This is a genomic window from Shewanella sp. 1311, assembly GCF_059338235.1.
In genome coordinates this window covers 346,028-403,698 of sequence record NZ_CM181686.1, presented here as the reverse complement: position 1 = coordinate 403,698, position 57,671 = coordinate 346,028, and the positions used below count along the sequence as shown (strand labels likewise).

44 protein-coding genes, 1 tRNA gene and 5 pseudogenes (2 of these 50 running past the window's edge) are annotated in these 57,671 nt (G+C 41.7%); 27 read left to right on the top strand and 23 right to left on the bottom strand.

All coding sequences use genetic code 11. The features are described from left to right. From AC5YB3_RS01870 to AC5YB3_RS01860, 3 genes are all read left to right on the top strand, one after another. Positions 1-663, top strand: partial view of a dipeptidyl-peptidase 5 gene (locus AC5YB3_RS01870; protein WP_494526440.1) — the final stretch only. It extends 1,389 nt beyond the left edge of the window; the window shows 663 of its 2,052 coding nt (coding positions 1,390-2,052); its start codon lies beyond the left edge, outside the window; it ends in the stop codon at positions 661-663. Between the two features lie 242 nt (positions 664-905). Continuing rightward, positions 906-1,364: a GNAT family N-acetyltransferase gene (locus tag AC5YB3_RS01865; RefSeq protein WP_011846671.1), complete on the top strand. Its 459-nt coding sequence runs from the start codon at positions 906-908 to the stop codon at positions 1,362-1,364. 162 nt (positions 1,365-1,526) lie between these two features. After that, complete coding sequence (locus AC5YB3_RS01860; protein WP_494526439.1) at positions 1,527-2,462, top strand: M14 family metallopeptidase; 936 nt, start codon at positions 1,527-1,529, stop codon at positions 2,460-2,462. 237 nt (positions 2,463-2,699) lie between these two features. Here AC5YB3_RS01860 and adhE read toward each other — a convergent pair whose 3' ends face one another. After that, positions 2,700-5,303, bottom strand: coding sequence for a bifunctional acetaldehyde-CoA/alcohol dehydrogenase (adhE, locus tag AC5YB3_RS01855; protein WP_494526438.1), 2,604 nt, complete (start codon positions 5,301-5,303; stop codon positions 2,700-2,702). Between the two features lie 318 nt (positions 5,304-5,621). Between adhE and AC5YB3_RS01850 the strand changes: the two genes are divergently transcribed. From AC5YB3_RS01850 to AC5YB3_RS01800, 11 genes and pseudogenes are all read left to right on the top strand, one after another. After that, a complete protein-coding gene (locus AC5YB3_RS01850) occupies positions 5,622-6,254 on the top strand; it encodes a YchE family NAAT transporter (RefSeq protein WP_006081420.1) in 633 nt (210 codons plus the stop codon). 288 nt (positions 6,255-6,542) lie between these two features. After that, the gene (locus AC5YB3_RS01845; protein ID WP_432393956.1) at positions 6,543-8,537 is read left to right on the top strand and encodes a methyl-accepting chemotaxis protein; all 1,995 of its coding nucleotides are present in this window, start codon (positions 6,543-6,545) and stop codon (positions 8,535-8,537) included. 213 nt (positions 8,538-8,750) lie between these two features. Next, positions 8,751-8,838: transfer RNA gene (locus AC5YB3_RS01840), tRNA-Ser, on the top strand. 357 nt (positions 8,839-9,195) lie between these two features. Next, on the top strand, positions 9,196-10,431 hold the full coding sequence (locus tag AC5YB3_RS01835; RefSeq protein WP_393940585.1) for a tyrosine-type recombinase/integrase: 1,236 nt from the start codon (positions 9,196-9,198) through the stop codon (positions 10,429-10,431). Positions 10,432-10,558: 127 nt separating this feature from the next. Next, positions 10,559-11,389 (top strand): type VII toxin-antitoxin system HepT family RNase toxin, encoded by an 831-nt coding sequence (hepT, locus tag AC5YB3_RS01830; protein WP_393940533.1) that lies wholly within the window; start codon positions 10,559-10,561, stop codon positions 11,387-11,389. Positions 11,390-11,815: 426 nt separating this feature from the next. Next, positions 11,816-12,871, top strand: coding sequence for a hypothetical protein (locus AC5YB3_RS01825; protein WP_393940530.1), 1,056 nt, complete (start codon positions 11,816-11,818; stop codon positions 12,869-12,871). Positions 12,872-13,005: 134 nt separating this feature from the next. After that, positions 13,006-13,230, top strand: a complete 225-nt coding sequence (locus tag AC5YB3_RS01820) for an AlpA family phage regulatory protein (protein WP_330147027.1) — start codon at positions 13,006-13,008, stop codon at positions 13,228-13,230. Between the two features lie 57 nt (positions 13,231-13,287). Further along, the gene (locus AC5YB3_RS01815; RefSeq protein ID WP_115014957.1) at positions 13,288-13,746 is read left to right on the top strand and encodes a DUF3987 domain-containing protein; all 459 of its coding nucleotides are present in this window, start codon (positions 13,288-13,290) and stop codon (positions 13,744-13,746) included. Beyond that, positions 13,691-14,512: pseudogene (locus tag AC5YB3_RS01810) on the top strand (DUF3987 domain-containing protein); the annotation flags it as partial. The gene AC5YB3_RS01815 and the pseudogene AC5YB3_RS01810, both read left to right, overlap by 56 nt. A gap of 33 nt (positions 14,513-14,545) precedes the next feature. Continuing rightward, the gene (locus AC5YB3_RS01805; protein WP_494527212.1) at positions 14,546-14,833 is read left to right on the top strand and encodes a hypothetical protein; all 288 of its coding nucleotides are present in this window, start codon (positions 14,546-14,548) and stop codon (positions 14,831-14,833) included. 202 nt (positions 14,834-15,035) lie between these two features. After that, complete coding sequence (locus tag AC5YB3_RS01800) at positions 15,036-15,713, top strand: inovirus Gp2 family protein (protein ID WP_203431823.1); 678 nt, start codon at positions 15,036-15,038, stop codon at positions 15,711-15,713. 142 nt (positions 15,714-15,855) lie between these two features. On the opposite strand, the gene AC5YB3_RS01795 is transcribed toward AC5YB3_RS01800, so the two are convergent. From AC5YB3_RS01795 to radC, 9 genes are all read right to left on the bottom strand, one after another. Continuing rightward, entirely contained in the window at positions 15,856-16,149 is a 294-nt protein-coding gene (locus AC5YB3_RS01795; protein ID WP_076500099.1) for a type II toxin-antitoxin system RelE/ParE family toxin, read from the bottom strand. Continuing rightward, a complete protein-coding gene (locus tag AC5YB3_RS01790) occupies positions 16,137-16,421 on the bottom strand; it encodes a CopG family ribbon-helix-helix protein (RefSeq protein WP_115014944.1) in 285 nt (94 codons plus the stop codon). Before AC5YB3_RS01790 ends, AC5YB3_RS01795 begins: the two co-directional genes overlap by 13 nt. A 286-nt stretch (positions 16,422-16,707) precedes the next feature. Continuing rightward, positions 16,708-17,430, bottom strand: coding sequence for a lecithin retinol acyltransferase family protein (locus tag AC5YB3_RS01785; RefSeq protein ID WP_393940525.1), 723 nt, complete (start codon positions 17,428-17,430; stop codon positions 16,708-16,710). Between the two features lie 88 nt (positions 17,431-17,518). Next, positions 17,519-18,085, bottom strand: a complete 567-nt coding sequence (locus AC5YB3_RS01780; protein ID WP_249559032.1) for a site-specific integrase — start codon at positions 18,083-18,085, stop codon at positions 17,519-17,521. Between the two features lie 108 nt (positions 18,086-18,193). Next, complete coding sequence (locus AC5YB3_RS01775) at positions 18,194-18,601, bottom strand: DUF2787 domain-containing protein (RefSeq protein WP_317519669.1); 408 nt, start codon at positions 18,599-18,601, stop codon at positions 18,194-18,196. 193 nt (positions 18,602-18,794) lie between these two features. Next, entirely contained in the window at positions 18,795-19,208 is a 414-nt protein-coding gene (locus tag AC5YB3_RS01770; RefSeq protein ID WP_393940521.1) for a DUF2787 domain-containing protein, read from the bottom strand. Positions 19,209-19,453: 245 nt separating this feature from the next. Continuing rightward, positions 19,454-19,810 (bottom strand): type IV toxin-antitoxin system YeeU family antitoxin, encoded by a 357-nt coding sequence (locus AC5YB3_RS01765; protein WP_126492067.1) that lies wholly within the window; start codon positions 19,808-19,810, stop codon positions 19,454-19,456. Positions 19,811-19,949: 139 nt separating this feature from the next. Then, the gene (locus AC5YB3_RS01760; protein ID WP_028760119.1) at positions 19,950-20,312 is read right to left on the bottom strand and encodes a hypothetical protein; all 363 of its coding nucleotides are present in this window, start codon (positions 20,310-20,312) and stop codon (positions 19,950-19,952) included. Positions 20,313-20,352: 40 nt separating this feature from the next. After that, a complete protein-coding gene (gene radC / locus AC5YB3_RS01755) occupies positions 20,353-20,859 on the bottom strand; it encodes a RadC family protein (RefSeq protein ID WP_393940518.1) in 507 nt (168 codons plus the stop codon). 147 nt (positions 20,860-21,006) lie between these two features. Between radC and AC5YB3_RS01750 the strand changes: the two are divergent. The 3 genes and pseudogenes from AC5YB3_RS01750 to AC5YB3_RS01740 form a co-directional block, all read left to right on the top strand. Next, positions 21,007-21,158: pseudogene (locus tag AC5YB3_RS01750) on the top strand (helix-turn-helix transcriptional regulator); the annotation flags it as partial. Positions 21,159-21,308: 150 nt separating this feature from the next. Next, the gene (locus tag AC5YB3_RS01745) at positions 21,309-21,446 is read left to right on the top strand and encodes a hypothetical protein (RefSeq protein ID WP_393940515.1); all 138 of its coding nucleotides are present in this window, start codon (positions 21,309-21,311) and stop codon (positions 21,444-21,446) included. Between the two features lie 40 nt (positions 21,447-21,486). Beyond that, positions 21,487-23,076 carry a hypothetical protein gene (locus AC5YB3_RS01740; RefSeq protein ID WP_494526437.1) on the top strand — a complete coding sequence of 530 codons (1,590 nt, stop codon included), beginning with the start codon at positions 21,487-21,489 and terminating at the stop codon, positions 23,074-23,076. Between the two features lie 291 nt (positions 23,077-23,367). Here the strand turns inward: AC5YB3_RS01740 and AC5YB3_RS01735 are convergent. Then, positions 23,368-23,834: pseudogene (locus AC5YB3_RS01735) on the bottom strand (JAB domain-containing protein). Between the two features lie 509 nt (positions 23,835-24,343). Between AC5YB3_RS01735 and dptF the strand changes: the two are divergent. Genes dptF through dptH form a run of 3 tightly spaced genes read left to right on the top strand, consistent with a single transcriptional unit; the run spans position 24,344 to position 34,563 of the window. Then, on the top strand, positions 24,344-25,975 hold the full coding sequence (gene dptF, locus AC5YB3_RS01730; RefSeq protein ID WP_393940509.1) for a DNA phosphorothioation-dependent restriction protein DptF: 1,632 nt from the start codon (positions 24,344-24,346) through the stop codon (positions 25,973-25,975). Between the two features lies 1 nt (position 25,976). Further along, positions 25,977-27,329 carry a DNA phosphorothioation-dependent restriction protein DptG gene (gene dptG / locus AC5YB3_RS01725; RefSeq protein ID WP_219233676.1) on the top strand — a complete coding sequence of 451 codons (1,353 nt, stop codon included), beginning with the start codon at positions 25,977-25,979 and terminating at the stop codon, positions 27,327-27,329. Further along, on the top strand, positions 27,310-34,563 hold the full coding sequence (gene dptH / locus AC5YB3_RS01720) for a DNA phosphorothioation-dependent restriction protein DptH (protein WP_393940505.1): 7,254 nt from the start codon (positions 27,310-27,312) through the stop codon (positions 34,561-34,563). The genes dptG and dptH overlap by 20 nt, the downstream gene beginning before the upstream one ends. Before the next feature lie 674 nt (positions 34,564-35,237). Here the strand turns inward: dptH and AC5YB3_RS01715 are convergent. The 9 genes and pseudogenes from AC5YB3_RS01715 to AC5YB3_RS01675 form a co-directional block, all read right to left on the bottom strand. Next, positions 35,238-35,630, bottom strand: a pseudogene (locus AC5YB3_RS01715) (class I SAM-dependent methyltransferase); the annotation flags it as partial. Between the two features lie 15 nt (positions 35,631-35,645). Continuing rightward, the gene (locus tag AC5YB3_RS01710) at positions 35,646-36,614 is read right to left on the bottom strand and encodes a hypothetical protein (RefSeq protein ID WP_494526436.1); all 969 of its coding nucleotides are present in this window, start codon (positions 36,612-36,614) and stop codon (positions 35,646-35,648) included. Positions 36,615-36,968: 354 nt separating this feature from the next. Next, positions 36,969-37,340: a DNA sulfur modification protein DndE gene (gene dndE, locus AC5YB3_RS01705; protein ID WP_393940500.1), complete on the bottom strand. Its 372-nt coding sequence runs from the start codon at positions 37,338-37,340 to the stop codon at positions 36,969-36,971. Further along, a complete protein-coding gene (gene dndD, locus AC5YB3_RS01700) occupies positions 37,340-39,355 on the bottom strand; it encodes a DNA sulfur modification protein DndD (RefSeq protein ID WP_393940497.1) in 2,016 nt (671 codons plus the stop codon). The genes dndE and dndD overlap by 1 nt, the downstream gene beginning before the upstream one ends. Positions 39,356-39,362: 7 nt before the next feature. Beyond that, entirely contained in the window at positions 39,363-40,994 is a 1,632-nt protein-coding gene (locus AC5YB3_RS01695) for a DNA phosphorothioation system sulfurtransferase DndC (RefSeq protein ID WP_219233671.1), read from the bottom strand. Next, the gene (gene dndB / locus AC5YB3_RS01690; protein WP_393940494.1) at positions 40,991-42,073 is read right to left on the bottom strand and encodes a DNA sulfur modification protein DndB; all 1,083 of its coding nucleotides are present in this window, start codon (positions 42,071-42,073) and stop codon (positions 40,991-40,993) included. The genes AC5YB3_RS01695 and dndB overlap by 4 nt, the downstream gene beginning before the upstream one ends. A 108-nt stretch (positions 42,074-42,181) precedes the next feature. Continuing rightward, positions 42,182-44,209 (bottom strand): DNA phosphorothioation-associated putative methyltransferase, encoded by a 2,028-nt coding sequence (locus AC5YB3_RS01685; RefSeq protein ID WP_494526435.1) that lies wholly within the window; start codon positions 44,207-44,209, stop codon positions 42,182-42,184. A 7-nt stretch (positions 44,210-44,216) separates the two neighbouring features. Then, entirely contained in the window at positions 44,217-44,807 is a 591-nt protein-coding gene (locus tag AC5YB3_RS01680) for a hypothetical protein (RefSeq protein ID WP_393940488.1), read from the bottom strand. A gap of 811 nt (positions 44,808-45,618) precedes the next feature. Continuing rightward, positions 45,619-45,918, bottom strand: a complete 300-nt coding sequence (locus AC5YB3_RS01675) for a tyrosine-type recombinase/integrase (RefSeq protein WP_494526434.1) — start codon at positions 45,916-45,918, stop codon at positions 45,619-45,621. 127 nt (positions 45,919-46,045) lie between these two features. Between AC5YB3_RS01675 and AC5YB3_RS01670 the strand changes: the two are divergent. Continuing rightward, a pseudogene (locus AC5YB3_RS01670) lies at positions 46,046-47,223 on the top strand (IS3-like element ISSba5 family transposase). A 14-nt stretch (positions 47,224-47,237) separates the two neighbouring features. On the opposite strand, the gene AC5YB3_RS01665 reads toward AC5YB3_RS01670, so the two are convergent. Then, positions 47,238-48,053: an aminotransferase class IV family protein gene (locus AC5YB3_RS01665; protein ID WP_494526433.1), complete on the bottom strand. Its 816-nt coding sequence runs from the start codon at positions 48,051-48,053 to the stop codon at positions 47,238-47,240. A gap of 80 nt (positions 48,054-48,133) precedes the next feature. On the opposite strand from AC5YB3_RS01665, the gene AC5YB3_RS01660 reads away from it, so the two are divergent. Continuing rightward, the gene (locus AC5YB3_RS01660) at positions 48,134-48,487 is read left to right on the top strand and encodes a MerR family transcriptional regulator (RefSeq protein WP_259585607.1); all 354 of its coding nucleotides are present in this window, start codon (positions 48,134-48,136) and stop codon (positions 48,485-48,487) included. Between the two features lie 343 nt (positions 48,488-48,830). Here AC5YB3_RS01660 and AC5YB3_RS01655 read toward each other — a convergent pair whose 3' ends face one another. Beyond that, the gene (locus AC5YB3_RS01655) at positions 48,831-49,646 is read right to left on the bottom strand and encodes an SDR family NAD(P)-dependent oxidoreductase (RefSeq protein ID WP_494526432.1); all 816 of its coding nucleotides are present in this window, start codon (positions 49,644-49,646) and stop codon (positions 48,831-48,833) included. 98 nt (positions 49,647-49,744) lie between these two features. Here AC5YB3_RS01655 and AC5YB3_RS01650 point away from each other — a divergent pair, with 98 nt between their 5' ends. Together AC5YB3_RS01650 and AC5YB3_RS01645 are read left to right on the top strand one after the other, a co-directional pair. Beyond that, positions 49,745-50,113: a MerR family transcriptional regulator gene (locus AC5YB3_RS01650; protein WP_006081427.1), complete on the top strand. Its 369-nt coding sequence runs from the start codon at positions 49,745-49,747 to the stop codon at positions 50,111-50,113. Between the two features lie 907 nt (positions 50,114-51,020). Continuing rightward, complete coding sequence (locus tag AC5YB3_RS01645) at positions 51,021-51,665, top strand: two component system response regulator (protein ID WP_259506648.1); 645 nt, start codon at positions 51,021-51,023, stop codon at positions 51,663-51,665. Between the two features lie 54 nt (positions 51,666-51,719). Here AC5YB3_RS01645 and AC5YB3_RS01640 read toward each other — a convergent pair whose 3' ends face one another. Continuing rightward, a complete protein-coding gene (locus tag AC5YB3_RS01640; protein WP_310803346.1) occupies positions 51,720-54,494 on the bottom strand; it encodes a two component system sensor kinase in 2,775 nt (924 codons plus the stop codon). A 253-nt stretch (positions 54,495-54,747) separates the two neighbouring features. Between AC5YB3_RS01640 and AC5YB3_RS01635 the strand changes: the two genes are divergently transcribed. The 3 genes in view from AC5YB3_RS01635 to sctD are tightly spaced (at most 1 nt apart) and all read left to right on the top strand, a layout consistent with a single transcriptional unit that may run on beyond the window. Beyond that, entirely contained in the window at positions 54,748-55,137 is a 390-nt protein-coding gene (locus tag AC5YB3_RS01635; RefSeq protein WP_494526431.1) for a hypothetical protein, read from the top strand. Continuing rightward, complete coding sequence (locus tag AC5YB3_RS01630) at positions 55,134-56,609, top strand: EscC/YscC/HrcC family type III secretion system outer membrane ring protein (protein ID WP_011846683.1); 1,476 nt, start codon at positions 55,134-55,136, stop codon at positions 56,607-56,609. Before AC5YB3_RS01635 ends, AC5YB3_RS01630 begins: the two co-directional genes overlap by 4 nt. A gap of 1 nt (position 56,610) precedes the next feature. Continuing rightward, positions 56,611-57,671, top strand: the 5' portion of a protein-coding gene (sctD, locus tag AC5YB3_RS01625) for a type III secretion system inner membrane ring subunit SctD (RefSeq protein ID WP_494526430.1). 145 nt of this gene lie beyond the right edge of the window; only the first 1,061 of its 1,206 coding nucleotides appear in the window; its start codon is at positions 56,611-56,613; the stop codon falls past the right edge of the window.

The following is a 57,671-nucleotide window of genomic DNA, read 5'->3' as shown; positions in this document are numbered from 1 at the left end:
GGACCGCAGGGTTCATTTGGTAATGCCTTCAGCGGTCGTTGGAACGCGCAGTTATGGGCGGGTGCGGGCTATGGCGTTGTCATGGTTGATTTCCACGGCTCTACCGGTTACGGCCAAGCCTTTACTGATTCTATCAGCCAAGATTGGGGCGGTAAGCCATTAGAAGATCTGCAAAAAGGCCTAGCGGCAGTGAGCCAACAACAAAAATGGCTCGACCCGCAAAACGCCTGTGCGCTCGGTGGTTCTTACGGCGGCTACATGATGAACTGGATCCAAGGTAACTGGAACGACGGTTTCAAGTGTCTTGTTGACCACGCAGGTCTGTTCGATATGCGTTCTATGTACCATGTGACCGAAGAGTTATGGTTCCCTGAGTATGAATTTGGCGGTACTTACTCAGATAACAAAGCCTTATATGAGAAGTTTAACCCAGTTAATTATGTTGAAAACTGGAAAACGCCCATGTTGGTGATCCACGGCGAGAAAGACTTCCGTGTTCCGTATGATCAAGGTTTAGCGGCCTTTAGCTTTATGCAGCGTAAAGGTATTCCATCTGAGTTGTTGATTTTCCCAGATGAAAACCACTGGATCTTAAAACCTGAAAACTTAGAGCAATGGTACGCCAATGTGTTAGGTTGGATGGACCGCTGGACTAAGCAGTAACAGCCAGCACAATAACAGACTGTTGAATGACAGACAGTTTAATAACAAACAGTGAATGACAGTGTAATAAAAGACGTAAGGCTCGCCCTGATAGGGTTATCATCGGCGAGTAGTTTTATGTGATTAACTATTGAAGGTTTTACGCGAAGCGTCTTTTGTTCAAGCGTCTTAAAAAGCCAGGACTCTGTTCTGGCTTTTTATTGCGCCATGTAATGGTTTTAATTTTTAATCAAGGAGTTGAGATGAATATTCGAGCCGCAACCTTAACTGATATCCCTGAAATAAGCGTATTGCTCACTCAATTAACCCAAGATTTTATTGCCCCAACTTGCACTGCAGAGGGCGCTACAATTTTAGTTAATGCCATGTCGATAGAAGCGATTGGTAGCTACTTTGCTATGGGTTATCAGTACCATGTCGCCATAACGGACTCGGGCCAACTCGCAGGCGTAGTGGGAATGAAGGCGAATAGCCACTTATACCATCTTTTTGTCGCCTCCCATGCACAGGGGCAAGGCGTGGCGCGAATGTTGTGGGAACATGCCAAAGCTCAGTGTGTAGCTCAAGGCAATCCGGGCGTATTTACCGTAAACTCGGCGCTGAATGCGCAGGCTGTGTACTTAGGCTTTGGCTTTGTGCCCCTTGGACCCGAGCGAGAACGCGGTGGCATCCGCGATATTCCCATGCAGCTGACGCTTTGAGTCGGCTGTACTCATTTATCATCCAAACACGAGCACTATCATTCGACTGAATAGCAATTCAACGAAAAAGCTTGAGCGAAAAGAACTTGAACGAACAGAACTTGAATAAAAAGAGCTGGAATAAAAAGAACTTTACCGAATAGAACTAAAAATAGAGGAATTATGGCAAATTTAACATTTTATCCCATCGGCACTGCTGGCGAGAAATGGGGCGAGGCTGAAAAAGCCGCATGGCTTGCGAGCACCCAAATCAAGCGTTCATATCAAGACGATGTCGTGACGCCACTCAAGGCGATGGAAGCTGAGCTGTCAGCGCTTGGGCTTGGCATTGTGCAATATGGCGCTTTGTCGATTAACGCCGAGCGTTACCCATTATTTGCGGTAAAAAGCCAACAATTTGATCCACAAAAGCCAACCGTGCTGGTGACTGGCGGCGTGCATGGTTACGAGACCAGCGGTGTGCATGGCGCATTGGCCTTTTTAACGAATGAAGTGGCGAATTACGTGCAACGGGTGAATTTAGTGGTTGCCGTATGTGTGAGTCCTTGGGGTTACGAGACTATTAATCGCTGGAATCCAAAGGCTATCGATCCAAACCGTTCGTTCTATGCCAATAGCCCTGCAGAAGAATCGGCGGCCTTGATGGCTTTAGTTGCTTCAGTTGAGCAAGGTTTTGAAGTGCATGTGGATTTACATGAAACCACAGATTCAGATGAATTAGAGTTTCGCCCAGCGCTGTGCGCCCGCGATGGCATTGAATATGACAAAGGCACTATTCCAGATGGTTTTTATGCTGTGGGCGATACCGAACATTCAATGGATGCTTTCCAAAAAGCCATTATCGATGGCGTGAGCAAAGTGACCCATATTGCCCCTGCCGACGAGAAAGGCGAGATCATTGGCTCGACAGTGGTGCAACACGGAGTGATTAACTATCCGCTTAAGTCATTAGGGCTTTGCAGCGGTGTCACGGGTTGTATCTATAACACAACGACAGAAGTGTACCCAGATAGCCCAACGGCTACGCCTGCCGAATGTAATCTGGCGCAGGTTGCGGCCATCACCAGCGCCATCGATTATGTACTGGCGCAGCGTTAGTCGTAGTTTGTTGTAATGCTCTGCTAAGTGGTGATTAGCTTAGTGATCGTAAGTTAAGTGATGCCCAGTTGAGTTAGCGGCTAGTGAAGTGATTTTACGTGCGATCGATTAATGCATCGATTCCTTAATTAGATCATTCACTGAACATCACGCAGTAAAAAGCCCTCATTCGAGGGCTTTTTCATTTATGTCGCGCTGCGTTTATTTCGCACGCGCTTAGCATCGTTAGGCGATTGCCTAGTTGTTATCGCTATAGTCACGGCCATAATAGCTATCGAGGAACAGTTGTTTCAGCTCGTTAATCAAGGGGTAACGTGGATTGGCACCGGTACATTGATCATCGAACGCATCTTCAGCTAATTCATCTAACTTGGCGAGGAAGTCGGCTTCGTTGACGCCGGCTTCTTGGATAGAAGCAGGAATGCCAATCGTCGTCTTGAGGTGTGTGATTTTCTCAAGCAATTTTTCGACTTTTTCTTCATCCGTTTTTCCGCCTAGTTTCAAGTGATCTGCGATGGCAGCATAACGGCACAGGGCTTTTGGCCTGTCGTATTGGCTAAAGGCCGCTTGCTTAGTGGGCAGATCCGTTGCGTTAAAGCGTATTACGTTATTGATCAGCAGCGCATTGGCTAAACCGTGGGCGAGATGGAACTCTGCGCCCAGTTTGTGCGCCATTGAGTGGCAAATCCCGAGGAAAGCGTTAGCAAAGGCGATACCTGCGATGGTGGCGCCATTGTGGACTTTTTCACGGGCGACAGGTGACTGTGAGCCCAAGTTGTACGCATCGGGTAAATATTTGCACAGTAAGTCGAGGGCTTGCAGTGCTTGGCCGTCGCTATATTCGTTTGCCATCACGCTGACATAGGCTTCAAGAGCATGGGTCACCGCATCTATGCCACCAAAGGCGGTCAGAGATTTAGGCATGTCCATCACTAGATTAGGATCAACAATCGCCATGTTGGGCGTGAGTTGATAATCGGCAATCGGGTATTTTTTACCGGTAATTTCGTCTGTCACTACCGCAAAAGGCGTGACTTCTGAGCCTGTGCCTGAAGTGGTTGGAATTGCCACCATCATGGCCTTGGTGCCCATTTTAGGGAATTTGTAGATACGTTTACGAATGTCCATAAAGCGCAGCGCCAAATCGGCAAAATCCACATCGGGATGCTCGTACATCACCCAAATAATTTTGGCCGCATCCATTGGTGAGCCGCCGCCGAGCGCAATTATCACATCGGGTTTAAAGCTTTGGGCAACCTTAGCGCCTTGACGGACTATTGCTAAAGTGGGATCGGCTTCAACATCGTAAAAGATTTCAGTTTCAAGGCCTTGGGCCTTTAAAATCCGCATGGTTTCGTCGCAATAACCGTGGTTAAACAAAAATCTGTCGGTGATGATCAGCGCGCGTTTTTTATCGCTCAGTTCTTCGAGTGCGATGGGTAAACTGCCGCGGCGGAAATAGATGGATGCAGGAAGCTTGTGCCACAACATGTTTTCGGCCCTCTTAGCGACGGTTTTTTTGTTGATCAGATGGCTCGGGCCAACGTTTTCTGAAATCGAGTTGCCACCCCAAGAACCACAGCCTAACGTCAGCGAAGGCGCTAGTTTGAAGTTGTACAGATCGCCAATCCCGCCCTGTGAGGCAGGGGTATTGATCAAGATACGCGCCGTTTTCATTCTAAAACCAAAGGCATGCACACGTTCAGTTTGGGTATCTTGGTCGGTATAAAGCCCTGAAGTGTGGCCAATGCCGCCAAGTGCGACTAAGGCTTCAGCTTTATCCATGGCATCGTTAAAGTCGATGGCGCGGTACATGCCAAGCAGTGGCGATAATTTTTCATGGGCGAAGGCTTCGCTGTCGCAAATGTCGGTGACTTCACCTATCAGAACCTTAGTCCAGTGCGGCACTTCAAAACCCGCCATTTGCGCGATACTGGCGGCGCTTTGGCCAACGATATCGGCATTCAAACCGCCATTTTTTAAAATGACCTGCTGCATCGCCGCGGTTTCATCCTTCGATAGCATGTAGCCACCGTGAGAGATAAAGCGCTCTTTTACTTGCTCATAAATATTGTCAACCACAATCACTGCTTGTTCAGACGCACAAACAACGCCGTTATCGAAGGTTTTTGACATGAGAATCGAACTGACCGCGCGTTTGATGTCGGCGGTTTCATCGATAACAATAGGCGTGTTACCCGCACCCACGCCAATCGCGGGTTTACCGGAAGAGTAGGCGGCTTTCACCATGCCTGGGCCACCAGTTGCGAGGATCAAGTTGATCTTAGAGTGAGTCATCAATTGATTCGACAGTGCGACGCTTGGTTCATCAATCCAGCCAATAATGTCTTTAGGTGCACCCGCAGCAATGGCAGCATCCAGCACTAATTTTGCTGCGGTTGTGGTTGAAACTTTGGCCCTTGGGTGGGGCGAGAAGATAATTGCGTTGCGGGTTTTAAGACTGATTAAGGCCTTAAATATCGCGGTCGATGTGGGGTTAGTGGTTGGTACTATGCCACAAATGATGCCCACAGGTTCGGCAATGGTGATAGTGCCGAAGGTGACGTCTTCAGATAAAATCCCGCAGGTTTTTTCATCTTTGTATTTGTTATAAATATACTCAGAGGCAAAGTGGTTTTTGATCACTTTGTCTTCAACGACACCCATGCGAGTTTCTGCGGCGGCCATTTTCGCCAGCGAGATACGCGCATCGGCAGCGGCAAGGGCCGCTGCGCGGAAAATGTTATCGACTTGCGCTTGGCTGAATGTCGCATACTCGGCTTGTGCTTTCGCCACTCGCTCGACCATGAGATCCAGTTCTTGTGCATTGGTCACTGTCATGATTAATACTCCTAAAAAGATTTAGTGAATCAAGGCATTCACTAAATCCTCTTTATGGTAGAAAATTACACCTAAAGCCGCGTTGAAAGTGTGACACCACCGACAATATCGGGCTTTTATGTAATAAAACTACACTTAGGGTAACTTGTTTGTTGAAAATTGCGTTGAAAATGCATCTGCTTCGATAACTAAATATTATTCGAAGTTGTGATTTAACCTCAAAAATCTCATTTTTCAGTCAATAGCGCTTGAGATACTATACTTGCCCTCAAGCATATTTTGATGAAGACGGCGTGACACGCACATAAGGATAGCAACTTGGAGTTAACTCTTTACGTTAAATTTTTTCTTGGCCTAGTTGCCATCATCAACCCAGTCGGTTTGTTGCCTGTGTTTGTGAGCTTAACCAGCCATCAAACTGAAGCTGAGCGGAATCACACGGGTAAAGTGGCCAACTTTGCGGTTGTGGTGATCCTCTTAGTCACGATTGTGGCGGGTCAGCACATTCTGAATATGTTCAGCATTTCGTTATCTGCCTTTAGAATTGCTGGTGGCAGCCTGATTGCCATTATTGCGATGTCAATGTTGCAAGGTAAGTTAGGCGAAGTGAAGCGTAACCAAGAGGAAGACCGCGAATCCTCGGCGATGGAATCGGTGGCGGTTGTGCCTTTGGCTTTACCACTGATGGCCGGACCAGGTGCGATCAGTTCGGTGATCGTCTTTGCCGCTGAGCATAATTCTTTGTCGAACATCATTGCGATGTTCATTACTGTGATTGTGTTTGGTTTAGTGAGTTTTGGCCTGTTTAGAATGGCATCCATCATCTATAAGATTTTGGGTAAGACGGGGATTAACGTCATTACTCGTCTTATGGGGCTGTTGATGCTATCCATAGGTATTGAAGTGATTGCGGCTGGTGTAAAGGGATTATTCCCGCAGCTCTTTAGCTAGAGTCGTATTACCCCGCAGAATTGAGTTTTTCCTTCTTTTTACGAAACGCATTGGAGTTTATCCCGTGCGTTTTTTTGTTTTTATCAGTGACTCGTTTGATGTTTATCCCGCGGTTCACCTTATCTGAAAAGCCAAATCTAACGCTATTGATGAGACATGCGGTTAATCCTCGTTTATCAGAGGATTAACCTGAGTTTTCCCATAAGCCTTAGTCGTTATATGGTTAATCATATGCTATACCTAGTGTTTGGTTATTTGGTCTAACACTAAGTTTAAAAGGATATTTCTATGAAATGGCAATGGATTGGTAATCTCAGTCTAAAACAAAAATTATTAATGGTTGTCTTACCTCCCTTATTAGCCTGTTTCCTCTGCGGTACACTATACCTCATTGAAAAATATGAATATAAGCAAGATTTAACCTTAGTGGTGCAACTGAGTGAGTTGGCTGTAACAAACAGTAACTTAGTACACGAGTTACAAAAAGAGCGCGGAATGAGTGCAGGATTTATCGGCTCAGCAGGAAAAGCCTTCGCCAGTAAAATACCAAGCCAAAGACAGTTAACGGATACGCAGCTTAGTCTCTATCAGCAATTTATCACTCAAAATCAGTTGCCAACGATATTTGCTCCTAAATTTAAGGAACTTAATTCACAGTTAGGGCGATTAAATTCAATTCGCTCACAGGTGGACAGTTTAAGTATCAGCGTCGCCGACGAAGTCGCCTATTACACTGAATTAAACAAATTGTTACTGGCGATAGTCGATGAAACCGCAAAAACGGGCGCCAACCAAGAAATCGCCATCAAAGCTGCTGCCTTTAGTGCTTTTTTGCAATTAAAGGAGAGGGCGGGGATAGAAAGGGCGGTGTTAAGTTCAACCTTCGGCCAAGCCGGATTTAAGCCTAATATTTACGCTAAATTTATTACCTTAGTGTCGGAGCAAAATACCTATCAAGAGCGGTTCTTAGCGCTAGCAGACTCAGATTTGTTAGCGGCATTTAACCGTTTGCAAAGTTCTGCGGCAATGCACGATGTTGAGTTGTTACGCCAGCTTGCATTTGAACAAGACAATCAAAAAATCCAACAACAAAGTCCCGAAGATTGGTTCAGTAAATCAACCGCTCGGATTGAGTTATTACGTGGATTTGAACAGCAAGTCTCGGCAGATTTACTCAATACCACCCATGAAAGATTATCCTTAGCAAATGAGAAAATGTTCTTAGTGCTCGCGACCTTAATCTCAGTGTTAGCGATTGTGTTGATATTGAGTTTATCTGTGATCCGCTACTTGCACGATAGCGTGCATCACTTGTATTCGACCATCACGCAAGCCCGCAAACATTACGATTTAAGCGTGCGTTTAGCTCAAACAAGCTCGGACGAGTTTGGTGAACTTGCCATCGCATTTAACGACATGATGAGTGATTTTGAAAAGGTGATCCTGCATGTGCGTTCCAGTGGCGCGAAACTGCAACAAGCCGTGGCGCAAATGGATGTTTGTACCCACGCCATGGAGCAAGATGTGATGGCGGGGCACAGCGAGGCAGAGCAAGTGGCTTCGGCGATGACTGAAATGAGTGCGACAGTGGCCGAGATTGCCAGCAATGCCGTGCAGGCATCAGAAGCGTCCTCCGCCGCCAATATAGAGGCTAAAGAAGGTAACCTCGAAGTCGGCCGAACCAGCAAAGCGATCAAAGCCTTAGCCGATGATATCAGTGGGGCTTCTAAAGCCATCAACGACTTAGACCGTGAAATTCATGGCATAGTGGTTGTGCTTGAGGTGATCAGCAGTATTGCAGAGCAAACCAATCTACTCGCACTCAACGCAGCGATTGAAGCCGCGCGAGCAGGGGAAATGGGCCGCGGCTTTGCCGTTGTTGCCGATGAAGTGCGCAGTTTGGCACAGCGATCACAAACCTCGACCTCTGATATTAAAAACATGACAGATAGATTGAAGGCAGGGGCGAGCATTGCGGTAAAAGCCATGGACAGAGGCTTGGCACAGGCGAATAACAGTGTTCATGAAGCCGAGCAAGCGGGCGTAGAGCTGAAACGGATTGTGGAGCAAGTCGACATTATTGATCGCATGAACGAGCAAATTGCCACCGCAACCCACGAGCAATCGGCCGTATCCGAAGACGTAAACCGTAATGCATTGAAGATCAGCGAGATTTACCTCAATACTCAAAGGATCTCCGATGAGCTAAGGGAACTGACCAAAGCCCTGACGTTTGACGCGAATTTAATGTCAAAAGAAGTACACAAATTTACCGTCAATTAACGGCATAAAACGGTGAAAAGATTCAGGAAATGACGGCGGTTTGTTTAGCAATTGCGCAACCGCCTGAAACTGAGTCTTTTTTACTTGACCCCCTTTAGGCTTTTGCGTACAGTACCGCTCCGTTAACGATGAAAGCCTCTCGGCAAGGCTATATAAAATCGCTAGCGATTCTTGAACGTGAAAGATTAACCACGCTAACATAAATCGACATATGGTGAGGTGTCCGAGTGGCCGAAGGAGCACGCCTGGAAAGTGTGTATACGGTAACGTATCGAGGGTTCGACTCCCTCTCTCACCGCCAAATTCAAGTTTGAAGACGTCCTAGGGCGTCTTTTTTCTTATCTGTATTTTATAAAAATCAATAGCTTACCATCCTATATTGTTTAATACCATCCTACAGCATCCGAAATCTTTAGTAATGCCAAAAGTAATGCCAAGGAAATTTGGCAAATTTATGCATTACTTTTCACTTCAAAAAATACCCATTTTTTATGTCGTTTTTTTACTTGATTTTCTCGATTTTATAGCCCAGATTTAACTTGGCAATATCCTGATTTATCTGAATTTATTCAGTGATAAGTAATGCTTGATTTTAGAGTGCGAAATAATGCCAAAATCAAGCATTACTTTGGGGCTTAATTTGAGGGAGGAGAACGGTATGGGAAGAAGTACAAATAAGCTGACTGCAAAAGCGGTGCTCAATGCTAAAGCGGAAGCAAAGCCCTATAGATTGTCAGATGGTGGCAATCTCTATCTCTATGTGCGCACAGCAGGGAAAACATGGGAATTTCGATACATACGCCCCTCCACCAGCAAACCCACCTATTTTGGTTTAGGCTCATACCCTGACGTATCCTTAGCTGAGGCGAGAGATAAAGCACTAGAAGCGCGAAAACATTTGGCCGAAGGCATCGACCCCCAATTACTTAAAGTTGAAAACAAATTAAAAGCGGCAACAGAGAACGCTCAAACTCTCAAGCATATTGCACAAATGTGGATGGACTCAAAGCAGGGAAGTATTAAGGCTAAAACCATTGAAGGTAATTGGCGCAAGCTTGAGCTGTATGCCTTCCCTAAGCTGGGGAGTATTGCTATTAGCAGACTCACGGCTCCTATAGCCATTGCCGCGCTCAAGCCCCTTGAACAGAAGGGGCATCTTGAAACGGTTAAACGTACCGCTCAGTTACTGAATGAAATCATGAACTATTCGGTTAACTCTGGTTACATTCATGCCAATCCGTTGTCAGGTATTCGAGAAGTTTTTAGAAAAAGCAAAGTGGAGCATCTGAAGGCATTAAAACCAGCAGAGCTAGCTGAGTTGTTGCAGACCATTGCAAACGCCAATTTATTATTAACGACCCGGTGTTTGATTGAATGGCAATTGCACACAATGACCAGGCCAAATGAAGCGGCCGGAGCCCGTTGGGAAGAAATCGATTTTGATGCCAAGCTTTGGACTATTCCTGAATCACGCATGAAAATGAATCGTGAGCATATTATCCCGCTTACAGAGCATGCTCTCGCGATACTCGAAACTGTTAAGCCGATTAGTGAACAGAGCCAATTTGTCTTTCCATCATCTAAAGATCCTAAAAAGCACACAGATCCTGAAACCATCAACAAAGCATTAGGGCGAATGGGATTAAAGGGAAGAACAACGGGGCATGGTTTACGCTCACTGGCGAGTACTACCTTAAACGAGAAAGGCTTTGATGGTGATGTTATTGAGGCAGCGTTAGCCCATGTTGATAAAAACCAAATCCGCAGTGCCTATAATCGCACGACCTACCTAGAGCGACGGACCAAGTTAATGGAGTGGTGGAGCAACCATATTGCCACTGCAGCAGTTGGCTCTTTGTCAGTAACAGCTACTTCAAGAAAATTAGGGGCATGACCTGTAAGTCCGAATAGAGATTATCTCCCTGAGTCAAAAGGTTAGGGGACGTGACAAACGAATCTAACCTGTTAAGTCCGACTCAGGGTTGTTACTCTTACTTCATGACTAACCTAAAGCCAAGCCAATGACTATTGACCAGAACCAGCATTTGCACCAACTAAACGCTTTAGCTGCAAGCCATTCTGAGGTGGCGGTATTATGGCTTTATGGTTCGCAGGCGAAAGGAAATGCTAGCGAGCATAGCGATTGGGATTTAGCCGTCGCATTCGACCCGGTAAAGGCGGACAGTGTGCTTGATACTCGTATTAGAGCCGAACTGCTCGCTATGGATTGGCAAAGGGCATTGGGGCTAGCCGAAGGGAAGCTTTCCGTTGTCGATATCAATCTAGCACCTATCCCTCTGGCTTTCGGAATCATTAATGCCAACAAACTTATCTTTAGTCGAGATGAAGGTCGAAGAATGCAAGAAAAGTCTCGCATTATGTCGCAAATGGAACTCGATTATTCAGCCCCAAGCCACTTTATTATTTTGGATAATGCCTATATCACGTCATTGAGTTTAAGCCTTAGCCAGTACCAAGCCGAGTTTGGAGAGTTACGTCAATTACTTAGCCAGCGTTCCTTATCTAATCTCGAATATCGAGCAGCAGAGCGAATACTACAGGTCTCTATTGAAGCTTGCATTTGCATTGCAAAACATTGGGCTAAAGCACTGGCTGGATATAGTCCGCAGGATGCTTACCAAGCATTTGAGATCCTGTGTCAACGAGGTGCACAACCAGCCGATGAGTTAAATGACTGGCGTAAAGTGATATGCCTGCGTAATGCACTGGTACATGATCATTTGAATATTGACCCTGAGATCATCCGCAGTGTGATCTCTCAAGGTTATAGCGATAGATTATTTGCCTTTGCAGAGCAGGGGTTGGAATGGTTATCGCTTAAGAAGGGCTAAATGGGGCCCTCTTGGCTTTTATATAAGTTAAAAATGAAAATCACTAAAGTGAACTTGTTTGCTTAAAACCTAAGACTGGGGTGTTTGTGTTTATTACACTTTTGAATTTAAGCTCTCGTCTGTGTTGCCATCAAGTTTAGCATTGTTAACTCTTTGCCTAGTCAAAACATCCATTCAACAAGTTAGCCTTACTGCATTCAGTGATTTCTTCATGTTTACTCTAGTCCCCACTTTTCCAGCTTGAGTATTGGCTCAACCTTGGGATCGGCTGCGGTGGCTGATTTTGGTATTTTCGTTATCCTGAGTACCCTGATTTATATGTTATCTCAAAATCAATTGGCTCAGGCTTAGGTTGACACACAGGGACCTTGTTTGCTATTTCTGCTATTAGTAGCAGAAATAGCAAACAGTTAAGGATATAAGTCTATGGAAAGAGTGGTTCAGCTATCGTCAGTCAATTTGAATAAAAGTACCGCCTCTGTCATAAAATTTTTGATGGATAAGGATAGGCCGATATTTTTCAGGGTGCCTGATAATAAGAATGCGTGGGTTATCAAACGTGGACAGGATGAGTATCATTTAAAGGACTTAATGAAGGAAATCCTATCTAATGCAAATAAAGTAACTCATTGCAGGGATATGACACAACAGATTAAAAATAAAAGTAATTTAATCAATGAGGTAAAGCAAATAAATAGGGTCTGCTACGGTTGTCTTGAAGCAGTAGATCTTCCAGTGCTTATTGCACAAAAAAGACTAATAATCAACTTGTTAAGCGTGATAATGACTTTTGACACGAGTGGTGAGTTGATTTTAGCTCCAGAAATTAACCTAAAGCCTAATATGAATTCGATTGAAGATTATTCAATGCTGAGTCCTTCAGCCTTGATTTCAGTCTCTTGTAGCGAAATTGTATTTACCCATAAAACTGTTGAACATTGGGCTGAAGATAATAGTACATTAAATCAAATAGTTGGATTTGATGTCACCTTCGATTCATTAGCTGTCTATGAGGCAGATATTCTCAAATTTATACACAATGATCTAGATTCTATCCCTGATGATAGTCCTTATTATATTCCCACTGAATTACGTGGTCGTTCCAAGCTTGATCAATTGGCTGTGATTGGTTTTTTACTGTTTGAAGCTCTAAACAACAAGTGGATAAACTCAAATAAATTGGCAATAATACTGCAAAATAAGCTTGGTTATAAACAGACTATGGCAGAGTCAGCCGCATTTTTTATTAATGCAGAACCTGGTGGTATAAAAGGTTCTCATGCGTCAGTTGCATCTAATGATAAATACCCTAATTGCCAGTTTCCATTTTTAGTTGAAGCACTTAGAATTAGCAAATTTTTTAAAAGTGATTGTGATAATAAAGTTAGTTCTGAAGTGGTCGAGTTTTTGGGTACATGCGGATTTCGTCACGAAAACTGCAAGTATGGAGAGTTATTGGTTCGTTATCTAAAAGTAAAATAAATGATTTGGAGAGGTCGTAAATCTAATATTTTCAGTGTGTTACTTATTGCTTGGTGAGTCGACCTTCCTTTACCCTCCTATTTTATCCTTGTTTTTCGTATAAAGTTGCCTGAAATCAACCAACTCAACAACCGATGAGGGCAACTATGAATGACAATCAGCCTAGCTATTCAATTATTAGACTTGTTAACGTTATTCAGTTAACTGGATTATCACGCTCTACTATCTATGACAAACAAAACCCGCGTTCTCCGCGATACGATCCGACTTTCCCTAAAAAGGTGACACTTGGTGCCAGAGCGGTAGGCTGGTATTTCGGTGAGGTTGAAGCATGGCTTAAATCAATAAGAGTTCAGTAATGGATTAAAGATTTTTTGTTCACTAATCCCATTACTTATTATCAAAGGAAAACTGATATGTCTGAACGTTTTGAAAATAAAAACTTACCTCCGCGGCGGTATAATAAAAATATATATATTACATTTCCAGTATCTAATGGAGTTTTTCCTCGAATAGGAGAAGGTACTCTGTTAGGTAATACGATACTTGAAACTCATTTAATTACTAAAGCAGCATATCCCTTAATTGCCAGTACAGCACTTGCTGCTATTTCTACCGCCTTACAGGTGCATATAGATGTTGAACTACCAACAGGGAAGATTTGTCCAATCTCGCTTAACTTATTAACTTGTGCTGATTCAGGTGAGCGAAAATCTACGGTTGAAAATTTATTAATGGCAGGGATTAAAAATTACCAAAAAAAGCGTGAATTATCTTGTAAAGAACAGTTAATTAAGTATGAGATTTTGAGAGAGGTACATGATGCTAAATCCAAGTCGCTTAAAAAAAGATTGCTCAGAAATGCAGGAATCTAGGAACACAGAAAATGAAGTAAGTGAAGTAAATGAAATAAATGATCCTTTACAAGAGTTGATCGAGCATGAAGCAAAACAACCACAACGGCCAAAGGCTTTCAGAATTATGTATGAGGATAGTACGATAGCGGCGCTTACGTTTGGACTCAAGAATGACTCACCACATGCGTATCTTGGGTCAAGTGAGGGCGGTGTGCTAATGAATAGTGCCTTAATGTCAAACACACCTGTGCTTAATGCCATTTGGAGTGGAGATGATGTCACTGTTGCAAGAAAAACAACAGATTCTTATACGCTTTCAGGTGTTAGGTTAACTACACATATCATGATCCAGCCTCAAGCATTGAAACGATTTATGGATAAATCACAGGATGTTGTAAGAGGCAATGGTTATCTTTCTCGCTTTTTAGTGTGCTTCCCAATGCCTCTTAGCGGTGGTCGGAAAACCAATGGGATCAGGTATGAGAAAGAATTTATCAATCAATTCAATCAAAGAATAGAAGAATTACTAGAGGGTAAATAAATGGAACGTAAAATAGTAATATTTTCAGATGAAGCGAAAGATTTATGGTTAAATATATCTAACGATATTGAATTTAAAATGGCTCCTGGGGGAATTTACGAGAATGCCAGAGATCATGCTTCAAAACTAGCAGAAATTATTGCTAGAACTGCAGCAAATATTCACTATTTTGGACATAATTTTGACTCTAAAATATCAGTTGAGTCATTAAGAACAGCAATTGACTTGGTGAGCTATTACTCTTTTCACTTTTTAAATAATTTTTGCCCACCACCTATGGAGGTCATTTTGGGGCAAAAGCTAGCTCTATGGTTAAATTCATATCGTGATCGAGGGTATCGGTATATTAAAAAGAATAAGGTCTTACAACTTGGCCCTCCTATGTTAAGGAAAAGCAAGAATTTAAATGATGCGTTGAACGAACTTTTATCGAATAGACTTATTGATGTTTTTGATTATAATACCACGGTTGTTATTGATTTGTATCCTGGAGCTCCTTATGACAGAATTATCTTTGAACGTGATATGAACCTGTTTAATATCAATCAAAATGGTCCTGTGTAGCTTGATTGTTTTCTGCATATAAAATCAGAGTTGGTTTTTATATTGTATAGTTTTGACATCTGCTTCTTGACGAGCATATTTTATTTCAGACTGTTTGTTCTGTGAGGGGCTCGTTTGTTTTCAATTGCTGCGACTCCTAGGTTGTTAATATTATATTGATAATCTAGGGTTGTTATTTTTATAACTTTAAGGTTGGTATGGTGTGTCTCAGTATAACAATAGAAACTTAACCGTATTAAATGCCAAAGAGTTTAGTGGACTGCCAATTCTTCAATTTAAAAATGGAGTCTATGGGGAGTATTTGCACAATAACTTTAACGTTATCTATCACGCATTAAATAGGTATGCAAAGGTTTTCGCTGTGAGAGTTGACTTGAGATTTCCTGACTATTTTGACACCGATAATAACCGTTATGTTACGCGGTTTATTGAATCTCTAAAAGCGAAAATTAACGCAAATTATAATGCAAAGTGTAAAAATACTGAAGGATTTGTGCATCAAAGTGAAGTACTGTATATCTGGGTGCAGGAAACTGGGGAACTTAACCGATCACACTACCATCTTTGTTTGTTTTTTAATGGCAATGCTTATAGAAGTTTAGGTGTATTTGAACTTGGTAGACCTAATTTGTATAACCGAATCGTTAAAGCTTGGGCGAGTGCGCTAGCGTTGGATGTTGTTGCAGCACAAGGCTTAGTTCACTTTCCCAAAGCGCCTTGCTATCTATTAGAGCGTGGTCGGATTCACCTGAACCATACTTTACGTGCGTTGTTTCTGCGGTTAAGTTACTTTGCCAAAGTTGACAGTAAGACCTATGGTGATGGACGTCGTCATTATGGCTGTAGTCGATTATTGGGTAGGCTACAAGTTGATGATTAACTTACTTTGTACGATTGCTGCTAGTACAAATAGGAAAGTAAAGGGCAAGGGGCTCAAATCCCTTGCTTTTGTGTTTATTGAGAGTAGCAGTATATTCATAATCGCTCATCCATGCGAAGACCTCTTTGCTGATGCATCTCTATCAATATCCGGCTTCTTTTTGGTGGCGGATACACAATACGGTCAATCGTTCGCCGCCATCATACTGGTACATTGCCAGATAGCCAGTGTCACCAAAGTCGATCAGTAGTTCCCTAAAGCTAAAGTCATTGTCATCGATAGGCCGACCAATGTCTGGATAGCTTTCCAGTTTTCTAATGGTATTGATTATGGCGCTGGCAGCCCGTTGTGCGGCAGGGGGATTTTTAGTGCGAAGAAACTCACGTAAGCGTTCTAAATCACGTAATGCAGTGGCGGTGAAGATTATTTGTGGCATGAAGGGGCAGCCTTTTCATTTTCACTTCCCCAGGACTCCAGCCAACTCACCACTTCGTCACCGGTGACATGCAAGCCTGATGTCTGGTGTTCTTCCCATGCGCGTAACGCTTCTTGCTGCAACGCTTCGCGTTTCTCTTCTCTCTCAACGTATTCACGGATCGCTTCACGCATCATCCAGTGTGATGAACGTTTGCGAGTTTCGGCTAAATGCTCGACTCTGGCTTTAATATCGGCATCTAATTTAACCGACACGGGTTTGATTGTGCTCATCTGTTACTCCAAAGGTAATGCTTAGTACTACTAGGTAATACCTTAGCATAACGTAGTACAAAAAAATAATGATTACACGTTTACTTGCCTGCATGAGCAACGCCATAAGCTCAAGGATGATAGAAGATAGTTTGTATTACTTAACTGGGCAAACCTGTTACGCCGTCATCACGCTAATCTTCAACGTAATCGCAAGAGGGATAAAAACGATAGCGGCAAGTGATGCCGCTTCGTTTAGAGGGGTTGGCTAATGGGGGACTTAGCACTCAATACCGTAGCTGAAGTATTAAGACTTAAGCCAATGCCATGTATCGGCTATCAGCCCAGCACCAGCTTTTACGCCATTGATGCCCACTTCTGCTGTCGTCAACACGATGTTTAAGCCAGTTTCTACACTGCCGGTGACGAGTTTGATCCCCGCATCTGTAATCTCTCCTTGGCTTAAGCAAGTATAAGTTTCACCTAGAGTTTGCGTGGTGCCTTTTACTAGGCATTCGGCAGGTTTAGCCACAAGATCTCCAGGAGTGCCTAGTAGCGTGTTGACGTTATCGGGTAGCCCTAGGTATTCACCGGTCATTTTGATGGCGGTAGAGGCTAACACGACGTTTGCGACAGTCCTCGAGGCCAGCATTGACGCAGTGCTCCCCAGTAAGCCTGCTCTGGCAGAGCCTTGCAGCGCAATGTGGGTAAGATTACTCACTTGATTGGAGGTGCTGGTTCCCGCTAAGCATTCATTGACGAAGTGCTCGCAATTATTGGTAGCAACGTCGTATGGAGTGCGACCCAACTGACAGCGCGCTAGCTCAATGGCCTGATGGGGAAACAGCGTGGACTTTTTCACTCTGATACTTTGGCCACCAGCAAATTGCTGCAGGTCGATTTCTTCGATGATGCCCTGTTTAGATAAGTGAATAATATTTCCATGGCCCACATAAAGGCCGTGGTGTTCGGTTAAGCCAAGCGGATCAATATTGGTGACCAGATGATCACCGGGATGAAATGTATACATGGTATGTACTCCAAGAAAAACAACGCAGATACCCCTAGGTCGCATCTGCTAATGGGTTGAATAGGACGAAATGGACGTGCTGATTGACTCAGATTTCCAGCTCGACAAAGTCCTTATCGATTTGCTGCTGAGTAATGCCGATGTAGCGCAGGGTGACCGCTTCCGATTGATGCCGCAGCATGCGCATCACCCGGCCAATGTCTTTGCAGGCTTGATACAGGTGATAGCCGCGGGTTTTACGCATCGAGTGGGTGCCCAGGGCTAACTTGATATCGTCACCGACAAAGGCAAACGCTTTGGCTACCGCGCGCCGTGTCAGTGGTTTCGCGGGGGCCTGCCGGTCTTTGGCTTGGCTCGAGCGGTGGGATTGGAACAGGTAGATATGCTCAGGGTGGCGCTGGTGAATCGCCTCAATCAACGCCAGCGTCTTCGGATTGAGCTTGATGCTGGCCCGTTTACCGGTCTTCTGCTCAATGATATTTAAGCGGTCGCCGTCGATATCGCTGAACTTGATGGCCAGTAAGTCAGAGATCCTAAGGGCCAGGTTAAGACCGATATTCCAGACATCGGCCATCTGCTCACCAAAGTGACGTTCGAGCAGGTAACTGATAAGCTTGATGGTGTCGCGGTTCTTGACCGCTTCGACTTCGTTCATGCTTGGTTCCCTCAATTGGCTATGTGATAAATGTGGGCACCAGCACATCGCAAACCCGCATCGGGCCTGCGTTGCTTGGTTCCCAAAATACCTTTGTGGGCACCAAGTTCAGTCGGTGCTGACCTGAACCTGGTACACCTCCATCTCGACGTAGTTGCAAAAGTTCTCCAGCAGCAGCCGTACCAGGCTGTCGGCATGCTCGAGGTAGCAACGGCCAAAGAAGCTGTTGTAGACCTGCTTCTCCTGAAACCGCACTTCCATTTCTTTCTCAAGCTCAGGGAAGGGCCCGCCGCAGTAAGCAAAGTCGGTAAAGTAATTGAGATACCAGCAATCCCCCTGACGGTAGAGGTTGATCTCCACTGGGTGATAACCACCTCTCTCAGCACTGTAGTCGGGATCGCGGTAGTTTAGGGTGACGATGTTGAGACTCGGGTTATTGAGTGCGGCCAGTTGCCGTTCTAACAACTCATAAAAAGGCTCTGGCAGTGGCAGGATGGTTTCGCGGTAGATGTTCATGATGGACTCCAAAACAAAAAGCCCGCTAACGACGGGCGTTGCGGGCGAGGTTGGTTGTTGTTAACGACAGGGGCTTGTCGTAATGATTTAGGTTACAAGGGCGCGGGTGTGATGGGCTTAGCTCTTTGATTAGGGTAGAACTGAAACCGGTAGATATGGTTAGGATGTTCGCACAAAATGAGGGCGAGGCGAGTTAATCTAAGCTCACCTGCACTTGATAGGCTTCCATCTGGTAGTAACTGACAAAGTTATCGCTAAACAACTTAATCAGCCCCTGTGATTCCCGCTCAGTAATCCAGCCACTAAACAGGCTATAGACCTGCTTGCTGTTAAAGCAGATATCGATGTCTTTAACCAGTTCAGGGAAGGGATGGCCACGAAAAGCAAAGTCGGTGACGTAAACGAAACGCCAGTGATCTTGCTGTTTCTCAAGCCGCACTTCGACGGGATGAAAGCCACCCGCTTCGGCGCTGTAGTCTGGATCGCGAAAATTAAGGGTGATGGCGTTGGCGTCTTTTGGTGTGACGTCAGTCAGTTCCTTTTCAATCACTTGGTAAAAACGATCAGGCATCGCTGGCAGTTGATTACGCTTGATAGTTAATGTCATGGAATATTCCTTATTTAAAAACGGGCATACGCAAAAGCCAAGGCGCAGTCACGCCTTGGCTTTTGCTGTCTATGCGGTTTGGTTAATAGAACGAGTGTTGGCTAAGTGGTTTAATGTGAGTCGCTAAGGGCTACTTGCTAAGGCTTTTGAGCTGGGAGATTAAAGTTTGGTGGTTATGTTTAACGGGATTAGTACTGGCTTACGATAATGAACGGGTTATCGAGTGAGGGCGAGGTTGCTGGTGGTCAGTGGCTTAGCTTTGGTTTAGTTTCGGTTTGATAAATCGCAATATACAAATAGCCGTGGCTGCCTAAGGTGTCAGCCTCACAGGTAAAGCCAACGTGCTCAATGGTGACGCAGTGCTGCTCAGTGGCATCAATCTCGCCGGTGGCCACCAGCCGTTCAAGCTGTTTAACCATGGCGGGAAAGGCCTCGATAAATTGTTGTTTAATTGCTGGTGGAAATTCACCGACAAAGCTTGCACGGTCATTGAGATAATCCAAGTGCAGACCACGTAAAATCAGCCTTGCACCAAAGCGGGGAGACACTTTACGGGGTAAGCCCCAGGCGTGCTCAATATCGAAAAGTTTAAGAGTTGTCATAGTGACCTCAATGGTTGAAAAGAACTTTAGGGAGTAGGGTGCTCGTTAGCTGACTAGCGAGAGTAGTGATAAATACCAGTGCTAGTTAGAGCGGTTAATACAGCCGATTAGTGGAGTGGGTGATGACATGTAACGGTCTTTAGGTGTGTACGCTCCAATTCGGTTGCTCGTTGCTGCCATGGTTGAAGTACACACCGTTGATCACACGCTGCCATTCACCTGTTGGCACACCATAACTGTCACAGGGGCAAACATAGCGGCAAAAGCTGATCTCCTTGGGCAAGTGCTCAACCACATCACGGTGAAAAACAAATAATACGGTTTTATGTAGCTCGCGGTGTGGTGCAACGACTGGCTTGCCAATCACTTGGCCCATGGCATTGAGCGGCCGCACAAACATCGGCAAAATCAGCTCAACTGTTAAGCGGTTACGCAGTTCAGGAAAAGCGGCGCAGGCTTCGGCGACACAGGCCTGAGAAAAGCTATCGGTAAATTCAATCATGATGGACTCCTTGATTTGGTGTGGCAGGTTTAAACGCTGGCTAAAGTAAGCCGCGCTCAGCAAAGGACACTGGCAAGCGGCCCACCACGATATGGTCAAGCACGCGCACATCGATAAGTGCTAATGCATCGGTTAACCGTTTGGTGATGTTCTTATCTGCAGTTGAAGGTTCAGATTCGCCGGAGGGATGGTTGTGGGCAAAGATCACCGCTGCTGCATTGACGGCCAACACAGCCTTAACCACTTCCCGTGGATAAACACTGGCGGCATCTAAAGTGCCAAAGAACAGCTCTTTAAACTCCAGTAATTGATGCTGGTTATCTAGCAGCATCACTGCAAACACCTCCCGCTCATAACCGCCCAGTTTGTAAGTTAAATAATCCTTAGTGGCTTGAGGGTTGGTATAGGCGTCCTTCTTCACATAGCGTTCGGCAATGATATTGGCGGCAGAGGCTAGGATCGCTTCGGCAGTCTGCTGCCACTGGTTGATCGGCTGGTCTATCGAGTTGTTAGGTTCAGCTTTTGTGGGTATCGCTTTTGTTGACATATCAGGCTCCTTGAAAGCATTAATGGGCTTATGCACAGGAGTGATATATATCTGAAAATATTTGGAAAAGTTAAAAATTACTGGCATAGGTAATGGAAAGAAACCATTACCAAGAGTTCAGCATGGCACTAAACATAAAGCTTATTCACTGGCTTAGCCCGTTCCACAACCTACAAATACATCGCAGAAGGAGCCTTTCCTAAGCCGGTATTATAGGAGGGGCAGCATGGGTTGAGAGTGAGGTGCAAGAATGGATATTGGAACGTATTCAGGATCGAGATTTACATTTCGCAGTGTGATGAATAATAATTTATTATTTTTCAATATAATAACTCTGTTGCCAAAATGCCTGCATAAATCTACTCCAGAAGTTTTTACATTGTGTATCAAGCAAGCTCTTTCAATGCAGCTTGTGTATATTGTTTAATCACTTTACAGAGGAATGTATCATGGCATCTAAAGGTTCATCAGGTTCATCTCGCCCAGTTTCAAGTCATCCAGGTCCTGGTGGTAACTGGCCATCAAAAACTGGTGGTATATCTGGCGCAAATCGTGGAAATGCTATTCCGGTACCGTCTAAAAAATAATTAAGGAGTTTGCCCCTGGCTACGGGGGCAGTATGCGATTATGGATGATAAAGATTTTTGCTATCCCTCAATTGGAGAACTTGTTCGCGTAATTTTTAATAGTACAGGATTATTGCCGACTAAAGGGAAGAGTTCCCTTTTGTCTGGAGCGGAAAAGAAATCGCTGCAGATGCAATTAAAAAGATTAGCGGATGAAAATTCGAAAATTGATGGCAAGCTAGATGAGCTAATGCTTCAGTTACAAGCGTTATTAAAAGCGGTGTTAATTGAAGAGAGATTAGTTAATGTATTTATGGCTGCTATAGATGAGATTCTGATGGTTTATAAAGATTGCTTACGCACAGAGGGAACTTATCTAACAAAAATTGATACAACAAAGTATAATATCGCAACAAGTTTTCTCAGTAGAATTGTTATCTCATTTGCGAAAAATTTCTTAGTTTATAACGTGCCTAGTTTGAAATTGCCAATTCCAATGGTTTTGCAGTGGCTTTTACCTAAAATATCTACCTCAGAGAAAGTACGTTGGCCGTTAGCTCTTGTTTGGGAGCATTTCTACACAGTAACAAATACATCCCAGTCACAATTTCATAATCCTAAAGGGGTTGATGGTGACTATAGAGAAAGGCAAAACCTAGAAAATGCACAACGCTGGTGTGGCGGAAGCCAACTACCAAGTATAGAGTCCCTTTATGTTAACTTGGAACATTCTCTCTCTTTGCCTCGAAAAAAACCGCTAGAACTGACAGATAAGCAAATTTGCAGTTTTAATTTGATGCTTTTTATGGCACGAGTTTCAACATACTTTTTTCAAGCGTTAAATAAGTGCTATGGACCTGAGATGGTATGTGAAACGACTAACTATCTAAGAAAATTTTCACAACGAGTCAGTCGGCATAACTCTCTGGTATGGCAAGCGTCTTGTGAGGAGTTTGCGACGTTAGATTTTAAAAAACGCGAGTTACCTTTTGCCCAAGATTACTTCCTTTATGAGTTTGTCACCTTTTGGTGGCAGCGTTATGCTGTCATAACTGGGGAAAGTTGCCGCTATTTTGAGTACTTTGCGGCGCAAAGAGAATTGGACAATATCAACGATAGGGCTAAATACCGAATTTATTTGAGTATTTTTGGTCCCATAAATGCGTATATGACGTTAGATCAGCAAAGAATAAATGCCAAGCTCATAATTCCCACCGAATTTACACAAATGTTTAGCATGGGAATGAAGCTCAAGAACTCTATAACCGATTTAAAACTAGCTGATGAGTTTTCTTTTGAAATTAAAAAAATAGGGTTGTGGCCTAGTTTGGCTTGGCTAAGTAATTGGTGTTATGCCAATTACTATTATCGTCAAGAAAATAATATAAAAGCTTATCAGTATTATAAAGACGCCTTTATGCATGCAAAATATCGGGCTGGTTCCAATCAATATAAGCTTGTAAACCAGTATATAGAGGCTTGCGCTAAGAATAACCAGTACGCAGAGATGAAGAAAGGGGTTGCTTGGGCGAACTATATGGGCTTTGAAGTTAGATGGCTGCGTGGATTTGATAACCCAGAGTCGGAAGAAGCATTACAAGCATTGTTCAATTTATTTGCAACGAATAAGATGCGCTATGCCATTCTTTAAGAACAAATTCATGCAATTTTTAACCGAAAATATTCATAAACTTCGATCCATTTTATCTTCATGCCATGCAAAAGTCTCATTATCGAAAACCCCACTTTGGGAATGAATATTCCGTATTCACTCCTTGGGCGGACAAATACCTGCGGGGTTAATTCCAAGCAGATACGCTCAAGCAAGGCTAGGCAGGCCGAGCAGGCCTCCGCAACTGCTGCCTGAGAAAACTATCGGTAAATTCAATCATGATAAACCCCCACGCATAAAGGGCTCCCACTCGGGGAGCCATTTATGCAGTTATTGATTAGAGAGCCAGCCACGCTCGGCGAATGACACACAGGTATCGGCGACAACGATGTGGTCCAAAACAGGTACATCGATGGTGGCCAGTGCCGCAATAAGGCGCTCGGTGATCCGTCTATCGGCGCAGCCTGAAGGATGGTTGTGGGCGAAAATGACCGCCGCAGCATTACATAGCAGTACAGCCTTAACCACTTCTCGCGGAGAAACACTTGCACTGTCAATCGTGCCAAAGAACATCTCGTTGAATTCAATCAGTCGGTGCTGACTGTCGAGCATCATCACCGCAAACACTTCACGTTGATGCTGGTGGAGCTTAAAGCGCAGAAAATCCATGGTTGCTTGCGGTTGCAAAAGGCACCGCCGCGCACAAAGCGCTCGGCGACGATACCAGCTGCGGTTTCTAAGATTTGCGATGAGGTTTGTGGCCAGCTATTACTGGGTAGGGTAATTACTTTGTGCATAGCGTCTCCAAGGTTGCTAAATCTTGATATGCACAGGGGTTTTATATATCTGAAAGGATTTCGATATCGCAGTGTGCTGGAGGACCAGTTAAAAATTACTGTCACGACTTAAACTATAGATGCTCTTTAGCTGATACGTTAATCGGAATGAAAAAGCAACATGATTACGGTCAGAGGACGCTGATAGATAAGGCAATTTATCGATAAAAGCAATTGACTATCCCAAAAGTAAGTCTGAGAAGTGCAAGGCCCAAGACAGCAAAGCCCTATCTGGAGTTAAAGCAATGGACTCGATGCTGAATTTGAGCATACCTTGCGAGGGGGGGGCTAAACCGAGCAATAGCTAGGGGTCGTTACTATCCAAGCAATGTTTTGAACAACTCCGCCGAGATGATGCATCGTGTTGACCTTCAGAGTGTGAAGAAGACCTTGAATCTCATAAATATTTTGTGAGTATAAGGTTCCCAAGTGAAGAAATATGTAATAGCATTGTTGTATGGGATGTGATTATGATAGATAAGAAAAAGGAACTGAAATTGAGACTCAAAGAGGCCTTAGGTGTACTATCTAAATCTTCAAAATATTCAGTATCAACATTGAAAACTGAACAAATAGTAGATGACTTGCAGTCTCTCAAAGATTACCTTTATATTCCCCCGCAAATTCAATACGACTTTGAAAAAGCATTAGATGATGCTGTTGAGCAATCTTTGGGTGGTAATATTATTTGCTTATGTGGAAGCTCTGGTGATGGAAAATCAGAGATTCTCACTAAGTTATATAAAAAATTCAGTGGTTTCATAGATTTTCATTTAGATGCAACTCATAGTAGTCAGCAGCATAGATCAGCAATTGATTGTTTAGACGAGCGCTTTGATGAATTCAAGGAGAATAGTAAGTCTTTAGCTATAGGCATTAATGTCGGGATGCTGCAAAAATTCATCAAACAAGGGGCTGAGCGTCATGATGATATTAAATCTTCATTTGAAGCTTATTTTACAAACAGACATATGAAGGGCTATAGGCATAAGAATGTAAGTTTTTATGATTTTGAATGCTACCCGAGATTGAGTTTTTCAGAACAGACTGTAACTTCTAGTTTCATATCTGATTTTTTAAAAAAATTAACTGAACCTTCGATAGAAAATCCATTTTACGAATATTACCTTTTAGAAGAAAAAACAGATTCAAAAGTGGCAAGAAATTTTGAAGTGTTGTCATCGCTGCATTTTCAAAATAAATTAATTGAGCTGTTTTGTTTAGCCAGATTGCTGGAGGAGCAGTTTTTAATCCCCAGGATTTTTGTAGACTTCATTTTTCAAATTGTCACTAAAGAACATGAAGACGGGATTATTGGGAACGTTTTTTCTGACCTGGATAATGAATTTAGTCAGTGCTTTAGAAGGGTAGATCCTATTAACTATAGAAGCGCTGAGTTAGACTGCTTTTACCTCGAATATGCAACCAATACTTTATCTGAAAATATGGCCTATGACATTAGTCAGCTAAATACAGTTACTGGCTGTAGTTTGTCTCCTCAGGGATTGGTTCGTGGTGCTTACCTTCTAAACGGACACAATCTGAAGTCAACATTACCCGACTTCTATAAAGATTCATACTTACAAATTGCTTTAAAACATTACTTAAGACTAGTTAGTGTATATGAAGCGGTAGAATTGTCGGTAAGAGATGAAGATGATTGCTTAAATATAATAGAGGACTTAATCCTTAAGTCGTTACTTGAATATGCTAATAGGCAGCTTCCTGTTCAGGTTGATGGTTATATTGTAAGTCGTAAACTGAATGAATATTCAGTTTGTAATAAAATTAATATTCAAGCTGATATCGAATGGATAGAGCGGCATCAATTGATATCTAACGATATTATTCCCATCCCATTAATTATTAATAATGAACCTGTTTATACCTTCAACTTAGATTTAAAAACTTTAGTTCAAGCTGTTTACATATCTAATGGATTTAGGCCTAATAGGCAAAACATTGAAGCCATAGCAAAATTCGAGGAACTCTTAGCACATATTGTCGATAGAACACTTGAATCAGAATCTTTAAAATTAGTCAGTAGAGACAAAACAGTATCAATTAATAAGAATAGACAAAGATTTACTGTAGAGGTATAGTTTGGATAATTTCACTATTATAGATTCATCAATATCGTTTGTAAAAAAAAGCATAGAAGACAACAACGACTCCGCCTATAGCAACAAAGCAGAACAATATTTACCAATTGGTCCTCAAACCTTAAAAGATCACAAATTGGATTGGGAGCGTGTATATCAAGTTTTGATGGAAGATCTCTTCCAATTGTCAATGGGTGATCGTGATAAAGAAAAACTAAGGGAAGAGATATTAGACGGTTTTCGTAGTGCAAGGGATACCAGAGAGCTAGTGGATATTATTGACGAGTTATATTTATCCTCAAACGCCATTAGAAAAATCACTCCTTTAGCTTACCTTGTTGCAGCTCAAGACACATTAACATCTAGAACTGAGACAATGATTAACATTGTTCGTGGCTTATTAATTTCTTCACTGCCAAAAGCACCTAATCATAGTGGCAACAATGCATTAGAAACACTTCTAATAGAGAGAGTAAATCAACTTAGCGTTCATATACCATTCAAAGAAGAAAGAACTACTTACTTGCCATTTTTAGCAGAAGCATTCACTAAAGACCTCCATACATTAGCAACTAAGCCAAGTTACTTTTTAAGCGAGCTGGAAAGTTTTATAAAACTTTATAGTTTTCTTTATTTGACACAGTTAACCATTCATATTTGCCTGCCAGGAAATAGATACAACATCCCTACATCTAAACCCTTATTTTTCATTTTAGAAACAGAACGAGCTAGTAGAGAACGGCATGAATGCAATCAGTATGGGTATGATTACTTTTTCAGCAGCACAAGAGGAATTGCATCGAATCTTTTCCCTATTTTAGGTTACTTAAGTCGAATATCTGGCAAACCCAGCTGGGAGATTATCAAAGAAGAAAGTACCGAATATACATCTAAAGTAAACAAATTTAATTTTGAGTTGGCTCATTTATTTGGGGAAGAGTATAAACCTGATGATTCCTTTGAGAAGGCTCTAAATACAGGTGCTGCATTTCAAATACAAATTTTTCAAGAATCATTAAAAAATTCTAAAAAAGGCTCTCGTAAAACTGCAAATAAAAGAGTGATAGAAATATTTGAAAAAAAATTTGCAGCTGGCTTTATCGCTGATCGTAAAGCTGCAGGAAAGTACTTCGTGGTAAATTCAAGCATCCTTCTCTTGCTTACTAACATGATAATTGGCTGCTCAAATCAAAAAAAACTACTTATTGATGATGTAATTGAAGGGTTAAAAGAGCGCGGTATTTGGCTAGATTTAAAATCCAAGAAAGCACTCCTGAAATTTTATGAAAATGTCGGGAATATAGAAAAACTAAGTGACAGCGGGGATGCAGTATATGTCAAAGCTACTATTTGAGGAATTTTTGGCCAGATTATTTTGTCAATATATAGAAGCATCAAACTCTATTGATACCAAATATCATTTTGTTAGTTCTAATCCTGCTCAATCTCTTCAGTTGTACAACGGTTTTAAAGTCCTTAATTTCAAACCGATAACTATTGGGGATTTAAGCTTAAAATATATTGAAACCGATAATGGAAAGAAAATTATTGTCATGCTTCATCACTTGGGCGATCAAGACAAAAATAGCAGCCATGAGGATTATATTGCCGGAGTAAGGGACGCTATCAATGATATTGATAATGCAGTTCTCTTTGTAATAAATAATAGTTCTTTAGAGACTCTGACATCTACATTCACTGATGTAAGCTTAAATGAAAGTGTGTTCACTCCACAATATGTTAATCAAGCTCTGGTGAAATTAGGCTCAGGTCACAAAGACGAATTAATTTTTAAATACCTAGTTGCCAATGTTGAGCAGAAAATTAGAGATGAGAATCTAAGTATATTTGGATATCAACCTCTTTATTATTCGATTGATAAAGACAAGATCGACTTGAGAGAACATGGATTATTTCTTGAACCAAGATTATCAGATATTCACAATGAAAAAGAGTTGAAGAAAGAGTTAGATAAAAATCATAGTCTATCAAGAGTAATACGCTCAAGAGTTAATGACTTTAATGATGACCCAGCTGAACTTCAACGGCAGTTAGAAGATGTGGGCTTAAGCGAGCGTTATATTGCAGAGAACTTTCTACGTCAAAATAGAGATAAGTATAAAAATGAAACCTTTTCAAATATTGAAGCTGAAATAGAAAAAAATAAAGACAGGAAGCTAGATGTTACAGAAATTGAGCTTAACGGGAGTAAGCTAGAAGAATGGAAGAGACTTTCTGGAAGCTTGTCTGCTAGAAAAAATATATCCTTAATCGGTGAAGTCGAGTTGAGGGATATTGATTTAAAAATAAAAATGTTAAGAGGTGAACCCTTACTCAAAGCTGAGGAAGTAATAATTCATGGCGATTTAAAACAGAATCAAATAAAAATAAATACTTCTAACCACGAACTCCACTCAACACTGAATGTGCGAATCCCATTTGATGGGCAACCTATATTTATTCAAATAAAGCTTTATCGACCATCTCAAAGAGAGTGTTTTCAATTCAATTGTTGCTTTGTCGAAAAAGAACGATTTTATATAAAAAATTATTTTGAAAAGTTAGAAGTCGAAATAAAGAGAAATAAAGGGAAGCTTATTCTTGAAAATGTTCAGGGTAAGATGCTTATCAATCCAAATGGCAGCATCGTTCATGCCTTTTCTTGTGCTGATACTGAAATCAATTGCGATGACCTTCAGTGCATCGATTTTCGCGATACTGATGAAAATGAAGTTATTGGTGATTTTGAGTTACTTTCAGGTGAATATCATCTGCCCATGGTTATTACTGGTTCAAAAGTTGTCGAAAATGTTAAACTTCCAAGTTTATTTGATAGCCAAAGAGGCTTAGATATATTTAGTCAGGATAGAATTCCTAAATATAAGCCAACAACATCTAGAGTGATAATATCTGGAAGAGAAAAAGAGTTATCAGTAAAAGCAAAAGAGTTATGCTCCTTCGAATATAAAATGCTCGACGGGGGAGTTTTATTCTTCGATGAGAATGCTTCGAATACCTTATATGTTACTGATATTGAAGATGATTTTCCTCGTATCGCTAAGGCATATAAAGCTCTATTTTCTTGGTTGTCTGAGCATGAGACTCTCATTTCTATTACTAATTGGCCAGCGTCTTTACTTAGTCTTGTTGAAGATATATTGGCTAGCATTCAAGACGCATTAATAAATATTCCTCAAGGAGCATTAGCTCATAAGTCTCGAAAATTACTTGAAATAGGTATTATACGCAAAGTGAATGAAGAGTTTTTTACTCCTTTTCATCCGCTATGCCTCTCGTATGCTTTTGAGTTTGCAAAACTAAGAATGACGGATGAAGGCAACTCGTTTAGCCAGATACCAGCGACAACCATAGATAAATTTAATGCAGGAGGTTTATTGCCTGTGTTATTTGATGAACACTCAAGTTTTGTGAGAACTCAAGCATTAAGTCATAACAAATTGTGGCTTGAAATAGCACCTCAATTAGAATCAGGTGATAGCTATGTTTCGTCCTTAGTATATGAGAAAGTTCAGGATTTTGTAACATGTTTTGAAATGTTATTTCAGCAAAGTGAAGATGCTCCTCTAATCATCAATTCAATAAATAACCAGAAAAATACACAAGTATTTAAAGGAATATTAAATTACTATAAAAAAGCAAAAGGAAAGCTAAAGAAAATTCGAGTGAATGTGTATGACGACAAGTACTTCACTACAGCATTTGAAGAGTTTTCTGAGTCGAGGAAAATAGAAGAATTACGAGAGTTGGTTCGTTTGAGCGACTCAGATAAAGAAGCCGTATTGGATGACTTAATATTCAAAGTCAGGAAAAACCTAACAGTACATAAAGTGAGAGAATTCGATAATTACGATTATGCTCATATAAGTTTTTTTAAGAATATCGAAGAAGTTACATTGCGCTCAAATAATGTAAGTGCAGGGAAATCTGGGATTGTTTGTAACGGCATTTTATCTGGTGAAGCTTCATATTTAGAAAATGAGGTTTTTTATACTGGTTTTGGATTGAAAAATGTAAAAGTAGACAATTTTACAATACGACTAGCTTCCTTATACAACCAGTTGTTGCTAGCTTATCGAGATAAGGCGGGTAAATATATCCATGGCAATGTTCCTGTGCTTGCTGTCCAGGATACTTTTAGACATCATTTATCTAAGTCATATGACACTAGCATATGGACTTGTATTATCGACCCTAAAGTTACGTTGGAATTCTTTGATACAAAAGAAACTATATTAATTCATTATGCAGATCAATACACTAACTCAGTTGCCTATGATGCGATAACGGTATCTTCACGAGTTGGATTATACAAAGACTTATTGCAAAGCCAGTCGGATGAATTGATCAATTCCTTCAATGCACTTAATGGGCAATGGTTATTGAATATAGTTAAAGAGTCTGGCAAGAAAAAAACTGATAACACAGAAAAACAAATTAAAGAAAAACAAGGAATTGTTGCTGCTTATAAGTTTTTATCTAGCTTGCTCTTATCAAGTGATCTTACCTGGGTTCCTTTATCCGTTGGAGAAATGCTGAGGGTTACTGGAAACCTCGGTCTTGAAATAAGAGATCATGATTTTTCGGCAAGATTGCATAATAAGTCTAAAGGAGCTCTTTCTGACGATATACTATTTGTAGGTATTAGGGATGAGGAACTTGTATTACTTCCTCTTGAGGTTAAATCAAGAAAAACAGGTACTGACTTTGCTAAAGCTATACAACAAGCGAAAGCGTTATCTGAACACATGAAAAGGTTGTTAGGGCCAAAAACTTTCAAAGGGAAGGTATATCGCTCGCTTTTTATTCAGCAAATACTTACTCAAGTCGATAAGTTTGAGTTGTATAATGTTTTTCCAGAAAGTTATTTTTCAAACTTACATGAGCTCTCTGACTCTTTGTTGATGGGGAATTACAATATTTGTGACATCTCTAACTATCCACAAGGAATTGCCTTAGCTTTTAATGAAGGTATGGAGCGTCAGCGAATAGAAAGTGAGTTGGATGAAGAACTAAATGTACTTAAGGTTAGACTCCCACAAGCTTTTGTGAAAATGCTTCATGAAGAGTCTATACAAGCTCTTTTCTCAAAATTTAAAGATAGATCAGCTTATCCAGAAATAAGCAAGCTTAGTTTACTTAATAGTGAATTGAAGAGTTTCGTAGTCGAGGAAAAAAAGAGTGAATATGAAGATGAGTGCTCTACAACTTCCTCATCGATAGAAAGTTGTGAGTCAATTGAACCAAATTTTGAGCAAAGTAAAAGGGGGCCAGAAGCTGAATTTGAATACCCTGTACATTTAACAGATATAGTTGGAAAGTTACTAAATCTCTACCAACGTGATATTTCCGTTTCAGACGTACTTTTCTTATCTGAAAATGATCTTGAACAAATCGAGAATTTTGAATCTTCTGATTTATTATCTTTTTACCGTCTCAAAGATCTCCTATCAAATCATAATGTCGAAAATACTATTCCACATGCACCAACAAATGATGACTCATCAAAGTTAAATTTGGTAAACGTTACTAGTGAATATAGGGCTTTAGTTAATACCTTACTTAGGGAATTTGGGGAGAATTTAAGTATTAACCAAACATTGGAAATAGATATACCAACCCTAGAAAATATAAATGGATTTGGAAGAGGAAAGGTAAGAAAGTTTCTTGAGTTTATCGAGAAATTAAAGAAAAACTATTTCTCTGTAAATTCAACGGACGAAATAGTAGCAATCGAAGATTTTGATTTGCCATTAGATGAATTAGAAAATTACTTAATTAGTGATCTTCAAAATTATTTTTTACAAGATAAAACGAGAGAAAATGACATTTTATCTCGAAGATTAGGAGTTAACTGTAATAGTGAAACTTTGGAAGAGATTGGGCAAAGCTATGACATTACTAGAGAAAGAATTAGACAAATCGAGTATAAAGCTAAGAAAAATTTTATAGCGAAGTTAAGCATATCCCCGAGAGTTATCTGGGCCATCACAAAAAGTAGTTTGAGCGAATTAAGATCGCCACTATTCCCATCTCTAAGATCATACTTTGGTTCAAACAGAAGTTTCTATTCATTCTTAGAAGTTTGTTGTGGTCTCAATGAAAACGAAATTAAAAAGGTAACAACGCCCAATCTAAATAAGACAGAATTGGAAGAGTTTTGGGCTTGGAACAAATCACCTGCAAGTATTGAAGACTTATCTTGGCATTTACATGAAAACATGAATGTTGAACTTGCAGTTGCAGAGAACCAGATATCCACTTGGATTCAAGACGGAGTCTTGCAACTAATCGAAAATGATCAAATAAAACCACTAGCGTTAGCAAAAGTACCAGGCATTACTAACGCCATTTTAGATTTCCCTAATGGAGATGTATGGGCAAATATTCAAACCCATGCTAATGCAAAGTCGATAGCGAGTTCTCAATATTCTGAAAAGCGACTTGAACCCAATCTCATGCGAGCCGTAGATAAGGAATATGTATACCAAAGTGGTAGAGGCACATATCGACATATTAAGTACTTAAATATCAACGAAGATGATAAAATGCGGATTTTAAGTGTAGTGCTATCAAAGTTAAATGAATGCAAACATGCAGGAAGAGAATCAGTCAACTTATCAGTTGATATTTATCAACGAGCTAACTTGTCCGATGATTATTTTTTAGTAAGGCATATCGTAAGAGCTTACGGTGAGCCAGAAGGAATATTTTTTAATGGTAAATCAGGTGCTGATACTGTTAGCCTGGCTTCTAATTTTAGTTTAGCGTCTCAGAAAACAGTATTGATTGAACTTTTCGAGCATTCCCTTTCGCCTTTATCTAAAATAGAAATAGCTTCTAAAATTAGGAGCCAATCTTTAGGACATGCCGCATTCTACTTAGACAAATTATTAACCGACGGTGTAATCGTAAGGGTTGATGAAACTCATTATTCACACATCAATAACGCATTCACGGAAATAGATATAGAGGAAACATTACAACTTGCTTTTAGTTTTGTAGATAGTGAATCGAGGATTATAGAGGGTGAAAAAATTCAGTCTTATTTGAATAGACATTTAGACAAGGAAAATAATAAATATTTCTATCTATCACTATTGAAAACTCATGCTTTAAACTATAAAAAAAGTTATTTCTTTGCGCACAACTTGGTATCTCAGCGGGAAATCGGATATTCAGGGCTTGCTGAAATTTGCAGGGAATTATTAGGTATAGCATCGACAAGAGCTGAAGCTATTGAGCTCGCAAAAAATAAACTATGTATTCATGAACATATATTAAAGAGATGTTTTGACCAAGTATCAATAACGAATCGGACCGATGGTTTTAGTACCTTTTCATTAAGTGACATTAAGAAATCAGACTTACACAATAAAAATGATAGTGAGCCACTTAGCAATATTGAAATGGTTGAACAAGAATTAACTTCTTATTCTGCAAATAATATTAATATTGAAGATTGTAGAATCCTAATTGGGCGAGCAATTGACAACCTAAAGCCTGTTTATTGGGAATATGGTAATAAGGATTTAGCAAACAGACATTTAATCGTTTTCGGCCGCTCTGGCCAAGGAAAAACCTATTGTATTCAAGGGTTATTGATGGAAATGGCTAAAGCTAATTGCAATTCTTTAGTCATAGATTATACCAATGGCTTCCTGCCCAATCATTTGGAAAGTGAGTTCAATGGATTCGTTAACCCCAAATCCCATTTTCTTGCACAAAAACCTTTAGGAATATCGCCGTTCAGAAAGCAGAAACAAGATTTTGGTGGTGTAATACTAGAAGAACAAGACCATATCGTTGCGGCACGTATTGCTTCCGTCTTTAATCAAGTCTATTCATCTATCGGGGAGCAGCAGCTAGCCACATTGATTAATGTGTTAGAAGATGGTGTCCATCGCCATGGAAAACAATATGATTTCGACTGTATGCTAGATGATTTGAGAGAAGCAGGACGAACGGGGGAAGCGTTAGCCAACAAACTATCACCTATGGTGAAGTCGAAATTATTCAACAATGATACTTCTCAGAATTGGCAAACCATCTTTAATGATGGTACATCACGCACCAATATTGTTCAGCTTGCATCGCTATCAAGAGATATCATGCAGCTAGCTACAGAGTTCACCTTATGGGATTTATATTCTTATGCTTGTAGTTACGGCAATAAGTCTAAGCCAATCCCGATTGTTCTAGACGAGGTACAGAACTTAGATCATCGCTTAGAAAGTCCGTTGGGGAAAATGCTTACAGAAGGTCGTAAATATGGTATTTCCCTGATACTGGCCACTCAAACTCTAAGTATGTTATCCAAAGATGAGCAAGACAGACTTTTTCAAGCGTCACATAAACTCTTCTTTGCACCAGCTGAGACTGAAATACAGACTTATGCAAAATTACTAGAACAAGCTGTACCAGGCACTAGTCGGAAAGTATGGTTGGACGAGCTCGCCAAGTTAAAAAAAGGCGAATGTATATCTGTGGGCTTGCATATGAACGAAGGAGGTTTTGTTGAGCAAGGGGCTAAGGTAGTAAAAGTTGCTTCACTAGATAGTCGTGAATAAGTTTCATTGACCTAGAGTACATCTTATATCTTTATAAGTAGATATTTAAATGTACTCTAGACCATTGCACACGGGATGACCTTCTTTTCTGGCTTTATCTCGCCAACGATACAAGTTTAGCACCGCAATGCTTTCTTCCCGAGCAACCTTTGCGAACGTTAAATTGTGTGGCGGTAATAATTTTTAAGGTTCGAGTCCTTACGTTATGGTGAATACCGAGCCATATCGTACTCTCTTGCCGCACCCTGTGTCTTTAAAATAGGGGTGACAAAAATCCTGACACAAGGGCCCACTACATACCAGCTTAACAATAATTATCAGTTATTTCGGCCTATAGGGAAAAGGGTATTTGCAAAAGCAACTTTAGTTTTGTTAGGACGTGGATTAGGTATCGGTGACGCTGTCAGTATTCATTTAACTGCCAACTTAGATTTATTGAGGAAAGATTGGCATTACATTTTATGGGATCTAATAGCTGATACTATGTATTATGATCGTAAACAAAGTTGCGCTCGCAGAATCACAACTTTTAACCTTGGCGGGCCATTATCCTCAAACGAAAGCTAAAAAAGAACAACTTGACGCTTTGCTTTGTTCTAGAGGATTTTGTTTTTATCATAATTATTTTATTTAACAATGAATTATAAAATATCACTATGAAAATAAGCCCCATGCTAAAGAATTCCTAATAAGGAGGGCTTTTTGTATAAGTAATTTACAAAAGTTTCATTGTTACTCAATATACTACCTGATTCCCATACTTCAATTTTGACTAACTTATATCTGGTAACTAGTAGCTCATGTATATAATCACTGCTATACGTGTAAAAGTCTCGCTCTGCAGCCTTTGTGTTATCAATCTGCTTTTTCAGTGAAAAGTAAAAATGCCCACCAGATGTTAATGCACTTAATAGTCTAGATATTGCGGCCTCAAACTCGGATGGTTTCAAGTGCAGTAGTGAAGCGCATGCCCAGATCAAATCAAAGGTAGATGGGTAATCAATATCAGTAAAGTTCTTTTGTTCACAAAATGAGAAGGGGTATTGGTTGCACAGTTCAACCATTTTTGATGAAGCGTCGAATTACAAAACTTTAAAACCTTTTCGGATAAAGTATTGAGTATCTCTACCTACGCCACAACCGGCATCTAGCACACTGCCACCGTTTGGGACGTAAGCTCGTACTTTTTTATAGATCTCTTCCATATCTAGCGCGATAGTCGAGTCGAAATAACTAGTTGCGTTAGTATCATAAAAAGCGATAGTTCTATTTTTTAAAACCTTTGGTTTTTTGTCATCTGTTTTTTTTATTAACCTCAAAAGCTTTGATATTTCACTATTAATCGCACCATTTATTTCTAATGGGAATACAATACTTTCCAGAGCTTCGCTTTGGCCATGAAGTTTTCCTTCAGCCGCAGTTTTTATTACTCGATAATGTGCTGCAAGTTTTCCAAGTAGAATATGCAAAGCTGGGTTATCTACATAACCACTTTGAGATTCAATAAGGTTTATCACCTTATCTGAAATGCTTAGTATATGTTTAAAGAGTTCTTGATCACTTTTTTTGAATCTATCCAAGCCTTGCTGTGTATTATCCGGTTTATCAGTAAGAAATCTTAATGTTCTAAAGTAACTACCTTCTGCTTTAAGTTCTTTCTTTTCTTCTAACGCAAAGTAGGAGTAAATAACTCTCGACTCTTCCAGTAATGAATTTAAAGGCCCATAGAACTTTTCAATCTTTTCCTTTGCCTTTGCCACTCTGTCTAAATGCTTGTCACGTTCTAATAATTGAATCTGGTGCTTGGAGTCTTTTGAATATTTTCTAATTGTTGAGAGAGCAACAGCTAGTGAAAAGATAACGGTTAAGAAAGAACCAACAGCAGTTATATCAGTACCCCAAATTGTTGATGATGGTTTTGAGCTCTGCGGCTCGCTTTTTATGATAATCAGCTCTTTCGAGGCAGAATCTTGATGCTCCGAAGTATGTTTATCTGCAATAATAACATTGTTATGAAAGTGGCTATCTGTTTTTACAACTTGTTCAGGCATTTCTAGACCTTAATTTTTGGAGAATTAGAACTGAAGTTATTTTCAGATATTATCGCTACGGCAACGTGAGCTGCCCAAGTAACCAACAGCTCATGATCGTGAAAACCTAGATAACGCTGCTTTAACAGCTACTCTGTCGTAAGTTGGGCCATACCAGCATGGTGGCTTTTTCCAGCTTTAACGTACCGTTTAACTGCACTTGTTGGCTTTTATCGTAAACAAAGCCAGCTTCAATTGATTTAACAAATCTAACCTGACAGACGCCACTAAAAAAGGATAATTGTCAGATCTAGTTTGAGATACTACGTATTAGTTAGTGAACTAGCATTTTAGCGTATAGATTATACAATGCCGCTAACCTGCAATTAATTGTTTATTCGATAAATTATTCCCAAATTCTAATAGTGTCTTATGATTCCTCAACCCTGCAATTCCATCCTCAACATGTGCCGCCCAAGCTTGCTGTAATTGTTTAGCATCTAGGTTTGGGTAGTACATTTTAAGCAGTAATTCCGTGAGCTCAGCTGTATCGCCTAGCCAAGTGATTTTATCAAGCACTAAACTGCCATTAAGTTTGGCTTCTATGCCTGCATAGCGAAAATCAGACTCAATCGAGCAGAAAAATGCAATTCTGGCCGAGACATTCGGGGTCACTCCTGTATTGGCCTTTAGTTTTTTTAACTGCTCTTCAGTGGTTTGATTCAGGTTCATGCGATTCGGTAGCATTAAATTGCATCCTTTGTTTGCTGGCCCCAGAAGTAACCCTCAACGACTTTTGAGGATTGGCTGACACTGTCAAAACTGATTTCGAATCGATGTGAGATATCGTCTTTAAGACTATCGACATAGGACTCATCAATCTCAGTGTCGGTAGAGAGGATAACTACTTGATGGCTGGCCTCTGGGAAATAGTGCTCGACCAGTTTATCTCTGTGCTTTGAGTCCAAACGTCCTAGCGGGGTATCGATAATCACTGGCAGATTTCTACCTGATGTTTTACCTAGGGCCTCAAGAATAGATATAGCATAAATCTGCTTTTCTCCCGCAGACATGGCTTTACGGTTCAAAACGTTACCATTGTCATCAATCAATTCCACATCAAATGAAGTGGGGTTGATCGATGCACGGTAATGCAGATCTTCTTTGCGGGCTAGGCGCTGATAAGAACTGAGAAACTCTTTTTCTAATTGGCTAACGCGTAGTGCTGTGAGGCGGGTTGCAAACGCTTCGAGCATCATCAGAGTATTTTGGGCATTTTCAACGCCCTCGGTAGCATTGCTTTGCGCCGTGTGTTTTTCTTGTAGTTTCTGGATCTTACGATTTATGTCCTGTGCTTCACGCAGTGCTTGTTTCGCTTCATTGAGCACATTGCGGTAGTCCATCACGATCTTTTGCTTTTGCTTATCGAGCTCACGGACTTGATTGAATAGGCCTTCTACCTGTTCCTGTGCTGGCGCTCTTGCAATATTGGCCGCAGTTTGTGCTAGTTCTTCTTCGAGTTTACTTAGGCGGGTACGAGCTTGCGTAAAGCGGCGGTAAGAGGCTTTGGCTTCACTATTCACTTTAATATCTAGCTCTCTGAATTCACGCTCTGAAACATCAAACAGTAATTTGTCGTTAGGGATCTGTAACTGGTAATCAGAAAAACAGTCATGAATGGCCGCCATTGCGACTGGAGCCGTGGTATTCAAGTCAAAACTCAGACGTGCTTTTAAGGTGTCGAGGAAACCATTAAGTTCCTCTGTAAAGTGCAATTGCTGTTTTTTCTTTTGTTCAAGCTCTAACTTCGATAGTAAAGCGGCAACGGCTTTGGGGGCGATGGCGATGGGGAGTGACGTTTCCATCTCATGGCGAATGAGTTTTTCAAGCTCAGCTTTTTCTTTTATTAAAAAGTCGGCTTTGCTTTGGGCTGCCTCGCGGGAATGTGCCCATGCGCCGCCTTGGCTTGAAAGCTGAGCTTCTTTTGCTGAAATATCGGTTTGTATCGAGGTGATTTGGACTTTTAGCTGATCAGCTATGTGGCGAAGTTTTTCGCTACGTGCTTTATGCGCGTCACAATTGTGTTCAAGTGACTTTAACTCTGCATGTACGCTTTGGGTGGCACCTTCAACGCCTTTTCGTTTTAGAAAAATACTAAGGTCACTTTTCAGTTTACCGATAACATCTAAGCCAAGTAGACGACGAACAGCGGTTTGCAGAACTTCACCCGATTCATCTTCGGCAAGTTCCGCTATTTTTTCACCATCGAAGAAAAATAAGTCGGCGATACCTGTGGGGACAAGTTCATTCAAAAAACCCTGACATTGGTCATAACTGAGTTCTGACAGAGCTGTGCCATCCTTCTCAAGTGTTAATTTATCTTTTTGCCCTCTTTTCCAGCCACGGATGATCTTGTAGGTGTGCGCACTGCCTTGTTGGTTGTAAATAAACTCCAACTCAATGCTAGCTCGTTCTGCCTGAGTGCCTGGGCCACTGGCTTTGTGAATGAGTTCACTTAGCTGATGGATATAGTCCGTTCCTGAAATGTTTTTACCTAGGGCCTGACGTCCATATAGCGCCAAGCGAATAGCGGTTAAAATTGAGGTTTTACCAGCACCATTGAGGCCACCAAAAAGTACTATTGGGCGATGATGTTGGGCACTGCCTGATGTCCCAATTTTTTTACTTCTGGGGGCAAGGTCAATTTCCTGGGTTCCACGAAATACTCGGAAATTGTTAAGTGTCAAACGTGTAATAATCATAAAAACCTTAAAACTCTTCACTTAACAATCGGTCAAGCTCGGTTAGTTCTTTGTTGTATTCGTCCATTTGCTCTTTATACAAATCCAATTCTATGCGGCTTTGTACGTTGGTATGTTTGACTTTGATATTTTCTAGGCTTCCCCAGTCTTGCTTGAGAATGCTTCCAAGCTTGTCAAACACGCCTACACGACGGCTGAGACCATCGAGGGATACTTCCATTTCGATTAACTTCATCACCATTTCTGATGATACATAATATTCTTGGCTTAAATCGTTAACCAGTTTGGCTTCGACTTTTCCAAAAGAAGCGCTGTCATCTATGACCCAATCGAGATCATAGCCATACACATCTCTAAAAAGTTGTGGCAGGGTATCATTCCAATCAGGCTCGTTCGGATCTCTTAACCAATGCTGCCGAATAGCATGTAATTCAGGCACGGTGATAAGCTCAATCTCGCGACCTTCTTTTCTAAATTGCTTGTCTAGTTGCAGTAGCTGATGGAGCCACTCTTGTCTGTATTTGAGCCAATAGGGCCCTGGCACATGCTTACGCTCGACAGTGATATCTTCACCGTCTTTAGCGTATTGATAACTTACTTTTCCACTTCGGCGCTTATAGTTGCGGTAAATATCCTTGTTTTCAGGAATGGAAGTGTGAGCCAGCACATCTCTGAATTTTAGCAATGGCTCCATCCAGGTTTCACCATTGGCAATTAAGCTTTCCATTGCTCTATCGCGGGTGACAACTGTACAAGTCCAGCAACCAAAACGTGAATTTCCACATGAAGGTGTTGTTTCGTCAATCACCATAGGGCATTCACCTTGGCCAGAGGAATCCTTATAAAGGTTCCAGAGGGTTAGGTTTTTGCTGCCCCAAGGATTTTCCCACTCTAACTCATAATCATCGCGCCAAATATTTTTGATGCCGTAGGCCGTTTCCTTCGACTCTAGACTACACATGCGGAGTATTTTCCAGACATCATCCACACCCCAAGTATCTATGGGCGTATAGATGAAGGCATTGGCTAATGTTGTGTGTCGAGCTAGGCGTGAGCCATCAATTTTATGTTTGGCGATAACCTGTGCACGCGAAGCGCTCTCCTGACTACGAGAGCCTAATACCACTATTACTTCATCATATTTGGATACGGTTTCTTTGATGAAATCGCTGACAGGATCAATTTTCATCCGTTCAGTACACCAGCGGAAACTGCGGGTCGGTGCCGGATAACCTTTGCCTAGCAGGTTAACCCAGAAAGTAGCCTCTGTTTTTGGCGTGACCTTGTGCACAGATATAGGCAACTGATCAAGTTTGGCACCTTTACCTATTGCATCTAAAGAGTTGGAAATGTGATTCACTACGACTGGCGTTTCAACCAGAGTGTCTGAAGAGACAACAAAAATAGGTTTAGTCCGTTGCTCTTTGTCCAAGCCCTGTAATGCCATATAAACCAGTGACATTACTGCGGATGAGTCTTTGCCGCCACTGTAGCCTATAACCCATGGTCTTTTATCTGCTAGGTAAACTCTTTGTACATCTGCGATGTAATGGCTCAGTTTATTATTGGCGAAAGTTTCTTGGCTAATAAAGTTCTGGTATTCCTCTGGGAGATCATCAGAGAGTATTGTAATGCTCATTTATTTACCTGTTTTTCCAGTGTTTTTTCTTCAGGTGTAAGAGGAAGTGAAAGGTGCAGCTTGAGGGCATTACACGTTAACTGGATACATGTGTTCGTTTTGCTGAGTTTACCATGAAGCATGGCGCGTTTGATCCACTCTGGATTGGTTTTTTGCCAGTTGATAGTTTTTAATGCAGGTAATTTCGATTGCCATCCTTGAGGATGCGCGCACAATAAGGCATGACCCATTTGACCAATAGCATGTAAACCTACCCCGTGAGCATGTAAATATTGCTGACGAAGTTGAGCTGGTGAAACGTCTTTATGTTGCACCAATTGCCAGTCCTTCATGTGTTCATTGACGTTTGACCAAAATGCTTCGGCTAATTGTTGCTCCTGTTCAGTAAAGCCATCTTTTGGGCCTTTACCGAGCAAGGCTCTGGTTGCTTGCTTGATACTGCTAAGGGTAAATAGCTTATTAGACTTTGGAGAAATATTAGATTTCTCCATTTCAGTTAGCCCTTTAAAAGGTAAACACTCAGAGGCGAGGTATCTGGCTAATGAGGAGCTTTCATCCCTATGGTCGTACAAGGTGCCTAAAGAGGGACTGGGTTTAACTGCATATTTGTTCAAGTCTGCAAACATTTGCTGACTTCGAGTCAAACCTTCATCTACGTAAAATAATACGGCTATGTTGTCTTGCCCAAGATCTGGATTTTCTTCTAGCGCCTGCTCAATGGCTTTGCGTCTGTGCTGACCATCATTAATGAGGATCTGCGCATCCATGGGGATCTTTAACTGTCCTAAATTGGGGGCTGTTAAGGTTTCTTCAAAAGAGATATGTACGCCTACAGACGCCGTTAGTGCCGAAAAAACGTAATCTTTGGGATTCTCCAGCAAGTACTTTACCATTTCCGGAATCCGGGTTTTGTTAAGTGTTCGCTGAGCACGAAGCTCGGGAGGCACGTCGGCTTCGTTGTAGCTAAATATTTTAGGAATGATTCGTAGCGGGCAAGTCGCTATATAAAATGGTCGGCCAGCCTGAATTCCTCTGACAGCTGGAAATGAATAGCAATAGCCTGAGTCGGAGTCAATCATGTGAAGTATGCCATACAACTAATTAATGACGTAATGGTATGTCATTAATGACATACCTTGCAATTAAAAAGTAATTGAAGTGACGCTGAGTTTGTTATTTTCAATTGCTCATACTGCATGGGTTGATACGATTTGAAACCCCTGAATACGCTTAGATGTTTCGCTAAGTGCTTGTTCAAATTCGGCTCTGGTCATTAAGGTTTCTTCGGTGTTTGTTGTTCCAAGTAGTTTTGCTAGACGTTTATCAAAGCTTTGCTGCTTTTGAAGATGATTGCTGTGTTGGTGGAGATAGAGTGAGCGATTTAACAAAGGCGGTCGCTTTGCTTCATTAATGTAGTCAAAAAAGTCGATTTCCTGCTCGGCCATTTTTATTTTCACGCGTTCCCTTAGAAAGGGGACTGATTTTTCAAAGTCATCATAACCTGTGAGCGTGAGCTTGCCTGAGGTGATATGGATTTTGATCAGGTCAATGTCGTCTAATTCACCATAGAGCTGTAGCCCTGCACCAACATAAACCCTGAGGAGTAACGGGAGTGCTGTGATATGACTCTTGTGCAGAATTATCGAGTGTCCAATGTTAAGTAACGAGGCGGGTAAGCACTGATGTGCTTCATTACAGGCTTGTTCAATCGCTGCAGTATCGGCAATTTTAAACAACAGCTCTGAAGCTTGCCTTAGCGCGGTTTGATGTTCGCCAAAAAACACTTTGATATCCCGCTTTATATTTTCAGGTAGCTGCGTATAGGGTTTGCGTTTTTCAAATTGGGCCATCGCAAAAAATAGCAGCAGGTCTTGGGTGCGTTGCTCTACTGCTTGGTCGTATTCTTCTTGTCCTTGTATCTCAAGTAGAATTCTTAGGGCTTTAGCTGGCGTGCCTACAATGGTTTTAAGGTTGGTAAGTTGTTCAAATTCATCCGTTTGGGGTAGTCTGCCAAGGTCGAGTACCGTTTGCCAAAATGCTGCAAATAACGCTTGGTGTTTGGCAACTAAAAGACGCGCCTTATCACCTTGCGTAATGCTCGGAGGGCTGGAGAGTTGCTTCCATTGTCGGTTACGGCGATAACGGCGAGATAAAAATTGTTGTTTTTCAACCTTATCTTTAAAAATGTAAAAAATGCCAGGCGCGATTGCGATGGCACTTTCATCTAAACTGCGCTCGATAAAAGATTTTATTTCAGCTTGCTGATAGTACTTTTGGAAGGTGTTACGGCTGGTGATGACGCCATCTTTGTAGGGCGTAAATTGAGCAATAAACTCATCATTGGCAAGCATCACGCTGACAACTAGCAGTTTTTCTGTTAATTCCCAGGCACCGAGTAAAGCCTCTAAGCGTTCGTGTTTATCTTCAATCACATTGAGTACAAACCCGAGGTTGACTATGGCGGCTGACGTTTTTTCACCTTCAGGAAAATGATTTGGGTCCCAACCGAATGCATCTAAACCATGGCATTGTAGCTCGCGAAGATCATCGCCTCGTCCGCAGCCGTAATCGAATAGTGAGTAATTGCCGTTAAGAAATCCGTGTTTTGCTAATGATTTCATTGGTGACGAAAGTGAATGGCGTACCAATGCGGTTTTATGGCGGTCGATGTCGTGTTGATCAGTTTCGGGCAACATTGAGGCCCTAAATAATCGTCCATCCATTAATACGTAACCATGTTTGGTTATGTGCGCTTCCCAAGAGCTTTTAAATCCAATAAGCCGCGTGTTTTCATATAAACCTGCTGTTTCCCCTTCAACTGTAATCATCTTAAAGGTGTTGTAATGCGGGTTATCCGCTAACACCAAAAGTTCTTTACGGTGCAGGATGGGTGGATTGTCAGAATCACTATAGTCAACCACTCTGTGACTGAGTTTACCCAAGTCAACACTGATACTTGAGTTGAGTGCCGGATAGGCGTCAGTGTAAAAAGTGGGGTAATTGAGCAGTGATAGCGCAAACTGACGCCTTGAAAGTTTGATGATGTTCCAGGCGTTATTATCGATTTTAAGCGCACCTGCAACTGCCAAGGCAAACTGATAGAGCTGGGCGTTTTCAATCGCAAGCGTATCTCGATGTAAGTAAATGGCTTCGGGGAGCTTTTTGCCCACAGATAAGGCTTCGACATCCTGTAAAAATGCAGTTGCTGTTATCATTTTCACCTCATTTTTTGGGGAGTGTTATTAGCGCATCTAGGGTGAGCTTTTTAGGTATACGTCTGTTATTAATTGTATTTAACCAAATGATTTGCGAACTTTTTTCTGGGCCAATACTAATGTGGATGGGTTTGTCATTTCCATAATAATAAAGTCGATCAAAGGGTAAATAGCTCGTGGCCCAAATTGCAACAGCTTGCGATGAGGTGTTGTTTACCCGTAAATCAATTGCTGCACCAAGGCGAGGGCAGATAGGCTTGCCCTTGGTATTAAGCTCATAGGCGGCATGTTGGTCTAACGTGGGTGCTATTCTTGGGGAAGGATTTTTGCGGATTAAACTTCTAAGTTGTTGCCCACAAAATCCAAACGTGAGTTGTACTGGGCCAAAGTGGTTTGTGATAGGGTCGAGTATTTCTTGTGCGAGCTTTTTGTAGGCTTCCCAGCTTTGCGTTTGCATGGGCAGGTTATCACATTTGGTCTTGTGCCAAGTTTCACCACAGTGAAATAAATCACTAAATCGATAGTAACGGCTACAGTATTCGTCAAGTTTTTCATTTAGCGTTTGAAGTGATATCTCACTTTTCAATTGCTGGGTCACGGTGATTAGTCTGTTGTTTTATTCCTTTGCTATCAGAATCAATGTTGCGGATTAATTTTGCAAACATCTTTTCAAACTTAGGTCATTTCTTATGCCATTTATCTTTATTAGAACGGAGATAAAGTTACAATTAATGTCCAAACTTGAAAAATTTAGTTGAATTAATGGAAAAATCAACTAATGTAAATTGTCTTAAAATACAAAGAGTTGTGAAGTCATTCCTGTTCGCTGATTGGGAACCTGCTTGGAGGCGTATCTTATTGTTCTCCATACAGTTTATGATGATGGAATAAAGTAATGCTTAAGGTAATGCCAAATGTAATGCTAATATTTTAAATTATATATTTATATATTTTTATCAACATATTACGTTGCTAAGTAGACTCCCTCTCTCACCGCCAAATTCTTAAACAAAAACAGCGACTTACGAGTCGCTGTTTCTGTTTTGGGAACTATTTGGGATCCAAATGTGGATTTTAATATAGTTGTTTAGCCTAAAATCTCCCTTCCAATCATTTTTTCCGGTTTTACCTTAGTGATATTCTTTCACTCATTCAGCACTTATCTACCCATCTTAGGCATACATGCAGTTGGTATGTTATCAAGTGTAGGTGTGTAAAAAATCATCTATGTTAGTTCGACAATTTCTAGAATTATTTGATGGGGTGAAAACAACTGAAATGTTGCTTAGCTAATGTGAAGGGAAGAACAGTTGAAATGTTGAAACCAGCATTGTTCCGGTGATTTTTTAGAACCTTAATAATGCTGGATATTGGCATGCTTATTTTATCTAATGTAAGCAGCTCTATAGTTACCCTTGAGCGGTTGTGAACCGTTCAAAAATAGAATTTATCTTTTGGGATGCGCTATCTCGTTCTACTTTGTTTGGAGATTTATTCCATTTAAGATAGTGTTTCTCTGCTGTTAAGACGCTTGCATGGCCGAGTTGTTTTGAAATGTACGTTTGATTAGCACCTTCATTACATGCTAAGGATGTAAAAGTGTGTCGGCAATGGTTTGGTTTTGTCTTGCTGACGTTGATAACCTTCAGAAAATGATAAAAATCCTTTCTAAATTTCTGTTCGTTTTGATAGCTTGTTTGTGTATCCATGCATAGCAAGACGAATCGGACATTTTCTTGTTTGATTTGTTTATAATCCGCACTGTAGTGGCACACTAATTTTGGCCACCTAAATAGAGGTGATATTATTACCTCGTAGATGACTTTAGGTGAACACATGAGATCGACAACCAGAAAAACATTTAGTGCTGAATTCAAACTTGAAGCAGCCCAATTAGTCCTCGATAAAAACCATAGCATCATCGAAGCTGCAAAGGCGATGAACGTAGGTAAGTCCACTATGGATAAATGGGTGAGACAGTTAAAACTAGAACGCCAGAGTGGCACACCAAAAGCATCTCCGATTACCCCTGAACAAATTGAAATCCGTGAGCTGAAGAAGCAAATAGCTCGTCTTGAGGAGCACAATCTTATCCTAAAAAAGGCTACCGCTCTCTTGATGTCAGACTCGATGAACAATTTACGCTAATCAGCGCACTCAAGCAGAGCCACTCTATTCTCACAATTTGTAATGCATTCAAAGTGCATCGAAGTAGCTATAAGTATTGGCTAAAAAGAAAAGAATATATTGATGCAGACTTTACTATTTTATGCAGTGAAGTGAAGGCTGCACATCGTATTAGTCATGGCTCTGCCGGTGCGCGAACGATAGCGCAATTAGTGACTAACAAAGGGATTGGTCTCAGTCGTTATCGAGCCCGTAATCTAATGAAAAAGCTTGGGTTATTAAGCTGTCAGCAGCCTAAGCATTCTTATAGAAAAGCGACACGAGAGCATGTTGCAATCCCCAATACGCTTAATCGACAGTTTGCAGTAACTCAACCAGATCAAGTGTGGTGTGGCGACGTGACGTATGTTTGGGTCGGTAATCGTTGGGCCTATCTAGCCGTTGTTTTAGACTTATTTTCCCGCAAACCTGTTGGATGGGCTTTGTCATTATCACCAGATAGTGAGCTGACCTGTAAAGCTTTGAAAATGGCATTTGAGTGAAGGGGTAAGCCTGAGAATGTGATATATCACAGCGATCAAGGTTCGCATTACACAAGCTTGAAATTCAGACAATTAATATGGCGTCTTCAGATTGAGCAAAGTATGAGTCGTCGCGGGAATTGTTGGGATAACGCACCAATGGAGCGTTTCTTTAGAAGTTTGAAATCTGAGTGGATACCCGCCAGTGGTTATGGGAATTTTACAGAAGCAGATAAAGAGATCACAAATTACATCACTGGATATTACAGTGAGACCAGACCCCATCAATATAATGGTGGGTTAACGCCAAATGAGTCAGAACGTTTATATTGGAATGACTCTAAAACCGTGGCCAATTTTACTTGACCACTACAGTATCTTTAAATTGTGCTAGCGGGTTCAGCCTCGAAGGCTTGATGAAGTAAGCGGATAAACGGCTTTGCTTCTGCTATCGTAACTGTGCCAATAGCGCTGATTGATATCCCTGGGGACCATGAATTCATTACGGCTGCACCTGATAGCTCGCTAAGACGTTTGAGTGTGATTGCTTCGTGGCGTTGTGGAATGTTTAGATGTTCTAACTGTCGTTGAACTATGCTCATCATGGTGCCATTCAATATTTTAGCCTTTGGCCAGATAACTGTTTCGCCATCCCAAAAGACAAGATTCCATATCGTGGCCTCGCTTAAGTGTCCAAGATTATCAACGAAGGCTGCGTCGTCGAAGCCCTTGCGAATAGCTTGGTGTAGAAAGTAAGTTTTACCGACTTCACCAACATGTTTTATTGTCGGTAGTGGTCTCTCATGGTTTATAGCTGCGAGCCTTAACGGGCCATTGGGTCCATTAAAAGGGGCTCCCGTGCGGACGAGAACGGCTGGCTCTACATTCATGCTATCTGCTGTAAATTCACCATGACGTGAGAAGATGGTAACCGTTAATGATAAGTCTTCATGCCCCTCGCCAATTGTTTTTTTGATATAGGACTGCACTAGTTCATCCGGCAAAGCCATCCCAAAAAATTCCACAGATGCCCTATGTAACCGCCTTAGGTGAAGATCTAACCCTTTTATTTTGCCATTTCGTATCTGCATTGCAGTGAAGTGTGCAAATCCCGCGAATGCTAGCGGGGTAAGCTCAGAAAGGTTTACCGGATGCCCATTTAATTGGGCCTGATATGTGCTGATTTCAGTAGACATGTTATTGACTCCTAGTTGAGTTCACATTAAAGAGTCACTATCCTAATCCCTGACAGTACTGTAAGAGTCAAGAGGGTAAAATGAGAATAGGTGAGCTGTCTAAGCAAACTGGCGTGAGTATTCGAATGCTACGTTATTATGAAACGGAAGGGCTACTGAAGCCTATGCGTGTCACAAGTGGTTATCGTGATTACTCAGAGAAAGAGTTACAGACTGTCGAGCGGATAAAGTTGCTTGGCTTGGCAGGTATGACTCTTGCTACCATTAAACTATTTTTACCTTGTGTGAGAGGTGATGGCCCAGTTTTTGAACCGTGTGATGAGTTACGTAATGTCTTACACGAGCAGATTGACCTTTTAGACGCAAAAACAGTTAGACTAGCTCAAAGTCGGAAGATTTTAGCGAGTTTTCTATACGAGATAGAGCAGAACTGAGCGTGTCTTGAATGTTGGTCTGGGGTATAACAACAGTAATAAAGGGTAATTATTCTCATTTGTAGTATGTTTCTGTCTTTAGGCTTGTTTAGTGCAATGAAGGCATGACTTTGTTGAAGCACGTGACTGAATTTTCTTATGTTATTTTTGCTGCTCGTGAAACAGATGAGGATGTTTCAACGACAAGCAAGAAACATATCTTGAAAGCACTTCCCTATAAAGCAGTCGTTGCAGTGTCGTGGCCAACATGCGTTAGCCACGGTTTTCGGCTCCTGAAATGAGTTTAAAGATAAGGTCTGTTTTCCAGAGTTAAGGTGTTGTTAAAGAGTGACATTGCAGATGTTTATAATTTTAAGCCCTTGTTTGAATGAGTATTTGGTCTCAGCATTTTCTCTGCGATAATTAATAAACGCCTGCGTGTTACAAATCTTTGTAGCTGTCCGAGTAGCCAGTTATTGCAGCCGGAGATGATGTAATTGCGATTTTTATCTAGGGCATTGAGGGCAATAATGACCACTGCATTAGCCGACATTCTTTTACCAACCGATGCCTCTTTAGCATTCACCACGTCGAAAAATGCCGTTTCCGTTGAGCCGGGACACAGTGCCAATACACGTACTCCACGCTGTCTATTTTCTGCCCATAGTGCTTCGGAGAAGGCGAGGAGAAAGGCTTTAGTCGCACCATATATTGCCATATATGGATCCGGTTGCATCCCAGCGGTTGACGCTACATTTATCACTGCGCCGTTACCGCGCTTCAGCATCGCAGGGAGTAGCGCATGCGTCAGCTCTATCGGCACTAGACAGTTTATGTAAACCTCTTCTTTTTGTCGTATGAGTGGAATCTCATCGAAGACACCATAGGTGGCAAACCCAGCATTGTTAATTAATAAATCAGGTGAAAGTGTCGCTTCCTTAAGCTTTGCAACAATCTTTTTGCAAGCGTCAGGTTCTCCTAAATCCTGAATGATGATCATTGTAGTAATACGGTGTTTTTTTGTTAGCCTGTCAGCTAATGCTTCAAGTTTGGCCTGCGAGCGTGCGACTAAAATAAGTGATACGCCGCGAGCAGCAAGGTGCTCGGCAAAGGTTAGTCCTATTCCTGATGAAGCTCCCGTGATCAGCGCTATTTTTCCTGTATAGTCAAAAGGTTTCATGCATGTTTATCCTCTTTGGTATTATGCTTACAACAGGATAAACTGAGGACTTAGGTCCACGGTCAAGAGGTTTTTGACGCTACTTTTGAGAGGTTGAGATGCAAATTGGTGAATTATGTGTAAAAGCCGGATTACCTAAGGACACTGTGCGTTACTACGAACGTCAAGGTTTGCTTGATAAGATCCCGCAGCCTAATGTTAGCAATAACTATAAAGTTTATTCTGCTGTAGATTTACAGCGATTGAAGATGATCAAGCATGCTAAAATGCTTGGGTTTACGCTGAGTGAAATCGCAGATGTATTAACTGTGTGGATCGAGGATGAATTCAGTGTTGCTCAAAAGCGCGCATGTCTTGAGCGAAAATTAATACAAATTGAAGAAAAAGAGTTGGCGTTGAAGGAGCTGCGGGCTGGCATTAACAATGCACTCTTTAAAGTTGGTCTCCCGTGTGACGATGCTTTCTAAATGTTTGGAATATTACTCGTTGTTCTGCTACACGTGTGGATTAATGAATATTTTTGGCGATGCAGTATGCGTAGCAAAATCGCACCAGACAAAACCTAAATCAGCAATAACTGCGAAAAAATGTGGCTTCACAGTCTTCGAATCTAGGGGCAATGGCCATAAGTCCCTACACAAAATCAATCAACACCGCAGGGGCAAGGATAAATACATTAACTATTATCTATCATTTTTAATGACTGATTTTATTTGAAATATAATTTTAATGAAAACTAACTGATTAATATAAGTGTGTAAAAATATAAATAATGAGATTATGTCTGCATTTAGATTGTTTACTACTAAATGACTCATAAACGAGTGGTTGCTTTTTATAATGCTTACTAAATAGTAGCGATTCCTGATTCCTGATTCCTGATTCCTGATTTTGGATAAATGGATAAATGGATAAATGGATAAATGGATAAATGGATAAATGGATAAATGGATAAATGGATAAATGGATAAATGATTGAGTGCTCTGATACTTTTTTGCAAAGGTTTATCTACCAACTACACTAAAGTCCCACCAGTAAAAATTATTGACCACAGCCATTAAGAGTTTTATAGCTGTTAAGAACGATACGTCCTGACATAAAGTCAGCTCTCATTTCTTCAGTGGCATCAGCCCTAAGATTTGTGAAATGAAACAGACTTGCCAGTGAGCTAAAAACAAATCTTATCGCTATTTAAACTTTCTTTTTTAGACATTAAATCTTGCACCAAGATTACTATTTTTGTATAACTACCAGAACTGGTTAACTCCTTATTTCTTAAAGGTTAAACGGGTTTTAATACTGTTAAGGGATTTGTTCGTCGATGGTTTTAAAGACTTTTTTATGATCTTGAGTATTAGAGTCTAAGGAAATATATGGAATTTAGTCATGGTAAAGTGATCAATATTTTAGTGGTCGATGATCATTCGTTGATTTTCGACGGATTACTGGGTTGTTTAGCGCCTTATCCAGAGCTTAATCTAATTGGATCGGTTGAAGATGGGCTCGCGGTATACGAGAAATGCCTCAAACTCAGACCAGATCTGGTTTTTATGGATCTGAAATTACCGGGAATGGGTGGATTTGACGTGATTCGTCAGCTCAGACAACGTTGGCCAGAGATGATGATTATCATGTTAACGGCGACGGTTGAGGAAAAAAGTGCGCGGGAAGCGCTCGATGTCGGCGCCAATGGTTATGTGTTAAAAAATAGCCCTAAGAGCACACTGTTAGCGGCAATCAAATGTGTATGTAAGGGTAAAAACTTTATCGATCCTAGCTTAGATGAGAGACAAATTGCCGCTTTGAGTGGGGTAGTCGATGGGGATATGCCTTTGCTGACCCCCCGCGAGCAACAAGTGCTAAAACTCATCTGTGAGGGGCGCCGCAACCGTGATATTGCCGAAGATTTAGTGATTGGTTTAAAAACGGTTGAGACTCACAGGATGAATTTAATGCGCAAACTTAATGCGCATAACGTCGCCGAGTTAATGCATTGGGTACAAAGGCTTGGATTATGAAGACGGACGTGGCGCAAGCACAGTTTGGACTGTGCTTGCGCTTTCAGTCTAAGATCAACTTTCAGCATCTAATGTGTGAATTAACTTATCGAGTGCGCTAAATTCCGCTAGGCTCAAATATTCTTCAGCTTCGAGTGCAACCTCTAAGTCAGCCGCTTCATTTGCGATATCTTTTTTACCTGCTAAGCCAGCGCTGCCTTTGATGGTATGCAATACATCACTCAATGCCTTCCAAGCCTGTTTCCCTATATGTAACTTGGCCTGATGTGCCATATCGGCCAGATGCACGGAGAGTCTATGATTCAGATCCGTTTGTGAAAAATCAATCATAGGCGCATCGATTTCATTGTTTATCACGAGTGGCATATCACGATCCAACTGCATATCGGCCGCGGCTTCGAGTGCATGGTTAAGCTGCTTCAATGACACTGGTTTGGTTATATAACTATTCATTCCCGCGGCTTCTATTGTGTCATGCTCTTTAGGATTAGCATTGGCAGTGAGTGCAAAAATAGGGCAATCACCATCTAGGATATCTTCACTATGGCGCCACTGTTGCGTTGTTTGGTAGCCGTCGAGTCCTGGCATGCGAATATCCATCAGCACGAGATCAAAGATATGTCGAGCCCCTTTTTCTAACGCTGCTTCGCCACTGTTAACCGCAATGACCTGTTGCCCTAATTCAAGCAACATTTTACCTATGATATCGCGGTTAGTTTCGACATCGTCGACTAAGAGGATTTTTAACTGCCAAGGAAGAAGTGTTGGGGTATGTTGACGTTGCTGATGCGGCAGGTTGTGCCTAATTTCAAAGAGCCTCTGCCATAAACGAGCCGGCAAGTGAGCCAGTTCAGGAGACGCTAATTCCGGATTATCACCTTCAATGGGCAAAGCTCCCCAGAGTGTGAGCTGTGGATGTAAGGCCAAAGGGGCGACAATCTGTGTATTGGGCAAACACAGTGGCGCAGTTGGATCAATTAAGGGTAAATCGAGAATAAAAGTACTGCCTTCGCCTAAAGTGCTAAACATTGTGAGTTGACCTTGCATCTTGCAGGCGAGTTTCGCTGAGATTGGCAAACCAAGCCCGGTGCCCGATTTATGATGGCAAGTTTGTGCAAAAGGTTCAAAGATACGCTGCTGATCTTGAATGGCAACACCCACCCCCGTGTCCTCCACACTAAAATACAGATGCTGCTTAACCACTTCAATACGTAATAAAATCTGGCCAGCCTCAGTAAATTTAGCCGAATTACCAAGCAAGTTAACCAGAATTTGCCTGACACGCAGAGGATCCAGTAACGCTTTCTCGGCTACATTAGCATTGACTAAGCATTTTAGGGTGATGGGTTTATTCACGACCCGAGATTGGATGGTGATCATAGCATCATCAGCCAACTTCAAAATGGGGTAAGACTGTAAGTTTAATTCAATCTGATCGGCCTCTATACGGGAAAAATCTAATAAGTTATTGATAATAGCCAGTAAAGAATTGGCACAATTATATGCAGTATCACGCAAATCCATTTGCTTAGGTGTTAGTTGGGTATTTCGCAGCAATTCGAGCGCTCCAGTAATACCATTTAGTGGAGTGCGAATTTCGTGGCTGATATTTGTGAGGTGTTCGGTTTTACGTTCATTGGCCTTTTCGGCTTCTTGCTTTGCCAAGGCTAATTCATGGGTACGCAGGGTGACCTTTTGTTCTAACTCATCATAGTTCTCTTTGACTGTATCGAGTAGATGATTATAGGCTTTCGCAATTTGCCCTAGCTCATCATTACGATTCTGCGGCAGTCGGCGCTCGAAGGTCGGCTGGCTGGCACTGTTGATGATATTAACGAAGTGGCCTATAGGCCTGGCAAGGTTAATACGTAATACATTCAGTAGGATAATTGCCATAAAAACTAAAGATAACAGAGACCATGGCAGCTCTTTAAAGAAAGGCATCAACGCCATATCTTTAAGGTAGACACCAGAAATTAACGTGATCTGTTGCCAGCCTGGACCTTGAATATGCTCTTTTATGACATAGTAATCGCCCAGTGCGTGTGCGGTACTCTTAGCGTTTGGCTCAGCACGACTAAATTCGTCTTTCAGTTTAACGAGTATTGACGGGGTTAAGGTTAAGGTCGACTTAGAGAATAGCTCCCCTTGAGGTGTCATGAAAAAGCTAATGTCCCCAGGTCCTAAGGCATTATTCAGTGACATGGCCGACGCTAAATTGATACTAAAACCGACTTGGGGTGATAGGGGATCCTGCGGATCACTCGAGTAACTGAAACTTAAGTGGTAGTCCTCAGAATTCGTGTCCTTGATCGGTGTTCCCCAACGATAACCCGTTGTCGACGTTTGTACTGAGAGCTGTTTTATCTCGCGCAAACGAATTTTAAAATATTCATCATTAGCATCAGACGCCGCATAAATAGTAATACCTTCATTAGGCTTCAAGATGAAAGTATCTAAGTATCTGTGCTGTCCCGCATTACCAAATGTCTGCGCCACCCACATGGCCAAAGTATCGTCATGACTTTTCGCTTGAAATGGAAAATAATGAGAAACAATTTCTTGGGCATTCACTTTGTCCATCGAAGCGAACTGCTTGAGCTGCTTATTGAGCTGGCGCGCATCATAACTGGCATCGGCGAACAGTGTATTACTGACCTCGGCCCGTAGTCCGCTGAGTTCACTAAAGGCGACGAGGGAGCGTTCGAGTGTATGCTTGAAAGTGTTGTTATAGGATTGATATTCAATCATCAGCCACAGGGCAACGAGCACAGACATAAAGGAGACTGTGAGTTTAGTGACCAAGGAAAACTTCCATCGGATCTTCATCTATGTTCTCTGTTCATCTTATTTCGGCCTTAGTCAGTTAAAAATACGCTACTTATCTTGTTCTTGCATGAACTTCGAAATCCACTCGAACCATTTTCTCATCTTAACCACATTTACAGCCAGTGCTATCAGGTGAATGACTGAGGCTTGGCTGTTTTATCGACACACCTTAGGTAGTTAAGGTGTTCACCTGATGGGCGCTAGGCTTGGATGCTTACATACTGATCCTATGCAAGTAAAACCGGGTGTACAAATGCTAACGAGATTGATTGAAAGTGGCTTCTTGGCCAGCCAAAGCGTCGAAGGAAACACGACTTGGACCTTAGCCGAAAGACGAGCTCTCGTTATCGACACGAACACCTCAGTATCCATTGCCATAGTGCTAGCGATTTCGACCGAAATCAGTGCGGATTGGCTAACACAAGCAACGCTCGCACTAGCCGCCAGTGATCACGCCTTAGATTGTGGCCTTCAGCTAAGAGGAGACCTCTGGTTGTTATGGCGTTATTACGATGAAATTCAAGATGATGAAGCTTTGTCTCAAGGGATTGTCATGCAACTTGCAATAGCGAGGTTTCTCGAAAAGAGCCTGCTTAAACCTGTTGATAGCAATCGAGCCTCGCTCATCGGGAGGACAGTATGAAAAAACTACTCAGTTTACTGTTACTGTGTCAGATGGGCCTAGCTCAGGCTGCACCACTGACAAACATTAAATGGCAAGGTGAGCCCTTTGTCATGATCAGTCGAGGTACAGCGCTAACCTCAGTCATTCAGGACTTTGCCAGTAATTATGGCGTACCAGTCATTGTTAGTAATAAGGTCAACGACAACTATATTGGCCAAATACAACAGCAAGACCCTCAATCCGTTATCCAAGATCTCACCCGTCGCTTTGGTTTAGTCTGGTACTACAACAACGATGTCTTATATGTTTACAAAGCCAGTGAAATTAATAGTGAAGTGCTACCGCTAACCAGCTTATCCGCGGCTAAGGTCGATCACTACCTGCGCAGTGCAGGAGTACTCGATAAGGGGGTCTGTAGCATTAAATCTATGGCAGGGATCAGTGGCTTACAAGTCACAGGTGTACCCGAATGCATTAACAGCGTCACCAAACTCACGGCACAACTCGATGCCAATGCTAAACAAACCACAGAAAACCAAGAAACGGTTAAAGTCTATCCACTGAAATACGCATCTGCAACCGACTCGGTTTATCAATATCGTAGCCAACCTGTGAGTATTCCAGGATTAGTTACAGTGCTAAAAGAAATGGATCAAGGTACACAAGTCGCCAATGCCGTGGCGGGTTCTGTGAGTAATATAAGCGGTCCAGTCTTTGCCGCCGATCCTCGCCAAAACGCCATCATAGTCCGTGGCAGTGCCCGTGATATGGCCACTTATGGCTCTTTGATAAGACAACTCGACACTAAGCCCACCATGATTGAAGTGTCTGTATCGATATTCGATGTGGACGCCTCTGACTTTAAACAGCTTGGCATAGATTGGTCGGCGTCAGCCAAATTAGGCGGTGGTTCAGTCAGCTTCAACAGTGGTGATAGCAGTGACAATTTTTCCACCGTCATAGGTAACACTGGCAACTTCATGCTGCGCCTCAATGCACTAGAGAAGAACTCTAAGGCCAAAGTACTCTCACGTCCCTCAGTAGTGACGTTAAACAATGTGCAAGCTGTACTCGATAAAAATGTGACATTTTACACTAAGTTAGAAGGAGATAAAGTCGCTAAATTAGAATCAGTGACCACAGGTTCTCTATTACGAGTCACACCAAGATTAATTGATGAAGTGGGTCATCAGGCTGTGATGCTGGATCTCAATATTCAGGATGGTCAACAGAGCCAAGCAGTGAGCCGCAGTGAACCATTACCACAAGTACAAAACTCCGAGATCTCGACCCAGGCGACGCTGAAATCGGGAGAGAGTCTGTTACTTGGCGGCTTCGTACAAGATAGAGATGAAACGACCCAGAATAAGATCCCACTACTGGGCGATCTACCACTGCTGGGCGGTTTGTTTAGAAGCACAGATCACCACACTCAAAGCGTGATGCGTCTGTTCCTGATCAAAGCGGAACCCGTTAACCAAGGAGATTAATATGTCTTCAGGATACAAGCTCTTATGGTTAAACGGTCCATTGCAAGGACGAGAGTTATCTTTGCCTCATGGCAGCTTAAGCATAGGACCCGATGGTGATGTGTTAGCCACACTCGAACACGCTGAACAAGTGGATTTATTGATCGATGAAACGGGGGTTCGGCTGCAGTCTTGGGTACCGACTTGGATAGCTGGACAGCCTGTTAGCGAAGCCAACATGTTGCCATTGGGGCAAGCAATTGAACTCGCTGGTGTGGGTATCCTCTTAGGTCACAGCAGCGATGAATTAAAGCAACAGGCAATGCCATCACATTGTCAAACAAAGGCAAAGAAGTCTTGGTGGTTACTGGCGACAGTTTCAATGCTCTCTATGGTGCTATTAACGACAGTGTTATTAGCGCCTGCGAAGATGCCTATCGCTGAGTTGACACAAGCACAATGGTTATCGCAGCAGTTGCAGACCGATGGTTTAAACGGAGTTCAAGCTCATTGGTCAAAGGATGGCGTGGTGACGCTGAGCGGCTTTTGCCAAGATTCACAACGTATGGCGCGGTTTCTTGGTGACATCAAAGGACAAGGTATTTTATTTATAGAGCAGACCACTTGCGGCGATCAGTTGATACGTAATGTCAAAGATGTCTTAGTCCAAAATGGGTTTGCCAATGCCCTTGTAACCCTAGCTAGTGAGCCTGGTAATGTCATCATTTCGGGCGCGATTCAATCAGGGGAGCCCTGGGATAAAGCAGTGTCTAGCTTGAATAACTTGCCCGGACTCGTTAATTGGCAAGTTAGCAATCAGGTTGACAGTCAACTCAAACCGCTCATCTGCGCGTTGCGAAACAAAAATTTACTCGTCGGTCTCATGATAGAAAGGATCAATGATGCCATTGTCATGACGGGTAAAGTCAGTGAACAACAACAGCAACAGATCATGGCTGTCGCGCAAGGATTAGAACCAACGCATGCCAGTGGATTGAAATTAGTATTTCAAAATATTCCAGTACGAGACGAACTTAATCATTTATTAAATGCTTCTGTGGTGACCTATGGTGGTAATGCACA

What these genes read in the sequence shown, in the direction of transcription:
- AC5YB3_RS01865 (WP_011846671.1), top strand. Translation starts at nt 906, where the DNA reads ATGAATATTCGAGCCGCAACCTTAACTGATATCCCTGAAATAAGCGTA.
- AC5YB3_RS01860 (WP_494526439.1), top strand. Translation starts at nt 1,527, where the DNA reads ATGGCAAATTTAACATTTTATCCCATCGGCACTGCTGGCGAGAAATGG.
- adhE (WP_494526438.1), bottom strand. Translation starts at nt 5,303, where the DNA reads ATGACAGTGACCAATGCACAAGAACTGGATCTCATGGTCGAGCGAGTG.
- AC5YB3_RS01845 (WP_432393956.1), top strand. Translation starts at nt 6,543, where the DNA reads ATGAAATGGCAATGGATTGGTAATCTCAGTCTAAAACAAAAATTATTA.
- AC5YB3_RS01835 (WP_393940585.1), top strand. Translation starts at nt 9,196, where the DNA reads ATGGGAAGAAGTACAAATAAGCTGACTGCAAAAGCGGTGCTCAATGCT.
- hepT (WP_393940533.1), top strand. Translation starts at nt 10,559, where the DNA reads ATGACTATTGACCAGAACCAGCATTTGCACCAACTAAACGCTTTAGCT.
- AC5YB3_RS01825 (WP_393940530.1), top strand. Translation starts at nt 11,816, where the DNA reads ATGGAAAGAGTGGTTCAGCTATCGTCAGTCAATTTGAATAAAAGTACC.
- AC5YB3_RS01820 (WP_330147027.1), top strand. Translation starts at nt 13,006, where the DNA reads ATGAGGGCAACTATGAATGACAATCAGCCTAGCTATTCAATTATTAGA.
- AC5YB3_RS01815 (WP_115014957.1), top strand. Translation starts at nt 13,288, where the DNA reads ATGTCTGAACGTTTTGAAAATAAAAACTTACCTCCGCGGCGGTATAAT.
- AC5YB3_RS01805 (WP_494527212.1), top strand. Translation starts at nt 14,546, where the DNA reads ATGGAGGTCATTTTGGGGCAAAAGCTAGCTCTATGGTTAAATTCATAT.
- AC5YB3_RS01795 (WP_076500099.1), bottom strand. Translation starts at nt 16,149, where the DNA reads ATGCCACAAATAATCTTCACCGCCACTGCATTACGTGATTTAGAACGC.
- AC5YB3_RS01790 (WP_115014944.1), bottom strand. Translation starts at nt 16,421, where the DNA reads ATGAGCACAATCAAACCCGTGTCGGTTAAATTAGATGCCGATATTAAA.
- AC5YB3_RS01785 (WP_393940525.1), bottom strand. Translation starts at nt 17,430, where the DNA reads ATGTATACATTTCATCCCGGTGATCATCTGGTCACCAATATTGATCCG.
- AC5YB3_RS01780 (WP_249559032.1), bottom strand. Translation starts at nt 18,085, where the DNA reads ATGAACGAAGTCGAAGCGGTCAAGAACCGCGACACCATCAAGCTTATC.
- AC5YB3_RS01775 (WP_317519669.1), bottom strand. Translation starts at nt 18,601, where the DNA reads ATGAACATCTACCGCGAAACCATCCTGCCACTGCCAGAGCCTTTTTAT.
- AC5YB3_RS01770 (WP_393940521.1), bottom strand. Translation starts at nt 19,208, where the DNA reads ATGACATTAACTATCAAGCGTAATCAACTGCCAGCGATGCCTGATCGT.
- AC5YB3_RS01765 (WP_126492067.1), bottom strand. Translation starts at nt 19,810, where the DNA reads ATGACAACTCTTAAACTTTTCGATATTGAGCACGCCTGGGGCTTACCC.
- AC5YB3_RS01760 (WP_028760119.1), bottom strand. Translation starts at nt 20,312, where the DNA reads ATGATTGAATTTACCGATAGCTTTTCTCAGGCCTGTGTCGCCGAAGCC.
- radC (WP_393940518.1), bottom strand. Translation starts at nt 20,859, where the DNA reads ATGTCAACAAAAGCGATACCCACAAAAGCTGAACCTAACAACTCGATA.
- AC5YB3_RS01745 (WP_393940515.1), top strand. Translation starts at nt 21,309, where the DNA reads ATGGCATCTAAAGGTTCATCAGGTTCATCTCGCCCAGTTTCAAGTCAT.
- AC5YB3_RS01740 (WP_494526437.1), top strand. Translation starts at nt 21,487, where the DNA reads ATGGATGATAAAGATTTTTGCTATCCCTCAATTGGAGAACTTGTTCGC.
- dptF (WP_393940509.1), top strand. Translation starts at nt 24,344, where the DNA reads ATGATAGATAAGAAAAAGGAACTGAAATTGAGACTCAAAGAGGCCTTA.
- dptH (WP_393940505.1), top strand. Translation starts at nt 27,310, where the DNA reads ATGTCAAAGCTACTATTTGAGGAATTTTTGGCCAGATTATTTTGTCAA.
- AC5YB3_RS01710 (WP_494526436.1), bottom strand. Translation starts at nt 36,614, where the DNA reads ATGCCTGAACAAGTTGTAAAAACAGATAGCCACTTTCATAACAATGTT.
- dndE (WP_393940500.1), bottom strand. Translation starts at nt 37,340, where the DNA reads ATGCTACCGAATCGCATGAACCTGAATCAAACCACTGAAGAGCAGTTA.
- dndD (WP_393940497.1), bottom strand. Translation starts at nt 39,355, where the DNA reads ATGATTATTACACGTTTGACACTTAACAATTTCCGAGTATTTCGTGGA.
- AC5YB3_RS01695 (WP_219233671.1), bottom strand. Translation starts at nt 40,994, where the DNA reads ATGAGCATTACAATACTCTCTGATGATCTCCCAGAGGAATACCAGAAC.
- dndB (WP_393940494.1), bottom strand. Translation starts at nt 42,073, where the DNA reads ATGATTGACTCCGACTCAGGCTATTGCTATTCATTTCCAGCTGTCAGA.
- AC5YB3_RS01685 (WP_494526435.1), bottom strand. Translation starts at nt 44,209, where the DNA reads ATGATAACAGCAACTGCATTTTTACAGGATGTCGAAGCCTTATCTGTG.
- AC5YB3_RS01675 (WP_494526434.1), bottom strand. Translation starts at nt 45,918, where the DNA reads ATGGATACACAAACAAGCTATCAAAACGAACAGAAATTTAGAAAGGAT.
- AC5YB3_RS01665 (WP_494526433.1), bottom strand. Translation starts at nt 48,053, where the DNA reads ATGTCTACTGAAATCAGCACATATCAGGCCCAATTAAATGGGCATCCG.
- AC5YB3_RS01660 (WP_259585607.1), top strand. Translation starts at nt 48,134, where the DNA reads ATGAGAATAGGTGAGCTGTCTAAGCAAACTGGCGTGAGTATTCGAATG.
- AC5YB3_RS01655 (WP_494526432.1), bottom strand. Translation starts at nt 49,646, where the DNA reads ATGAAACCTTTTGACTATACAGGAAAAATAGCGCTGATCACGGGAGCT.
- AC5YB3_RS01650 (WP_006081427.1), top strand. Translation starts at nt 49,745, where the DNA reads ATGCAAATTGGTGAATTATGTGTAAAAGCCGGATTACCTAAGGACACT.
- AC5YB3_RS01645 (WP_259506648.1), top strand. Translation starts at nt 51,021, where the DNA reads ATGGAATTTAGTCATGGTAAAGTGATCAATATTTTAGTGGTCGATGAT.
- AC5YB3_RS01640 (WP_310803346.1), bottom strand. Translation starts at nt 54,494, where the DNA reads ATGAAGATCCGATGGAAGTTTTCCTTGGTCACTAAACTCACAGTCTCC.
- AC5YB3_RS01635 (WP_494526431.1), top strand. Translation starts at nt 54,748, where the DNA reads ATGCTAACGAGATTGATTGAAAGTGGCTTCTTGGCCAGCCAAAGCGTC.
- AC5YB3_RS01630 (WP_011846683.1), top strand. Translation starts at nt 55,134, where the DNA reads ATGAAAAAACTACTCAGTTTACTGTTACTGTGTCAGATGGGCCTAGCT.